Here is a 57,671-nt window from a genome sequence, read left to right on the forward strand (position 1 = left end):
TTATCGGGATGATCCGACCATATCTCATCTTTATAGATCGACCAAAAGTCGACCACCGGTGCATTGGGGAATGCACCTAAATGCATAGTATGGTCGGGATGGTGGTGGTCGATCCACACATAATCCACGTCTTCAGGGCTGATGCCCATATCGGCTAACTTATCCATGATTTTCGGCCATTCGCCCTTTCTCACTTCGCCTGGGTCGCCGATTAATATTTTGCCACCACTTTCAATTAAAAAAACCGAGGTGGACAAGGAGCGGACGCCGTCATGGGTAGACCACGGCAAGAAAGTTTTACCCTCAACCGGCTGTACATGCCCCTTATACAAGAGGGTGACTTTGGCTTTCCCTGACGCCAGGTTGGTATGAACAGACCGACTGGTTTCAGCGCAGGCAGAAATGCCCAGTGCCGCGATCAGCAGCACCGGACGCAAATATTTAAGTTTCATTCGACTCTCCCCTGAAAGACACACTTTCAGTGTCAATTTGTTTATTTAGGCAAACGCCATCGTTTTTATTTGAACCGGTTAAATCAGCGCTTCAACCAGTGATCGGTAGCACTATCGACTCCCGGAGATTTTCCTGGTCTGCGACCTTTCAAATTCATTGTAAGACAGCACGATTCCGATTAAAATGCATAGCGTCTACCAAAACCGACATAATGGATTTGCAAATATGCATGATACAAATTGGGACGATCTGCGTTACTTCATCGAGGTTGTACGTTCAGGCAATGTCACGGAAGCCGGCATTCGGCTTGGTGTCAATCAATCAACCGTCAGTCGACGCATTGCTGCCCTTGAGAGCGCGTTAGGAAAACCGCTGTTTGATCGCACGGCAAAAGGATGGGTCATTACGCCGGTGGGCGAAAAAATCGTCACGCAAGTCGAAGAGATGGCGATACAAGCCAATGCCATTCATCGAAAAATCGAGATTGACACCGAAGAAGTTTCAGGGATCATCAGAATCAATGTTGCCGATGTGTGTTCCAAGCGTTTTGTGATGCCGGTCATCCGCGATTTCAAACGCGATTATCCCGAAGTCGATATCGAGTTGATCACGGCTGACCATGTGGTCAATCTAGCTAATCGCGAAGCAGACATTGCGGTTCAAGCCGTTAACGAACCGCCGCCTAATGTTGTCGGTAAACACATCTGCAAGATGGCATTCCAAGTGTACGGACATTCGGAGCTAATAGAAAACTTATCACTAGATATGCCCCCCTGCATCACCTGGATAGGCGACGGTGTCACCTTGCCGTTCTGGATTAAAAAGAATTTCCCCAAGCTCAAACGCGCTTATCGGACGAACTCCGGTGTCGCCATGTTTAACATGTGTAAGGAGGGCTTGGGATTAGCCTTGCTGCCCTGTTCGCTGGGTGATGAGGTGGCTGAATTGGAGCGCATTCCTGTCGAGCATATAGAACCGGGGCAGGACGTTTGGGTATTGAGTCATGTCGATTTACGCACCACGGCAAGAGTCCGCATTTTTCGGGATCGCATGGTCGAATTTTTGACTAGCGAAATCGATCTATTGGAAGGGCGAAAACCAAAAAGAGACTTGTATTAGCCAGTCTCGCATTACTTCACAGGATCGTAGGCTGTATGAGAATAGCGCGGGCCGCCGCCAACCCGCGCTAAATGGAGCGTAGCTTAGAAACTTGCCATCAGTTACTTTGAGCTTGCGATTGTTGCTCGGCAAGCCGCAATCCTTGCAGACCGTGCCGGCGTTTCGGTGATTTTTGTAACGACAGCCGATAAGCTTCTGCCGCAGCTTGCGGGCGGTGCATTTCAAGAAGTAAATCACCCAGCAATTCACGAGCTGGCAAGATGGGGCCAGGCGTGACATTGTCTTTTTCAGTTACGTCTTCAAGATCAGCCGCTTTACGCAGTAACGTTTCCGCCTCTTGTTCCCGGTGATCAGCTTGCGCTATCCAGGCCGCCACGGCCAAGCGTTGAATTTCGATTTGGTCCGCAGCATAGGCATTGTTCTCGGCTTTTGCCCCATCCCTTATAACGCCCAGTCGCGCCTCACTGATCTGTGCCTCTTGTATCTCACCGCTTCTGGCCGCCCCCAAACCACGTGCGAACTGCGTAATAGCCTCACACCAACCAAACTTGTCCCATGGAAAATCGCGAGGCTGCACTGAGAGTTTGGCCGCTTCTGTCCATGCGTGACGCTCGACGAAATAACGAGCCGGTATTGCAGCTAAAGCGTAGGCGGACGTCGAATTTTCAGGGTGGGTCTTTTTAATCTTGGCTATTTCTTTCCACAACGCTTGTGCCTTGTCGTTCTGGCCGTCTTGTAGATAGGCGTACAGCAAGTAATCCATGAAATGAAGTTCTTGGTCCCACACCTTGCCTGGAAAGTTATCCTTGGCGTAGTCTTTGGCCGCGAGATAGGCGGCCAGATTTGACGCCGCCGCGTCTTCCCATAAGCCCAATCGAATGAAAATATGCGAGGGCATATGCAGTGCATGGGGTACTACGGGGGCAATGTGTGCGTAGGCGCGCGCTGCCGCCAAACCCTGTGTGGCCAAATCGGGGTTGTCACTGGCGTGAATAATATAATGGGCTACGCCGGGATGGTCAGGAATTTGGTTCAATACCTTTTGTAAGAGCGTCAATGCCATTCTGGGTTGTGCATAACTCTTGTCATGAGGATCGGTTGTGGAAATCAAGGCTAAGGCATAGAACACATTGGCTTCAGGATCGTCAGGGAACTGCGCTTGCACCTTTGCCATAGCTTGCGTGTAAGCTTGTTTGCGCCGACCATAGTCCGCATCTTCTGATCGGTACAGTTGGGCGACAGCATCCAGGTACAGGCTTTCGCGGTCGGTCTTCACCGGCAAAGCTTGTGCCCGCGTTAACGCCTCACGTCCTTCTTGTAATTCCGCCTGGGTGGGCGGTGTTGCCCATAACTGGCGGTATAGACTCATTGCAATGCCCCAGTGCGCCATAACACAATCGGAATCGAGTTCGGCGATGTGAGCAAAGGTTTTCTTGGCTTCGTCGTACCAAAACGAGTGTAGCATCGCGACCGCGCGATTAAACTCTAACTGTGCTGCCGGTGAACAGGAAACGGCAAAGTTCGCCGTACCCAGTTTTTCCTGCCCGATGCCTGTAACGTGGTGATCGCCATCGGCCAAAAGTGGCGCAGAAGCAAGTAGTGCCAGCCAAAATATTAGGTTTTTCATTGTTTTCCTCCAGATGCTTATTGGTGTCTCCGAGTCGTTCGAACTAAACGCAACCACACTGGCTTTTTGATGTTTTCCCTATCTGAGACCTTTCAAATGCATTGTAGGGCAGACTAGAAGCAATTAAAACGCAAAGCAACAACGAATAAATACATGTTTGCCATGCATAATTGCATTTGATGAATTTGGGGTTAATTTGAAATGACAAGAAATGTCGGTGGCCACAAAAAGTGAAAAGTGTCCCAAATTAGTGAAAAACTAATGACACCAATATTGAAAAAATCCGAATGGATTTGGTTCTTAGAACCTGAATAAGAGGCATGTTTGCAACTGTGCTGGTGTGACAGATGACAAACGGTTAAAGTACGTCGCTTTTTACATCAGCTACATTTTTGCCAGCGCTCGCATTCATAAAGTCATGATAAAGCTTATTGAAGAATCACCAAACACATGGGTTTTTCGTCATAACCTTCCAGAAGGAGCGGAGGACAGTTTTGATGATGCAGTTGAATTGTATACGTCCGGGAACCTCGTTGAAGCCGAAGAAACGCTACGTAAACTGCTGTTTGTATGCCCTCATTACATAGACGCGTTACACCATTTGGCTCTCATATTCTCCGAAGATGAATTAGACCTTGAAGCCTATTTATGTTGGCGTGAGGCTGTACGCATTGGGTTGGAAGCGATCCCATCAAACTTTTCCTGGCAAACGAGCCACATGAATTGGCTGGAGTTAGACAATAGGCCATTTATGCGAGCCTACCATGCGTTAGGCTTATCGTTATTAGAAAATCGAGGTTCTGCTGCGGCCATCGAAATCTTTGCCCGTCTTGTATCAGTAAATCAAAACGACAACTTAGGTTGTCGATACCATCTGATGCAGTGTTATCTCAATCTTAATGAATGGCGGTCAGCGTTAAATTTGAGTGTCCAATACAGCACTGACACAGGCCCAGATATTGTCTTTTCCAAGGTGATTGCTTTACTCCAGCTCGATCAAGAGGATGATGCTATCGATGTGCTGACAGTCGCAATTGAGCAATACCCGAATATTGCAAAAGAACTTATCAAAACTAAGCACAGTGAACCTAAATCAAAACATAAGGGGTTTCTAACCCTCGGCGGCGAAGATGAGGCCTATGATTATTGGCAACGAAATCGAATACATTGGGCTAGCTCTACAATGGCCTATAAAATACTGAAACGTCTTATGGCGAAATAAATAGGGCTGTTCATGTTTCTGACGGTGTATCACAGGTATGGATATTCTGAAACTAAGTTATTTGATAGGCATTTACGACCCGGTTCAAGATGACGCATGGCCTTGGCACTTTCAATACGAGTACGGCCAATATCTTTCAGCTAAACACAGGATATGCGGTCGGGAGCGAGCGGCGGAATTCGCCACTGAAAAAGAGGCAAGAGATTTTTACTTTCTATGGAAGCATGCGAAGACACATAAGTTCGAACTGATCCCAGTGCAATGCTGGGTGGTTGCACCGGATCCGGCTTATCCTCCGGAACATCCAAAGTCGATTTTAAAAGCCATTTCGGAAAAAGAGCCGCATTCGGTAAAGCTTACGGCATCGCTTTGGTTTTACGATCAGGATATTTCAACACTGTACTCACAAAAAACGCTTAAGAAGCACCGAGCGGCACTTTTGGAATACGGTATTGATATTGATCAGCCCCGGCCCGCTCACCTAGCAATATCGCCAGAACAGCCAATTATTCAAGAACCTGAAAAACGTGTGTTAAAGCTTGTTAAGAGATAGGGTTAGTGCTTAGCTGAAATTGCGGCCATCAACTCAGCCCGGTCTATATGATCAGGCTTATTGACGGCACCCAGGCCAAATTCATGGCTGACTAACTTGGCAAGCTGGTAAGCGACCAGCAGTGAAATTTGTTCTTCGGAGTCTGCGGTATCCAGAGCGGCTTTTGCCGTCTTCCCGGCCATAAATTGAAAAGCACTTGTTGAAGACCAGCCAGCACCAAGTGCGGCCTGTAGTGCTGTTGTGGCGTTTTCGACTTTTAATTGATCAGCATAACCCCACGCCAAAACAACGGCGGCACATAGCCTTGTTTTCGGTAAGTCAAATATCGCATTATTCATGCTAAAGCTCCGGGGATATTAACAAGTTTTCTACTATTTTAGCGGCTCTTAGGCGCAGCATGCACTTTCGGAGGCTTTGATTGATTGGCGCTCAAGGGTGAGAAATGTTTCAAAATTGATAGCGCAAAATCCGGAAGTTTTCATTAATTTTATCACCCGACAAGAAAAAACAAATACGCTGTCATTTAGAATATGCTATTAGCTTGCGTAATAACACATTTCGAAGCCTATATTCCTTCGATGACAGCTATCGCTAATCAGAGCAGGCTTGTTACATAAACATGTATTTATGAGGATAGATATTCTCAATGCTTGAAATCAGAACCGTTCTGCTATTCCTTCTAACAGCTGTAGCCGAAATTGTTGGATGTTACCTACCGTACCTATGGCTCACCCAAGGAAAAAGTCCATGGCTTTTAGTTCCAGCGGCGCTCAGTCTCACTGCTTTCGCTTGGCTTTTATCTCTCCATCCTACCTCCGCCGGCCGCATTTACGCCGCCTATGGCGGCGTCTATATATTCGTCGCCATTCTTTGGCTTTGGCTGGTTGATGGCATAACACCCAGCCTATGGGATATTGTAGGTTCTTCGGTTGCGCTGGTGGGCATGTCAATCATCATGTTTGCCCCAAAAAATGCTTAAAAAAAACTGTGCTGTTCTTAAACCGACCAGTTTGAAAAATCGCACAGTCGCCAAGTCCATATTCAACGCCTAAATTGGGCTATATTGCGAGCATTCAATATTAGATGTCGACCGTCGCTTTTTGCGTGTTTTGAATGCAAGCCGTTACGCATAGATCAGCGTTTCGATGTCGGCATTCGTTTGAGGGATCAGATGGAAAAATGCCAGCATTGAATAATTTAAAGCCAACATACTTCAGAATGCGCTACGCTACTTCAAGTGCTATCAAAATTTAATCACATGTAAAGAGGAAGAGGTCATGAAGTTTATCCGTATTGCCGTCATTTCCACTTACCTATTCGTAGGGCTAGTATCTGCCGTTAGTGCGCAACAGCCCGAGAAGACAAAACTTACAGTGCTGCTCTACCCTTGGGTACCCGACTACGCGTATATAGCCAAGGTCATGGAGGAAAAGTTTGAAGCCGAAAATTCAGGCGTGGATCTTGTGATAAGCGAACAGAATTGGAATTACTACGAGCCGGGTGGGCTTGATCCAGTATATGACGTGTATGAGCTAGATGGTATCTTCTTGAGCGATTTCGTGAAAGCCGGAAGACTTCAAACTATCAACGGTACAGAAGCGCAAATTCGCAAAGATGTGATTAAAGCAGCAGCAGATGCAACGAAAGTTGATGGTGCGATTTATGCTGTACCTCATTGGAGTTGTGCATTGTTCACATTCTTTTTTATGCATGACACTAGGCTGGCTGCCGCGAATACGAGAACAGATTTAATTTCTGTTATTGGAAGCACTCATGAAAGGGGCCGTGGACTATTAGTCGATTGGAAAGGCCATATTACTCTTACAGAATTATACGCAGACTCCTTGCTCGATTTAGGTGTTTCGCCGGAAGATACGGTCAAGGCTTTATCAAATGAACAGCTTAACCCCAACGCAAAATCAGCACTCAGTGACCTGATCGCTCTTTCCGACGTAGGTAGCGGTCGTAGCGATGTCGCTCACAAAGCTTGGCCACCATATTATGCGTTGGAATTTGCTCACGGGCGTGGGCGTGCTTTAGTTGGTTATAGCGAGCGCATGCACCACATTCTTCAAGAAATTACAAAACCAACCGATCCGACTCCCGTTGTTGATCCACGAACAATTTCGGTAAAGCTATTCAATCAAGGCGACAAATCAGGAGTTCCCTTGCTTTGGGTTGATAGCTTCGCTATAGATAAAAGTGTTACTGGCCCAAAACTTACCGCAGCCCAACAATTCATTGAGTTTGCTGTTCGTGATGATCAGTATCTCAGTGTTTTACTCCCCCCCGGCAAAGCACCTCAATATTTACTTCCAGCCTATCGCAATCTTTATACAGACACCAAATTGGTAGAGGCCGCGCCGCTTTACCCTAAATTTTTGGTTGGCCTAGATAAAGCTGCCAGTTTGGTTGGTGTAGGCATTCCGCAAGCAATCGAAAAAACGGGCGAACAGCTGGACAAGAAACTGCCTGCAAACTTGCATTACCCCAATTAGAAAACAGGCTGAACCGGCCTGTTTGGAAAACCAATAGTGTCCCGAGAGTGACGCCTGATTCAAACGTTAGGACTACTCTATGACAAACACTCCAGAAGAACGAAACGTGATGTATTTTGATCGCGTAGTAGAAAGGCAAATCAATGGGAAATTCATCGTGTTTGCCATTAACACTACCAACGATCAGGCGTATCCCCTAACGAACGTTATAGTCCAAACCTCTGATAGCTTTGCTGAAGGATTGCGTCTGTCAATAAGCTCACACCCAATGACTTACGCCTATACCGAAAAATTCCAGTCATCGGAAGAACTTCATGTCCTCCAAAAGTATATCGTCAAGCTAATCCATGATGCCGATGCAAAAAACAACGGCATTGTTCAGTGGGGGGTGTTGTGAGCTACTTCGTTACTATTACGTTTGATTTGAGCTATGCCAGTATATCGCCACATGGTAATAACGTTTACTCAAAGATAACCGATGCGCTAGACAATCTAGATTATTCTAAGGTTGTAAAAGGGAAAAAAGAAAGAACCATTGGACTTCCCTCAAACACCTATGTAGCAAAGTTCGATGATGATTTTGAGCATCAGTCCGAGGTTGTCGAATTCGTTAAAGTTGAGCTTAAGAAAATATTCCGGCTTCACTCTGTTTCCGGCAAGTATTTTATTTCCGCCGGAACAAATTGGGCGTGGAAAATTGGCACATTTTGAGTTTGGTTCTAACCCTGTTACTACACTGAGTTATAACAGCAGGTTATGTTGTTAGCTAGAACTGCCCCATCATCGGTGACTAGCAATAAGATCGCACCAAATCGATTGAAAAATCTCAGCCTGGTATTGGGCATCGTGCAGGGCATCGTGCGTACCTGATAACCTCGGCTTGAGGTGTTCTGCGATCTTGCTGGACCGTGTATCACGCCAAGAACAACCGGTCGCACCCATGTATAGTGCTTTGATATCGAGTGCTGCGAAACCGAACGGATTTTCGCCCAAAAAACGGTGAAAATAGTAGTTAACGAACGACCAATCAAAAGGGGCGTTGAAGCCGACAAAAACAATGGAGTCACCTCGATCAATCAAACTAGCCAGCCATTGCGAGAAGCTACTCATTGCCGAATGGGGTTCCAATCCACATTTCTTCAATTCTTCCATCGAGAGCCCCGTCACCTCTAACGCCTTCGGGTCGAAGGCATCAGTGATGGGTTTCAATTTGCAAGTAAACGTCTTTTCTGGATTAAAAATGCAACATGCACCGATTGAAAGCAGACTAAACTCGCCTGGGATTGGTCCGGACGTCTCAACATCGACTGAAACAAAAACCTCGCGCTTGTCGCTCATAAAATCAGTGGCTCCGTGGGAACAAGCGTAGGGCGGTTGCGAATGGCGTACCAGTGTTCCCTAAATGCTCTTCTGCGTTCATCCGCACTGCCGTCGGTTTTCCAGTGATGACCGGCGAAGGTCTTGATGTCAAATGGCAAGTCCGCTCCATCTCGTGCAGTGACCATTGTGGGCAGACCTCGCCCAAGCGCATAGCCCAATTCCAGAAAGCAATTTGGGCGAGCTCCGGTGATATCGGCCAGAACCATGCTACTACGATGTAGCTTGGCAAAGATTTCCTGATCGATTCGTGCGTGTTCATAGGCCTGCCGTCCATCGATAACGATCAGGCGATATCCAAATTCATCTTCAAGCACGGGCTTTGCCACAATGTCGAAGAAGTTTTGTACGTCAGTATAATCATCATGGTCGGGATTCAGCAGGCGCACCGCAAAGGCTTTAGGGCGTTCCAACGCTTCAAGTAGCTCCACCAGCGCCGATACACGATCAGTAATCGATTGCCGCTTAGGGAAACTAATTCGATTAATCCAATCATGAGCGTCTCCATCGTCTGCGATCTGGAACATGCGACGTGTTTGGGAGCTAGCCAAACCGAAGTTATAGAGCCGCCGAGAACCTTTGCTTTCCGAGCAAAGAGGAAGATTGAGCGGTACGATGTGCTTGCCAGCATCGTGATAAAGGTTCGCCAGATATAGAACCCCTTCGTCACCGCCCAAAGTGATGAGAATATCGCCATAACGCGCCTGTACCTCCATGCGTTTGCTATTCATGTTCCATTGCGCGGCGCTCTCGATCTTGATAAGTTGGGTGGTGCGTAACTCATCCCACATATCGACAAATGTGTCGGGGATTTGTTCTTCAGTCTTATGATGTTGGACAGCTACGACAAATGGACCGGGAACGTTTTGTGGACGATGTGCGAGGTTTTCTTTTACGGTCTGCCAGACAAGCCAATCGAAGCACACAGGCAGCTCATCCTTACGCAACGGTTCAGCATCAACAGGAATAACGAAGTTGGCTCCTCGCTTGACTAGTTCTTTGACCAAACTCACGACGAAAGTACGCGCGGCCTCTACCTCTGTGGTCGGAGCGATCATCAGGTCATTCACGACGCTACCAGATATGTGAATGCGTCGTCCAAATAAAGGGGATTTTGCCATTACCGATCCTCCATAACAGGAGATGCTTGGAGCGTTGTTGCCACTGTTTGCAGGTCGTCAAATTGGAGTGCTCGATCAGGATAAGCTTTTGCAAGTGCGGCTGGATACAGTCTGGTTCGAATGTCAGAATAAGTCCAAGATGGGTGAGGCTGATGTGCTCCGGTTGCGCGAACCAGTTCGCCAATCTGAGTCGGCGAGAGGTTGAGACCGTCGAGGTCCATTTGAAAAAGCTGCTGGCGTTCAGCATCTGAGGGCCGCTTGAATTCTTCAATTATCGCGGCGCGGCGGCGCAAAGCGGCATCAAGAACGGAAAGGCGATTTGTGCAGAGAATGACGACAATCCGTCCACCATATTGCCGAAGGTCGTCAACACCCTGGATGAGTGTATTGACTGCCACCTTATCTTCATGGTGGCTGTGGGCTTGAGTCCTCGAAGCACCAAGGCTATCGCCCTCATCAATAATGAGGATCGTCCTGCGAGTTTTTCCCGCTGATTTCGTAACCCTTTGGAACGCTTCGGTGAGCAACGTTCCCATTTCGCCAACCATGCCGCTACCACGAACCCGGTTGGAAAGTTTGAATAGAATTGAATCTGAGCTTCTGGTTTCTGTCACCAGTCGGTTCGCGATACATTCCGCCATCGCAGTTTTGCCGGTGCCGACATCCCCATGAAAGATGACAAGCGGATACTGTTCAGCGACAAGATCGCAAATTGCAAGCTTGCCACCGTGATTCTTTCGGTTCCAGTCGCCTAGCGCACCGACATTCAACAGCAGACGGAGTTGGTCGTGAACGCGGGCATAGCGGCTGTCGAAACCAAGCAAGGTCTTCTCCCGTCGAGCCAAAGTATCACTCGGTAGCTGTATTTCGCTATCAAAGATATTTACTTGGTTCATGCTGCCCAATCCTTTCTTTGTATGCCATAGGCATTGCTCACATAGTTGCGTCCACCCGAGGAATTGAGGCGCGAATGACTGGTATCGTCGTAGGATGTGGTCCAGCCGATTTTCAACTTTTTCCGCGTTGCCTCACGGGCTTCGCTCGTATAGGTGTCGGTGTAGCCGATTACGATACGTAGTTTTGCACCTGATACACATGGCCACATGACTCCACCAGGACGGCTCGTGGTCAAGGCGCCGGCATCAGTATCGACGTCGAAGCGGACTGCTTTCAATTCGATACCATATTGCAAGAGAGTTAAGTCGACCCATGCTAGATAGCCAGCCTTCGCAAGTACCTCAATATCGTAAGCATAGTCGGCAGCTTGCTGTGGCGTCCACGCTTTCGTGCTGTCGGCGATCATTACAAGGTCAGCTTTCATACGCCGGACAACGTTTTCGATGTCCGTCGTGGTGTAGGTCGCAGAGACGGTTCGCGTCTGGCTCATCTCAATCCTCCACCTTAAAGCCCGGACCGAAAATCTCTTTCCAGACCGAATTGTCGTTCTCAACCGATGCGAAGTTGGCCGTTTCCCAAGCCTCTTGGGCTGCTGTGACGATCTCTTGCCGCTCCGCTTCAGAAATCCGGCTTGTAACGTTGTTGAGGCTATAAACCGGATCAAGGATTACGACCGGATCAGAAAAGACTCCGAACGGCGGTGTGTTTTCGGGGAAGCTGATTTGATCCTTTAGGCCTGATTGCGCGATGTAAAGTAGAAAGTTACGGAAGCGTTGCTCGATGCTGCCGTCTTTTCCCTGCGTGACGAGCACATGCGCCATGATCAACTCAATGGCAAAAGATTTGAGCGGTTTAACTTCGGCGTAGTTGCGCCACTTTTTCGCCATTCGGACTAAAGTGCGAAAATCGCCATCCTCGTTCTTGCGTTCCTGAACGAACTTAATTTGACAGGGCGCGCAGGTCTGAATTTTAGAGCCATCATGGATGTCGTATTGCCAGCCATAACCTGGCCGGGATTCATCCTCAATCACTGGCACAATATCGACGCTCAATCCCGTTCCAATGAAAGTCACAGTCGCAGCTTTGCGCTGGATTTCGAAATCTTCAACTGACTTGGTCGGATAGATTTTGATCAAAAGATCGTAGATCGTCGCACTAAGGCTATCGAGGGTTTCCTTGTTCGCGTCGCGGCCGGAAATGTAGAACACCACATCGACATCGACGGGATCGTAAGTTGTCTTCCTCAAAATTGTATATTTTGCAAAGGAACCGGCCTTCACGACCTTGGTAATTTTGATTTCAGTCTTGTCCCTAACATGCTTGCAGAGTTCGTCGATTAGTCGATCGACTTGGGCGTGGTATTCCTTGCGTTTATCCGCCGGTAGGCGAAGTACGTTGCTGTCGTAGTAGCGAAGCTCGGTGTTGGTTAGAGCCATTGTTTATCCCCGTGGTCCTGGAGTTGATCTAAACGACCGGGAACGGGCCGGCCTCCCTGCAGCGATAAAGGCGAACTTGGCAGTAAAAATGCCAAACGCGCCTTCAATATGGGGCGCTATTTGCCCTAATTCAAGAGAGCCGGTTTACAAAGTGATCCTAAAGTTGTGGGGTTCCAGAACTGACAATACTGTAGACATTCAAAGACTGGATAATCAAAGTCAATGTCTGTTGAATCGCTGCTTGCCCAGGGAAACAGGAATTGAGGCGATGCCGTTAACTCGTTTACAGCGAGCAAATCGTGGAAGTTCAATTGGTTTGCCACCACTTGACATCATCGTCAAAATTGACGATGATTGATCCATGACGTATCCAGGCGGAAAAGGCAAGTGCTACCAACGGCTAATTAATCTCATGCCGGCACACACAACTTATATTGAATCTCACTTAGGTGGTGGAGCTGTGCTAAGAAACAAAAAGGCCGCTCAAATCAATTTTGGTATCGACGCAGACGGGGCGGTTATCGCAAAGTGGCGACAACGATATCCGAACTATTGCACTCTGATACACGGTGACGCCGTCTCATTCCTTGAGAAGTATGATTATCAAGGAGGGGAATTAGTCTACGCCGACCCCCCATATTTGCCCGAATCTCGAAGAAATTCGAAAATTTATCGGCATGAGTATTCATACAAGGACCACAGCCGACTATTGGACGTTCTAATTGCTTTGCCTTGCATGGTAATGCTTTCGGGTTACGACAACTCGATGTATGAGTTACGCCTAGGGAATTGGCGCAAAGCAACGTTTTTGTCGAAGACCCATGTAGATGTGCGTACAGAGTGTGTCTGGATGAATTTCCCTCCCCCAACCAAGCTTCATGACGCTTCATATTTTGGAGAGACATATCGCGATCGGCAGACGAACAAGCGCCGCCATCAGCGTTTGTTTGATCGGTTTGACCGTATGGAACCAATTGAGCGAGAGCACGTTTTGCGCGCACTCAATGCTCAGTACTTAACTGAGTCGAGACCCTCATGAGACAGTCCGCTGCAGTTTTCACAGGCGCCGCCGTAGTGCAAATCGAACTGCCGTCTTCTGACACCTTCGTTTTGCCAGGCATTCCTTGGGGGGCAATTGAAGCATTCCCTACTCCAGCCTATTGGACTTACCAAGTCATGGCACGTCGTATCACCGGGATGCCGCCACGACATCGATTAGGAAATACGCTTGCCGAAGAGGTTGGCGCCTGTCTCTTGGGCGGACATGGAATTCCGGCAAGTGTCGGCCTTGCCGCGTTTCGAAGACTCCAGGCACAGGGAATGTTCGCCAACGCTTCAACTGAATCAGATATATTTGACGTACTTTCCCAGCCTCTTGAAATCGATGGCCGTCAGATTCGATACCGATTTGTGAAACAGAAAGCCCGCTATTTGAGTACAGCGTTATCCCGCTTGTCTGCAGAAACCCCACCATTAGACAGTGGAAAAGCACTACGCCAATGGCTCATCCAATTGCCAGGTATTGGACTCAAAACAGCGTCGTGGGTCGCACGTAATTGGTTAGACGCGGACGATGTCGCAATTCTGGATATTCACGTACTGCGTGCGGGTGCGCTGGCGAAGTTCTTTGATGAAAACCTAACGGTAGAGAGGAACTATTTAGAGCTCGAGGAACAATTCATACGTTTTGCTCAGGCTATCGGCACCCGTCCTTCAGAGCTGGATGCCATTATTTGGTTTGAAATGATGTCCTCCCCTCGGACTATTACTCAATTGATGGGAGGGAGTCTAGCCGGAGTTCGTCCGCGCTCGCCGTCCGATGCTCTTGCGGCCAGTTCATCAAGAGGACGGGGTCGTTCCAACAAAAGCACCTCCGACGCCAGACAAACCCGGTTGTTCGAGTAGTTGACTTACCCAAGGTTCGCCAGTTACCCCCAAAGGACAAAAACTGAGATCAAGGGCTTCTGCAGCGATGGCTAATACCCCAAGCATCACGCCGGCATCTCTCCATACAAGGCTTGCAGAGGCCTCATACTTTGCCGCCGTCATCCCTGGTTCCGCCGCAAGGATGAACAACGTCGCTGATGGAGCAGTTACTATATTCTGCATTGAACTCTTCACTATTGTTGCATCCAGTTTACTGGGCGTTTCGTGTAATACATGTTGATTAGGATCGTAACGGTACCAACACTCTTCTTGGGGTAACAGTACAAGAAGGTGGATGGGATGAATCGCGCCGCCTGATGGGCATGGGCGCCGCGACAAAGGAAACCCTAAGTGGTCACTGCCTAATTCTTGAGTATGGCAAGATATCCAAAGTAAAGCGCCGAGCGAATCCAGACTAATATCGGAAAACTGGCGTCGCGTACGACGACGAAGCAATATATTGATTGCAGATTCTTGTTTTTCCTCGGCAGTAATTGTGAGGGGTAATTGAATTACGTTTCCCTTAGGCCACGTGATAGGTGTATAGCAATTGGGCACTGGACGGGGAAAAGGATTACCCAAGTCCATCCATTCCGCCATCGAGTTCATAAAGCACCTCAAAATACTTATTACATCCTCGACAGTTTGCACACGCAACGTTTGCTTTATGACAGCTGTGTGCCCAACCCAGGATATTTTTAGGAACGTCTGCGTATCGAATCAGTTCAGGAGTGGTCATATCGATTGCGGGAGCTCTAACTGTCATACCTCCTTCTTGGAGAGACAGTAAGGCATTCATGCTCTCCAGAAATTGTATAGTGCCATCTTGATGAGACTTATCGGATTTCACAGAACCAATCCAAATCGTCTTGACGCCCAAAGGTAGGGCTTTCATGGCTGCAAAGGTTAGTAGCATTTGATTTCGATAGGGCCACCAATCGCTGGCAGGGGCATATCCATCTGGAGGTGTACCTGCCATATCTCCCGAGCCTAGAGACCTGCAATCGACACGGACGACATGATGCTCAATGCCCAATTTCTCACAGATAACCTTTGATGCAGTTATCTCTGCCTCGGCGGCGAGCTGTCCGTAATCAATAGTAATACAGTAGTCTGGCCGTTTCCACCAGGCAACGGCCAGTGAATCCATTCCACCCGATAATAATAAAGCAGCACTCATAAACTACACGCGGTCCAAACTGCATGATAGATAGCGCTAACATAGTCATCACACATATGGCATGACGAACCCTGCATCATTTTTTTGTTTTCTTCGGACTCATTCTCACAATAAACGATCACAGGCTTATCTTTGGCGCGCGCGTATCCAATTTCATAAATTGTGCCTGAGTCCATACCGTCGCCAATAGCAAAAATAATGTCCGCTTTCTCGATGCCAACCAAGTCAAGCATCACCACATCATCTGCACTGCCGCAACCCACATCGTGATACGGTGAGAATACTTCAAGCCCCATGTCCGCTAGGTCTTTCCGCGCTTGCTCAACGATCCAGAGCTGAGCCAAAGTAAAGAAGGGACCTGCCAAATAGACAACCGGACGGCGCCCTTTTCTGAATGCTTCAGAAGGAACAATTGCTTCTGGAGTGAATGATTCAAATAGTTCAGGTATGGCAAAACCTTTGCTTTGGCAATAGTATGCTGTTGCTCGTGAGGCAAGGTCTGCACTTTCGGCGGCCGATTTCCCTTCCTCCATCCATCGCAATGCAAAATGTGCGGCAAAGTTATCCCCGGAACCTATTTTCCATACGGAGCGCGATCGATAGGCTGGAACTAGATTAGTTGACTTACCATCATGAACCAAAGCACCCAGTGGACCGCATTTAATGACTACAACTTGAGCATGACCATCAAGAATCAATGATTTGGCAATTGAGTCAGCTGATGTACTTTCCCCGCCACTCAATAACCGGGCCTCGCGATAATTAAGAATCAGAGCAAGTTCGTCTGCCGTAGATCCGTTTTGATGAAATGGCTCAGGCTTTGCCGGGCTCTGCGGGTCGTAAACAACTCTCTTGCCGTGAACAGATGCGCTGCCTTCCAGCATGCCGAAGCGTAAAACCTGTTCAGCCTGTACGCGTAGCGAAGATTGACGACTACCAAAACTATAAATGCGAGGAGTGGCTAAACCGTGGTCGTAATCAAAAAGGGTAGATTTTGGAATGCTTTCCCCTGAGAACTTAAACCCTTCAATGGCTGCTCGAGAAATTAATACCGGCTCAGTTATGGAATCATAATAAGTATGTAGTTCAACAAAGATCCCCATTGCCGCCATGGCGGATGCGGCTCGTCCTGCTGATCCGTATACCTCTTGCCACGCTGGTCGCATGCAGCGTTCACGATACACCCCGCCGACAACGGCGATAGCGTAAGTATTATCTATAGTTGAATTCATTGAGGACTAACACGCACACGGATTTGACCGTCGTTCTTTTCGGTGACTCTAGCAACGTACCGAGTGCCGCCCGCCAAACATTCAAGCAGCCGTCGTGTTTTCGGAGATGCCAACCCACCTGCAACCTTACCCTTATAGAATGCAACGACTACTGTGGTAGTCCCAATTGGCTGTGCCGAAATATCCAGCAGATCGCCAACTGAAATGTCCGAAATAACATCGGGTTTGGGGGAGCTAAGTTGTGTGTCAATTACTAACGTTTCACAACTTTCTTCACCTTCCCAAAAGCCGCTTCCAACGCCACTACTTCCATTCGATCCTGACATTTATTGTCCTCTTCATCGGTTAAAAATCGTAAATAATTGGTATATCTGGATTTGTGTTTTGGTGGTACAGGTTGCTTCTTGGCTTTGTGTTTGTTGGAGTCAAGAGTAAGCGGCCATAGTAGCTAATAGGTGAATGACAATTTCATCCGTACTCAGTCGCAAAAAGCGCTCATAATATAAGGTAGTAATTGCGAAATTGCCATAGTCGCATTTATTGGCCCTGAAATCTTGTTCAGTCGCATAATACGTTCCGGTTTACACCACCGCCAACCAAGGCCGCCGCTGAGGCCGTATGGTGCGGCGCTCTATAGGGCGGCTGCCGCCAACGGCTGACGTCCAGGCCATGGTCGCTGATCGAGGCCAGCGCGGCGGTTTCCTGGGCTTGTTGTTCGCTGAGTTCCGGCAGAATCGTCGGCAAACGTGCCGCCAACATCGATTTACCGGTGCCGGGCGGGCCCAGCATCAGTAAATTATGCTTCCCGGCTGCGGCGATTTCCATGGCCCGTTTGACGTGAAATTGGCCGTGCACGTCGGCAAAATCGACCGCGTGAACTGCTTGCTCGAAGCTGAGATGAACGTCAGGTGGCGCGATGGCTTGCCGGCCCGCCAAGTGGGCGCAGACTTCCAGCAGTGTCCTGGCCGGCAGCAATTGCGCATCTTTGATCAACGACGCCTCCGCCGCGCAACCAGCAGGCAGAATCAGTTGCCTAAAAACATTGCGGCAATGAATCGCTACCGGCAGCGCGCCGGGAATCGGCCGCAACTCACCACCTAGCGATAACTCGCCGATGCATTCGTACTCGTGCAAGGCATCCTTGGGGATTTGCCCAGAGGCGGCCAGGATGCCCAAGGCAATCGCCAAATCAAAGCGGCCGCCTTCTTTGGGTAAATCGGCTGGGGCCAGATTGATGGTAATGCGCTGGAACGGAAATTCGAAGTGCGAATTGATGATCGCGCCGCGCACCCGGTCCTTGCTTTCCTTCACCGCCGTTTCGGGCAGACCGACGATATTTAAAGCCGGTAGCCCGCTACTGACATGCACTTCCACCGTCACTTGCGGGGCGTCTATGCCGGAACGGCCCCGGCTGTAAACGACGGCCAGCGACATGGCTTTTTAGGCTTGCGGAATCCGTTGTTCCAGTTCGGCGACGCGCTTTTCCAGTTCTTCCAAACGGGCGCGAGTTTTCGCCAATACGGCTTTTTGCACTTCAAATTCTTCGCGGCTGACCAGATCCAGTTTGGACAGGCCGCTTTGCAGCAAGGCGTGGACGTTCTTTTCCACATCGTCTTTCAGATTGGTCAAACCGGGAGGGATGGCGCCGGCGATACGCTCGGCAAGATTGTCTATGGCTTTGGGATCAAACATGGTGGCTACTCTTAGTCTATGAATGAATTGGGAACGGGTAAATGGTCACGACATATTTTATCAGTATCCTCGCGATCCAAGGGTTGTTCGGTTAAGCCGCATTGATAGTGATGCTGTTCCACCGAAAAATAATGGCAGGAACGACATAAACCAAAACTCTTCGAGTCATTGACTTTTTGCAGCACGCCCAACGTGGTTTGCAGCGCCTGGCCTATGGTATCGAACTCCTGGCGGCTGACTTTGGATTCGGCCTGCTTAAAAACATCCAGCGGCTTTAACTCTTCGATCAACTGCCTGCCGGCCTCTGTCAGGCTCAGATGGACCACCCGGCCGTCCAAAATGGACGTGGTTTTATCCAGATAGCGCTTACGTTCCAAAATCTGGATAGTCTGGGACACCGTGCCCTTGGTCAAGCCCAGATACTCAGCCACCGCGGCATGGGTGTTGCTGTATTTATTGCACTTGGCCAGATACTCCAGCACCTGACCATGTACCGGTTGCAAACCGATTGCTGCGTATTTTTTGCGTTCTTCCGAACGTAGCAAGGCGCTGATCCGCTCGATCAGCTTGAATGTGTCTAGTTCATGCATTGGACCGATTCTACCACAGGCCGGCCAATTCCAAGCGTGGCGGCTGCCGGACGCAACTATCCGGCCACCGTCGCCCAAAAAAGCTACAGTCGATCCATGTTGCAGACAGCGCAGAGCAAGCCGTTAAACATTCCGTGTTTCAGGGGTAGGCAGGCTATACTGAAGGCCTCTTTTAGCGATAGGTGAGGAGCCGTTATGAAGAAAATATCCGTCAAAAATCCGGTGGTGGAGATCGACGGCGATGAAATGACCCGCATTATCTGGCATTTCATTAAAGACAAATTGATTCTGCCTTACCTAGATCTGCAAATCGATTATTACGACTTAGGCATCGAGCAGCGCGACGCCACCGACGACCAAGTTACCATCAATGCGGCCCACGCCATTCAAAAACACGGCGTTGGCATCAAATGCGCGACCATCACCCCGGACGAAGCGCGGGTGGCCGAGTTTGGATTGAAAAAAATGTACAAATCACCAAACGGCACCATTCGCAACATCCTGGACGGCACTGTGTTTCGCGAACCGATCATTTGCAAAAACGTGCCGCGCTTGGTGCCGAATTGGACCCAGCCGATCTGTATCGGCCGGCATGCCTTCGGCGACCAGTACCGCGCCACCGACTTCGTCACCAAAGGCAAGGGCAAATTGAAGATCAGCTTCACGCCCGACGATGGCGGTCCGGAGCAAAGCTTTGAGGTTTACCACTTCGACGGCGACGGCGTGGCGTTGGCGATGTACAACACCGACGAATCGATCGCCGGCTTCGCCCGCAGTTGCTTTAACGTGGCGCTGGATAGAGGCTGGCCGCTGTATCTTTCCACCAAAAACACCATCCTGAAAAAATACGATGGCCGCTTCAAAGACATCTTCGAAGAAATCTACCAAGCGGAATACAAACCCTTATACGAAGCCAAAGGCATTGTCTACGAACATAAACTGATCGACGACATGGTGGCTTCAGCCTTGAAATGGAACGGCGCCTTCGTTTGGGCCTGCAAAAACTACGATGGCGATGTGCAATCCGACACGGTGGCCCAAGGTTTTGGTTCACTGGGTTTGATGACCTCCACCTTAGTCACGCCGGATGGCAAAACCATGGAAGCCGAAGCGGCGCATGGCACCGTCACCCGCCATTACCGGATGCACCAGCAAGGCAAAAAGACCTCCACCAATCCGATTGCCTCGATCTTTGCCTGGACGCGCGGTTTGGCGTTTCGCGGCAAACTGGACGGCAACGCCGAGTTGATCAACTTCTGCGAAACCTTGGAAAAGGTCTGCGTCGATACCGTCGAAGCCGGGCAAATGACCAAGGATTTGGCCTTGTGTATCTACGGCGATGATTTAAACGACTCGCATTATTTAACGACCGAGGATTTTCTGGAAGCTTTGCGAGCCAATCTGGAACGCAGCCTTTCGGCGTCATGAGGCTTTTGCCGTTCGCTGGGTTTACTCGCAATTCCAGCGAACTTTTAAGTTGCTTACTCGCTCACAGAACACTGAGAAATCATTGCTACAATCCAGGCTAAGTTAATCACTCAGCCCATAGGTACACACACATCATGCGCTTATTATTGGTAGAAGATGACGCCATCCTTGGTGATGGTTTAAAAGCCGGCTTGACGCTGGAAGGTTATGCGGTGGATTGGTTAATCGACGGCGCGCAGGCCGACGAGGCGCTGAAGTTGAACCACTATGATCTGGTGGTGTTGGACTTGAACTTGCCGCGCATGGACGGAATGAGCGTGTTGAAGAACCTGCGCCGGCGCAAGGACAGCACCCCGGTTTTGGTCTTAACCGCCCGCGAAGGCGTCGCCGAACGGGTGGCCGGTCTGGACAATGGCGCCGACGACTTTGTCACCAAACCGTTCGACCTAGCGGAAATTTGCGCCCGTTTGCGCGCGTTGGCCCGCCGCCACGATGGTCATAGCCTGCCAGTGATCGAACATAAAGGCGTTACCATCGATCCCGCCGCACACCAAGTGTATTTCAATGGCAAACCGGTTGATCTGGCGCAAAAAGAATTTGAAGTGCTGAGTTATTTAATGGGACATATCGGCCAGGTTATTTCCCGGGCTCGTCTGGAAGAGTCGCTCTACGCCTGGGGCTCAGAAGTGGAGAGCAATGCGGTGGAAGTACATATTCATCACCTGCGTAAAAAACTGGATAGCAACCTGATTCGCACCATCCGCGGGGTCGGTTACATCATCGACGAGAACTGATGGTCAAACATTTTCGTCTGGCGCCACGCTCCCTGAAAAAGCAGCTGCTACTGTCGCTCCTAACCTCGCTGTTGTTGGTTTGGGGCGTTACCGCCTACTTCAGTTACAAACAAACCCGCAACGAAGTCACCGAACTATTCAACGCTGAATTAGCTCAATCGGCACGGGTGGTACACGCCTTTGTCGAGAATATGGTCCGGCAACGAGCACTGACCAAGCTTTGGGAACGCGATAAAGCTCCAGAGCTGTTCGACACGCCCATCCTCGGCCACAAATACGAACGCAAAATTGCCTTTCAATTACGCTCAGTGAAAGAGGGGCTAGTGTTACGCTCGGAAAGCGCGCCGGAATTTGCCTTGTCCTTGACGCGAAACGGCTACAGCGAAACCATGCTGGATGGTCAGCTTTGGCATGTATTTAGCCTGAGTACCGAAAACGGCAATTATGTGATTCATGTCGGTCAACGCGACGATATTCGCCGGGAATTGGTGGAAGGCATCGCCGGCCAGCAAGTGATTGGTTTTTTGATCGCATTGCCGATATTGGGCGTAATGATCTGGTGGATCGTCAGCCGCACCCTGTCGCCGGTCAATCAGGTCAAGGAACAACTGGCCAGCCGGGCGGCCGGCTTTCTGCAACCGCTGTCGGTAGATAATCTGCCAGACGAAGTGTTGCCGGTGGTCACGCAAATCAACAGCTTGTTTGCGATGCTGGAACAGGCTTTTGCCAACGAGCGCAATTTTACCTCCGACGCTTCCCACGAACTGCGCACGCCATTGGCTGGTCTGTTGACGCAAATTCAAGTGGCGCAAAAAACCACCGATACGCAGATGCGCGATCAGGCTTTGCAAAAAGCCCAGCAAGCGGTATCGCGGATGACGCATACGGTGCAACAATTGCTGACCTTGTCGCGAGTGCAGCATCAGCAGGCCGGGATTGCCAAGCAGTCCGTTGATGTTAACCAGGCCTTGATAGAGGTGATTTCCGATCTGGATCATGCCGCCCGCGAGAAGCGTATCGATATTGAATTGCAAGGAGAGCCGGCTCTAGTGATCGTCGCCAATCCTCAGTTATTTCAAGTGTTGTTACGCAACTTGCTCGATAACGCCATCAAATATTCGCCGATTGAAGGGCATATCAAAGTAGCTTGCCGCCGCGAAAACAAGCGCTTGCAGCTGACTGTGGACGACAGCGGCCCCGGTGTTGCCGACGACGATTATCAGCGCATCACGCAGCGCTTTTACCGTTGCGTGGAAACCGCCAATAGTGTTGAAGGCAGCGGCTTGGGCTTGTCCATCGTACAGCGCATTGTGGCTTTACATGCGGCGGATATTGATTTTGCCAAGTCGGAGCTGGGTGGTTTGCAAGCACGGTTACATATGGATTTGGCCGGTTCTGCGCCTGTGAAATAGAGGCAAATTTATTCGAATCAACTGACGTCCAAGTCTATGTTTGCAGTTAAACGAATGCCGTTTTGAAGAGCCAGCAGATTATGTTGCGGTCTCGTAAGTCGGGTTAGCTCGATAGCGCGTAACCCGACATTTCAACTAATGCCAAATCGCTTGCTTTTAAACTTGTCTACGACGGCGGCGTAACGAGAACACAGCGACTACGCTGCCAAATAACCAAATTGCAGCCGGCAACGGTACTGCGGCCGGTTGCAAAAACCCGCGAATCTCCCCGCCAGGAAATGCCGAAGTATGAATGTTGAGATAGGCTTTGCCCGCCTCCGCGCCAACCAGTAGCGCATTCAGTGCACTGCTGACGGTACCGCCGTTATTGGTGATGAATGTCGCGTTATAGCTGCTTGCGAGACTAAGATCGAATGTTTGGTCCATGCTGCCGGATGTTACACCCAAAGGGAATCCAACAAAGCTTGGCGTTTGACTAGCGACCCCGGCAGTCGCTGCCCCCGCAACGGAAGTGCAGCAATGAATGTGAGCGGCGGTGGTATTGCCCTGCAACCCACTGAAAGAAAAATTAACCCGCATGGTGACCAAGTCCAGATCGAAAGTGACAGTACCGCTGCCAAAACCTAAAGAGCTATTGGGCGGCGCTTCGTTTGGCCCGGATAAAACGACGGCATAACTAAGTTCGTGAGCAGCCACGCCAACACTGGTTAAACATGCCGATAGTAACGCTAGTAACAACATAATGCTTTTCATGTAAATCTCCCTAAATACCAATGCAAAATTAAAAGATTTTGTGTCAAAAAACGTCTGCCAAAAATCTTAGCCCGCTACCTTCCCCCTACAAGGCGATAGGATTGTCACTTGCTTTAATAGGTACGGTCAATCATACAATTTTTAAGCTTTTCAATGGCTAGCCATTAAACCAAGTGGGCTGGCGGCAATGCCGGGATAGAGCGATTTGGCCTTCAAACGGCGGGCCGGAATTTGATCGACGCGGCTGCTATCCATTGGGCTCCTGCATTGCTCGAAGTTGCCGGTGTTTCCCGGTTCTGATTTACGCGCCAATATGATCTAATCATCGCCTTTTTTGTCAGAGAGGCGTCATACCCATGCCGAACTTGAAGGCTATTTACTTGAGCGTTGCCGTGCTCACCAGCTTGGCGTCGTTTGGTTGTGGCGAGCAAAAACTTGTTACGGCGAAGCTGGCTTTAGATCAAAGTGTTCTCAGTCCTATCGACGCCAAAACGCTAGGTTTACAAAATTTGGTCAGTTTCGATGTGTATGTCGACAGGCAGACCGTGCATGCCGCCTTCGTCGCGACACCAACCGGCAGTAAGCAACCTTATATCGGCTATCTGCATTCCGAAGATGGCGGATTGCATTGGTCGCAACCCAGCGCGTTGAGCGCGCAATTTAACCAGCCCATTGAAGCGAAAATCGGCAACGATATACAAATTGCTGCCGCCGGCGACAAATTGTTGATCGTCTGGCAAACTACCGGCGAATTGCCCGGCATGGGGCCGTTATTCACCATTTATTCGAATGATGCCGGCAAAACTTGGCAGCAAGGTGTCAAGCCAACCGGCAGCGATGCCGACCAATCGCACCACGAACTATTGGCGGATGCGGAAGGCCGTTTTCATGCGGTGTGGCTGGATGATAGAGACGAGAACGGTTACCAAGGTGTGCGCTATGCGCGCAGCAACGACAGCGGCAAAAGCTGGGAGATGGCGCAGACGATAGACGATTCCAGTTGCTCGTGTTGCTGGAACCGCCTGGCGCTGGGTCCTGACGGCAAGTTGAATCTGCTGTACCGGGATATGAAACCGCGCGATATGGCACTGGCACAAACTATCGATGGCGGCGCCAATTGGCAACGCTTGAGTTCGGTAGGTGAGTTCAACTGGATTTTCGATGGCTGTCCGCATAACGGCGGCGGCCTGGCGGTGGCCGGCGACGGTGCCTTGCATAGCTTGGTATGGACCGGCGCGGAAAATCAGGTCGGGTTGTATCATATGCAGTCCGCCGATAGCGGCAGAAGCTGGACGCCGCCGCAACGGCTTGGCGAAGCCGGCGCGTTTCATGCGGACATCGCGTTCGGTGCCGGGCGCTTAGTAGCGGTGTGGGATGCACTGGGGCCGGAAGGCTCTAAAGTGTTTGTCTCGGAATCCGTCGATAATGGCGAACATTGGTCGGCAAGCAAGTTGCTATCATCCGCCGGCGCTTCGGCGACCTTCCCGCGCATCGTCGCCACGCCGACGGGCTTGTTGGCAATGTGGTTAGAGCAAACGCCCACCGGCAAGCAATGGTCGGCGGCGGTTTTACAATGATTTTTATACTTTAAGAGGTGGTCATGCCCAAGTTAGACATAACAAAAATAATAAAACCCGGCTTGTTGGCGCTCGCGTTATTCAGCCCGGTCTCAGTATTTGCGCACGCGATTCTGGTGAAATCGCAACCCGCCAAGGACGAGACCGTCACCGAATCGCCCAAGCAAATCGATCTGTGGTTTAACGATGCGGTGCGTAGCGAATACAAAGCGTTGGCCGTCATCGATAGCACCGGCAAGCGTGTGGATAACCACGATGTCGCGCAAAGCCTGACCAATGGCGCCAATATCTACGCCACCGTGCCAACACTGGCGCCGGGCACCTACACTATTCGCTACCGCGTGGTTTCCGAGGACACTCACATAGTCACCGGTAAGTTTGAATTTACCGTCAAACCCTAGTCTGCATTCTTCCATCGGTTTATTTCTATGAATATTCAGCGACTTCCCGTCTTTTTTATCGCCGGGCTCATGGCCTGCGTCTTGTTACTCAGCGGTTGCGACAAACTCGGATTTAGCAATAAGCAATCCAACGCGCTGGGCAACCGCCCGGACCTGGACTGCATCATCGCCAACGATTTTTACGCCGTACATTTCAGTGCGTATTTGCAGCCGGATAAGAACGATAAAGCTCCGGACGCCAAAGCCGCTTTTGTGCCGTTTTGTCAGAAAATTCCTAGAGCCGGCAAGATGTTTTTCACTGCCGATTTGATCGACCGCGATATTCGCGCCACGCCGATTGGCATTAAATTGGTGGAAGTGGAAAAAACCGGCCAGAAAGCGCCGGATGATGTGCGCGAAATCCGCACAGTCGCCGAAATCCCGTCCAAGCTGTATCCGAAAGGCGCGGTAGAAGCACAAGCCGATGTGGATAAAACCGGCGATTATGTGCTGTATCTGTTGATCGGCGAAGCGATGGAAGACGATGATAAATTCCGCATTGCGCTGGAAGTGGGTGTCGATCCCCAGGGCGCCGATTTACCACTAGTGGCAATAGGTGGCGTGGTGGCCTTGGTGCTGCTGGTGCTGGGATTTTTGGTTTACCTGCACAAACGTAGAAAAGCCGCGCAAATCAATGGTAATGGGGAACAGCCCTAATGACGAGCGGATGGAAAATGCTTAGGCTGTTTGCCTGCTGGCAATGCCTGCTGCTGGTTTGTTTGCTGCTGCCATCGGGCTGGGCAGCGGCGCACGCCCCTGGCCTTAGCTCAATCGATGTGACTGTCAAATCCGACCAAGTTATCGCTAAATTGACCTTTGCCCTGCAAGACATCGAAGCCTTTGCGCCGATGGACAGCGACCTGGATGCGGAAGTCAGCGCCGCGGAGCGCGAAGCGGCCAAGCCGGACATCGCCAAAATGCTGGCTGCGCAGTTGCGGGTTAATATTGATAGCGTTGATGTGCAAGCCGTGGCGCCGGGGGCTGTCGTTTACGACGAACAGAACAACGCCCATGTCGAATTTATTTTTCAATCTGTGCCGCACCAACAGTTACAGGTGCAATCCAAGTTATTGGCCTGGCTACCTGACGGGCATCAGCAGTATGTCACGGTGCGCGACGCCGCCGGTAAAACGCTAAGCGAGAAAATGCTAAGCAGGGCCGACGACCAGTTGCAATGGGCATTGTCTCCTGCCGATCAATCCGTGGCGCAAAACGATTCCCGATTTTCCGCGTTTGCCGATTTTTTGAAGCTGGGCATCGAGCACATCCTCACCGGTTACGACCACCTGTTATTCCTGTTTGCCTTGCTGGCAGTCACGCATAGTTTCTGGCCGGCGATCAAGATCGTCACCTTCTTTACCATCGCCCATTCCATCACCTTGGCGTGTGCAGGGCTGAACATCATTGAGCTACCCAGCAGCTTCGTCGAACCGGTGATTGCGTTGACCATTATTTATGTGGCCGTGGAAAACATCATGCGCGGCGACCACCCCAAGGGCCGGCAATGGCTGACCTTCGGCTTTGGCTTGATCCATGGCTTTGGCTTTGCCAGTGTGCTGCGGGAAATGAATATTTCCAGCGGCGACACCGGCATCTTATTGCCCTTGCTGTCGTTTAACCTAGGCATAGAAACCGGCCAAATCGCGGTGGCATCGGTGGTGTTGCCTATCATCTGGTGGCTAAACAACAAGCCTGCATTTGCCGAGAAATTCTTGAAAGGTTGTTCGGCCATGGTAGCCTTGATGGGGGCCTATTGGCTGTTGGAGCGGACGGTTTTGTAAACCGCCCTTGAGGGGGGGGCCTAGCATCAGAAGAGGCAAACACCGAGTTGCCCCAGAATTTTAGCGATTCCGGGACGTCTTGAATAGCCAAGACCATTGACGTCTGCAAAGACGCCTGCGCCCTCAACTGTGACAGCGCAGGCAACGGGTTTCGCATTGCGCTACCCATCCTCGAAATTTGCCATCCCAGTCCCTTAGGCCGGGTAGCGCAACGCGAAATCCATCAATCAGGCCCTCGTTTTTCGTTAAATTGTAAACAATCCCGATCTAAAGCTGTGTTTATTCGCTATTTGCAATAGAATACAAACCATCCCCTTCTCAACAGCTAGCTCTCCGGAGAATTTGACATGACTGATAAAAAAGTGACGTTAAAACAGGAAGACCAAGACCGCGTAATCGAATTACCGGTCACACCCGGCACCATGGGTCCGTCCGTCATCGATATTCGGTCTTTATACGCACAGACCGGCCATTTTACTTACGACCCCGGCTTTACCTCCACCGCCAGCTGTACGTCAAAAATCACCTTCATCGACGGCGACGCCGGCGTACTGTTGTATCGGGGCTATCCCATCGAACAACTGGCGGAAAAATGCGATTTTTTGGAAGTCTGTTATCTGCTGCTGAACGGCGACCTGCCCAACGGCTCGGAAATGAAAGGCTTCGTCACTACCATTAGCCAGCATGTGATGGTGCACGAACAGCTGATCAAATTCTACAGCGGCTTCCGCCGTGACGCACACCCGATGGCGGTATTGGTGGGTGTAGTCGGCGCACTGTCGGCGTTCTATCACGAAGTGATGGACATCAACTGCAAGGAAGACCGGTACATCTCCGCCATCCGCCTGATCGCAAAAATGCCGACCATGGTAGCGATGTGCTACAAATACAGCATCGGCATGCCGTTTATCTATCCCAAACGCAAACTGGGCTATGCGGAAAACTTTATGCGCATGATGCACGGCGACCCCGGCGAAGATTATCTGGCCAATCCGGTGTTGGTCAGAGCGTTGGATAGAATCCTGATCCTGCACGCCGACCACGAACAAAACGCATCTACCTCCACCGTGCGACTGGCCGGCTCCAGCGGCGCCAATCCTTACGCTTGCGTCGCGGCCGGTATAGCTTGCCTGTGGGGTGCGGCACACGGCGGCGCTAACGAGGCGGTGTTGAATATGCTGGAAGAAATCGGCGATGTGTCGAAAATTGGCGAATATGTCGCCAGAGCCAAGGACAAAAACGACCCATTCCGCTTGATGGGTTTTGGTCACCGGGTTTACAAAAACTACGACCCGCGCGCCAAACTGATGCGGCAAACCTGCCACGAAGTGCTGGACGAATTGAATCTGAACGACGACCGGCTGTTCAAACTGGCGATGGAACTGGAACGGATTGCCCTGGAAGACCCTTACTTTGTAGAGAAAAAACTCTACCCCAACGTGGATTTTTATTCCGGCATCGTGTTGCGGGCCTTGGGCATCCCCACCGAGATGTTTACCGCCATCTTCGCCTTGGCCCGCTCGGTGGGTTGGATCGCGCAATGGGACGAAATGATCTCCGATCCCGAATTGAAAATCGGCCGGCCGCGGCAGTTATATAAAGGTGTGACGACTAGGGACGTGAAATCGATTTCTAATCGGTGATAAAACAAATAGTTAAGTCCCCTATCCTTCTGGACAACTGCACCTAACTTAAAGACGGGCAGCCCCTTCTCCCTCAGTACCCACTGGGCATAAAGGAGAAGGCTGGGATGAGGGGATCAATAAAGTTCTTTGCCTTATTTATTCTCCTCACCCCAACCCTCTCCAGCAGGAGAGGGGGCTTAACTAAACGGTATTAACTCTAGCTCTCTCCCTTAGTAAGGGGGATTTTTTGGAGGTTATTTAGCGCATTGGTTGATGACCTTCAAGAAGTAACCGCCGAGCGCTTCAACACTCTAATCTGCAAAAAATCCCAGGCAAAACGTAGTAGAAACACCGGGTTGGTGGAAAAATAACGCTTAACCAGCCGCCTATCCTTAGCCATCCGATAGCACCATTCCAAACCGCTTTTTTGCATCCACAGCGGGGCACGTTTGATGTGTCCTGAGTGAAAATCAAAAGCCGCGCCCACACCCAATTGCACCGGCACATGCACTCTATCCAGATGCGCCGCAATCCATTTTTCCTGCTTGGGCGCACCTAAGCCCACCCAGAGAAAATCCGGCCTGGCGGCGTTGATCAGATCCACCAATTGTTGATCTTCTTCTGCGGACAAGGGCCGAAATGGCGGAGAATGCCAGCCCACAAGCTCGGCTTGCGGATAACGCTTGCGGATGTTGGCAACCAAATCCGTCAATACCTCATCCTTGCCGCCGAGAAAAAAATGCCTCCAGCCCAACTGCTGCCCGTGATCCAGGCATTTCAACATCAAGTCCGGCCCGCAAACTCGGGTTTTAATCGGCGCTTGATGCACCAGCTTGGCGTACCAAACCAAAGGCAGGCCATCCATGGTGGATAAGGCTTTGTTGGAAATATCGCGCAATTCGCTATCGGTGAGACAGGCCACGGTGGTATGCACATTGGCGATACACACCTGATGAGCTTGGCCGCTGGCGATCCACTCCTGAAATAGTTGTAACGTAAGCTCGTAATCCAGGATAGGGAAGCGTATTCCGAAAATATCTACTGACTTGATTGCTTGCATTCCGTGCTCCATCGGGCGGTTAATTGAAAAGTGATGTTTTTAATTTTGTCACCCTTAGCATCGCTATATTTACCTCCAGAGTCAATTCAGAGCAGACCAATTCGCCAAAATCAACGAGGTATCAATCAAGCATGCCTGCATTCCGCCTGCGGAAAAGCCGTTAACGTAAGTTGAACCATGATAGTTCCCTCTCACTCCGAGAAATGGCTAGGGTGAGGGGATCAAATAATTGACTTTAATCCCCTAACTTCAACCTTCTCCTTTATGTCCTGCGGGTACTGAGGGAGCAGGAGATATTAAATTTTTCGCAGCCCCCTATAAGTTTAAGGAGCGCGGCCATTGCTAAAGCGCTCCGCAAACCAACGCGGTCAAGGTGCACAATTAACCACCAGCTCATCACTATATTGACCAACCTCGGCGTCTTTCAAGATATAAACCGCTGTATAGCGGCGCAATTCCGGCTTGCCGGCAACCAGTAAAGGCCGGTTATCGATATACGGCGGTATCGTATCCCTGGCTAAAAACACAAACTCCGGTTCCCCCTCGCGCTGACAATAGATATTGATACCGTCGCTCTTGGATTTAACAAAATTGAGAACCACCACGCCGCCCGTTTGATCTACACCGGTCAAAACCGGTTTAGCGTCGTTAAGCTTGGTGGTATCTTCCGAGCCTATAATGCCGAGCAAATTACCCAAAGCATCGGAATAAGCCGGATGCGCCTTGATGCGTCTGACTAGGGCTCTCACTCGGCTCTCTATATTATTGCGACTGGCAGTTTTAGCCGCCGTAGCATGCCTTGCTGCCGCAGAAGCGGCATTTACTTCGCTGATCTTGGTATGTAACTCCTGATTATCGCTATCGACACTGGCAATATCCTCGGCGGATAAGCCAAATTCCGCCTGACGCGCGGCGAGATTCGCCTTAAAACGATCATGCCAAATCAATAAATCGCTATCAGGGTGCGGAAAATAATCGGATTTAGCCATTTTCAATTCTCCATATTGTTACGAGAGGAAACCTCAAAATTTAAGAAACAGCCTTCTCACTCTAGGGGGGATGTCGTAAAAAACCGAAATAGCCCCTTCTCCCCCAGTACCCGCGGGGGATAAAGGAGAAGGTTAGGGTGAGGGTATTAAAGCACTAGTTTATTGCCTTCTCACCCTAGCCCGCGCCGTTATGCCCAGTGGGAGCGGGAGGAGACGGGATTTTTAGACGCTTAAAAAACGCAATACCGCACAGACATCGGCGCGGCAGACTTCACCGTAGAGCTAACCAAAATCGACGGCGAAACTCTAACGGCTTAATTAATTCTATATACATTATAAGAAGCTCTACAAGCCTTTGCTGGTGCGGCTAAATGTCGCGTCCGCACTCATGACTAGCTCATGGTTGCCGACAAACCAATTGGCGGCAACCATAGAAAGTTCATCGGCACCCACAAAACACCTGGAGGTACCCACAGAAGGCTCAGCGGTGCCAACAACGCTCCTGGCGGTACCCCCAGACGCTTCATCGGTACCGACAATGCCTCCGGCGTTGCCAATCAAGGCCTGTAGCGTGCCTCCTAGCCCTCTGTGAATACTCCCAAATCGTCCAGATCAGACCAGAAAGCAGGCTTCGGTACACCATTAAGATTTAATTAAAATAAAAAAATGGCTTGGTTATCAAGCCATTATGTTTTAGGCTGTACCTAGCCTCCAATATCATCCGCTTATAATTCGACATACTTGGCCAGGCTGGAACAGTTAGCTTGATGCACGCATCAACAACACCACACTTGCCAAACCTGACGAATTTACTCATTGGTCGCACATAGCTATAGGGAACCTTTAAAAATTAAAAAATCTCCTTCTCCCTCCGGGAGAAGGTTGGGATGAGGGAATTAAATATGAAATATGTTCATCCCTCACCCTCTCCTTTATGCCATGCGGTTACGTAGGAAAAGGAATTTTTAGAGGCTACCCATATAAGCTTGGATGGGCACATAAAAAGCCATTATCGACACATGCAATCGAGATAGGCTGTTACCAACACATTTCAACAGCATGTCAGAACGGTGCGCTTTAGTTCAGATGTTAGCAGGGCGCACAAAATTGGCTCGTCAAAAAATTATCAAAACCTGATTGCGGTTGAAAAAGCGGTATTCGTGAGGTTACGTATTTCGTTATTGAAAAGAGCTGCTAATATTGATTTCGTGTTGGCGATGCAGACTGAATGGAATGGCCCGCAGTTGACCCAATTCTGAAACAATTTCCAAGTATCTTCGTAACCAAGGACCGGAACACTACCCCTCAAATATTAACTGAATTAGCTGACTGTATTCCGTGGTCTGTCAGGCTATTGGAGCATGAGTTAATAAAAGGAGAAAATTATGTTTATTAAACTTGTCATTACCCTAACCTTAGCGGCGTTCTGCTCGGTAGCAGCTGCAAAGGATTACTATGTATCACCCTCGGGCAGCGACAGCCTGAATGGTCTGTCCCCCAGCGTCAATTTCTGGTCCAAAACCGGCCCTTTCAAAACCCTAACTCGCGCCCGAAACGCAATTCGACAATTAAAAGCGGCGGGGAAATTTAATGAAGCGATTACGGTTCATGTTGGCAAAGGAACTTACCAACTGCAGTCACCGCTGGAATTTAACGATAGCGATTCTGGTCTTCCTGGACAGGAGATCAATTGGGTGGGAGAACAAGGAGCTACGATAATATCAGGCGGGATTGTCCTTAAAAATTGTCAACCGTATGATGCTAATAGCCCAGAACGAGTGTTGAGCTGTCCTTTAGATACCGTTACCGCATCAACTATTAAAGGCGAAGAAAGTACACGTGTAAAAGGAAATACTCCAGCATTTGAAGTTTTTGTTAACGAAAACAGGATGAATTTAGCCCGTTGGCCAGATGATGGCTGGGCTTTTATCAAAACGCCAATAACTGAAAAGACCAAATTTACCGCCTTTCAAAAAATACCGCAATTTACAGGGGACCTCTCGCAAGCCCAACTCCATATATTTGCGGGAAACGACACATTCGACCAATACGTTGGAGTGTCCACAATTGACTTTGTTAATAATCAAATTACGTTAAATAACGAACCGGACTATAGATTAATTGCAGGCAGACGCTTCTATCTGCGGAATATTCAATCAGCACTCAATGCACCGGAAGAATGGTTCTATGACAGTATCAATGCAAAATTACTATTTATACCACCAGTAGGGGCTACACCTAAAAGCATTGTTATTTCTTCATCTATCAATTTGATTAAAATAACAAATGCCAGCCACATATCCTTCAGCAAATTAACATTTAGACATAGCACGGGAGATGCCGTAAAAATTTTGAATTCCGACTCAATATCCATTGACAAATCGGAACTAAATTTTACCGGAGGACTAGCAATAAGAGCTACAAATAGCACTAATATTACTATTGCCGACAACCATATTCACGATTCCGGTCAAGGCGGAGTTTTAATCTCCGGAGGAGATAGAACTACGTTAACAAGCTCCGGCAACGTTGCTGAAAATAATCACATTGAAAAATATGATGATATTCTATTTAATAATTCACCGGCAATCGAAATTGGCGGTGTTGGTGCACATATAGCTCATAATTTAATAGAAGATGGCTCTGGCAATGGCATTTTTATTTCTGGAAACGACCATATCATAGAAAAAAATGAAATAGCTAGGATTTGCCAACAAGCTGCTGATTGCGGCGCAATTTATTCTGGAAGAAACTGGACTTATAGAGGAAACATAATCCGATTCAATTCTATTCATGACATTCCAGGTTACGAATTGAATTACGCCACCTTGAACATACCCAACAATATTATTGAATATATTCCAAACGGCGCGCGAGGCATTTATATTGATGATGCAGCGAGTGGCTTTAATATATTTGGAAACATATTAGTCAACTCAGGACAAATGAGCATACATATAGGTGGCGGCAGGGACAACCAGATAGAAAATAACGTAATAAAGACCAACAAATATGCAATACTAATTGACAATCGCGGCAATTACTTTGATTGGCAAAATATGAAATCCACTCTAGAAACCATGCCCATTACCAGCCCAGCGTGGTTACAAAGATACCCGAATTTAAGTGCACCAATGCTTAACGAGAACTGGCCAGAAAATAACACCATACGCAGCAATGTCTTGATATCAACTCAAAACGTAAACACAAATATATTTCTGCGCTATTTCATGCCTAGACAAACCAATATAATTAGTAACAACTTAGCATGGCGATCCAACAGCACTATTCTGAAAGCAGATTATAAAATCTTGGATGCAGGCGTAGCTAGAGGTGGAGCTCTTTGGAATGTTTGGCTAAGTGAAGGCTTTGAGGCTAATAGCCGATTTGCCGACCCCTGCTTTAATATTATTGGCAACACGATCCAAGCAACATGTAGCTCATCACCCGCATATCAACTCGGTTTTAAAAATATTCCTACCGATATTGGTCTCATTAACTAAACAAAGACTCTAATTACCTGTCAACCAAAAACCACTTAGTATATTTTATATTATTTATGCAAGGTTTTGGTTTTTAGAAAATCAGCACTACTTATTTAGGGGCAAAATAGCTTGCCCCTATTTTGTAGCTAAATAGGACCCACCTAATGCCTAATAGATTTATTTTTTTATTAGCTATATTTTCATTTTCTACTTCAGCTATGCCGCTCGATATATACGTTTCTAATTTAGGGAACGATAAATCAAATGGCCGATCTTTTGAAACCGACCAATCCGATATCGTCGGCCCTTTTCAATCTATCCACAGAGCTCAGCAAGAAATTAGAGACTTAAAGAAAAATGGCAAATTCAAAGAATCAATAACAATTCATATTCAGAAAGGCAAATATTTACAGAAAAACCCTTTAGAGTTTGACATAAGGGATTCAGGCTTTTTAGGTCGAGAAGTTCATTGGCAAGCAGAAAATGGCCCTGTGGAAATAATTGGTGCCGTTAGGGTGGCAAACTGCATGCAAACTGATGGTAATATTTGGAGTTGCCCAACTGCGGGGCTAGATTTATCTAAAATTAAATTCTTGGACAACTCCCGAAAGCCAGGCAATATCCCTGGATTTGAATTATTTGTAAATTCGCGAAGACTACATTTAGCACGTTGGCCAGACGCTGAATGGGCACATATAAAAATGCCGTTAGACGAACGGACCCGATTCAATACAATTGAAGCATTGCCAAAGCTAACTGGAGATATTAGTCATGCTCAGGTGCATATCCTAGCGGGTAACGACTGGTATGATCAGTTTATCGCTCTAGCGGGAATCGATCAAAACAAAAGCGAAATATCTTTGGCCAGCAACACAAACTACCCAATTTCCAGTGGCAGGCGGTTTTATATTCAAAATATTCGATCAACCTTAGATAGCGCTGGAGAATGGTTTTATGATCAAGCGAATGAGAAAATATTATTTTTCCCACTGGACAATGAAAGCCCTAAAGACATTCTTATATCTTCATTGCAAAGTGTATTACTCATTAAAGGAGCGAACTATATTAGTTTTAATGGACTATCTTTTGGTTATAGTACAGACGTCGCAATCAGCGTTGAAAAAGCCAATAATATAGAATTCAGAGACATTGAGGTTAGTAATGTCGGCACCAGAGGGGTTGTCATCAAAAACAGTAACCATGTCAGCATAATAAATAGCCATATACATCATACCGGCGAAGGCGGAATATATTCTGGAGGTGGAAACCGCAATACATTAGAACCTTCCGACAATATTATTGAAAACAACCATATACACAATTTCGGAATGGTATTAATTAACTATTCCCCGGCGGTAGCTTTGGCAGGAGTCGGCAGTATTGTGAGACATAACCTTATTGAACAAGGGGATGGGCTCGGCATTTGGATTGACGGAAACGATCATCTGATAGAAAAGAATGAAATTCGCCATGTCTGCGAACAAACTTCCGATTGTGGCGCAATCTATTCTGGTCGCGACTGGACTTATCACGGCAATATTATCCGCCACAATAGCATCCATGATTTATTTGGATATGGATTACAAAATGTTGACATTTCTAAAAATACAGTTCTATACACCCCTTCAAACGGAGTTCGCGGCGTATATTTAGATGATGCTGTCAGTGGCTTTTCAATTATTGGCAATCTTTTTAACAATGCAGGAGCAATGGCCATTCAATTAGGTGGCGGGCGCAACATTAATATCGAAAATAATATTATTTTGACAAATGACCACGCATTATGGGCAGATTATCGTACCCCAGGTGCAGAAATAAAAAAACGACTAACCCAAGTGCCCTACCAAAGCTCCATTTGGCGCAAAAAATATCCAAAACTCGGTGAACCAATGTTCAATGAAAATTGGCCGGAAGGTAACACCATAAGCCGTAATATAATGGTATCGACTAAGCCAGGTGGATTGTCTTGGCGTTATATGTTGCCAGCACAAAGTAATTTATTGGCCAATAATGTTGTATGGTGTACAGCTGGGGAAATTGCAATTGATTATTACATTTTGGATACGGCAGTAAGGCGTAGTGGTGCCTCGTGGAAAGAATGGATAAGCCAAAACTTTGAAAAAGACAGCATCAATACTGATCCTTGCGTAACAATAAACGGCAACAAAGCCACGTTCTGCGCGCAATCTCCTGCGAAAAAAATCAGATTCCAGCCCATTCCTACAGATATCGGTTTAGTTCAATAGAGCGAATGGGTTAGTGTTAACTATAACGGTCCTGTCGCTCACCATTATTTAACTACAACTAACATATGAACAAGCATCTTGATAGATCGCTATTAGCTCAGCATAATTCTTCTCAGCTGTGTATTTTTCAAGAAAAGTACGCCGTGCATTTGCTCCGATTTTTTGCGCCTCCTTGGGATTTTCAAGTAACCATTGCGCCTTTTGAGCTATCTCCACTGCACTACCTGGTGTGAACAGCAAACCAGTTTCACCATCTGTAATAATGTCAGCCATACTGCCCATGTTTGATGCCAGAACAGGTAAACCATGAGCAAAAGCCTCAACTAGAACTAACGGAAAACCTTCATACCATTCGGAAGGTAATACCAAAAACGCAGCTTGGCGCATCAGGAAGCTAACTTCGCGGGAATCTTGATACCCTAAAGCCACAACATTGCCCTTGTCGTGCAAAAGCGATTCCAATGGACCAACTCCAGCGACTTTTAGCGGTGTATTTCCATTTAAAAGCGTCCATGCATTCAAAAGGGTACTTATCCCCTTCTCTTCACTGAGACGACCTACAAATAAGGCAAACAGTGAATCCCTTCCATTGTAATTTGCGGGCACTTCGAGTAACGGGTCTGACATAAAATTACCTTTCACCGCTATTTTATTGTCCGGAAATCCAGCTTCTACAAATTTACGTTTGGCAAAATTGGTCAAAGCGATAAAGCGATCAACTTTATTGTGCCAAGTTCCGTTCCGGCGATGATACGCTACTAGATTAGCAACGACCAAACTCCCTAGTTTAGAATTCCGATAACAATCGTATAGCGCGGCTTGGTAGGGTGAGCCTGAAACACACAACTCGCAAATATTCCCACCGCGCATTAGCATTGCACCCGGACAAATCAAACGGTAATTATGTAAAGTCTGAACTACTGGGACCTTATACTCTTGACAGGCGTCATAAATTGAAGGGCTGAACTGTGGAAAAAAATTATGAACATGTACCAAATCAGGCTTAAATTGCCTAAGTTTCTCGCGAGATTTATCCCGGCTTATTTTTGAATATGTAGTATTTATTGCCGTACTAAACCTACCGATCAGCCCTCCCGGCAAATCCTTATTATCTGCAATCCATAACTCTATATCGTGACCACGATCAGTTAACAATTTTGCCTCTGCATTTACTACATTGTCTTCACCACCTGATTGCTGATATCGGTTATGTATAATTAAAACTCTCATAAATTTTTCAATTTTTAGATACCATATAAGATTGGACAGGCATTAGACGCGCCCCTCGCACTGATCGACGCCCTAAGACTGATAATTACTATGCCCCATAGTTTATAAGCTAAGAAAAACAGTACCATGGGTTTATTCTTAATTGTGGCGAGTTGGAAAGATGAAGTTATTTGACTTTAACCAGCGAATCTAATTACAGCAAAAAGTCTGTAGCAATTTATGATAAGTCCGAAACATTATTTAATAAATAGGATTCGTCGACTTGAGTCATTATATTTAGGCACAGCGACTCAACAACTTTCAAGAAAATTTACAAGCTTTCGAGCAACCACATCGGCAGAAAATTCATTGAGAAAAAGCTCTCTCGCTGCAGTTGAAGCGACTGTCATCCAAGCAGAATCATTAAATGCTTTAGCGATGAGCTGAGCAGCGGTCTTCGCATTATCTAACGGTAACGCTACTCCTATCATTTGATTACCTAATATCTCCGGTATACCTCCAACAGGAGCAACAAAAATCGGTCGCCCTCGAGCGATTGATTCTATAAGTGTAATTGGCAAGTTCTCGACGGTTGCCACATGAATACAAGCTTTATGTAAGCTCAATTGATAGGCCGCACCTTGTATGTACCCAGCAAATATTACTAACTCTTCAATGTTTAATTCCTTTACCTTCTGCTGGAGCATCGCGCTATCTGGACCATCTCCAACAATAGTGAGTCGCAATGGGCAACCAAGATCCTTTAAGGAAGAAACGATATCTAACAAATATTGTTGGTTTTTTCGAGCCTCTAAGGTGCCTATACTGATCAGGTCACTACACGCCTTGAAAGGCTTTGGAACACCGGGGTCACGTAAGAAATTTGGAGCCACGATAAAAGGTATACCGTGAATTGCCGGTATTCTCGTCACCAGCTCTTGTCGCATGAATCTAGAAACGAATACTAATCCATCAAGTCCTGGCAGTACAAACTCTTCAAAGTTTCGAATAGACCGATAAATTCTATCGCTCTGTTGAATAACTCCTTTTCCCATCCATTCGTCAGCTTGAGAAACATTGAAGTGAACTACCAATACAACCTTTTGTCTGACCGATGACCTCGCCTTCATCGCAGCATTCGCTGAAAGAGGACATTGCGCATAAATAACACAATCAAAGCCAGACCGCAGACGATGTTCTAATACGCGCTCTAAAAAATACGCATGCCAATAACGATACCACCAAACACCTAACGGACTAGAAAGCATACCCACAATTTTCCGCAAAGCGAATACTGGATAGACTAAAAACCAGTAGTAAGAAAAAGGCGTAACTAACTGATGCGGAATTTTTTGTTGTGTTAAATAATCGCAAAAACAATTAAAATGAGTTTGCACACCAGTTTCACCGACTGGGCGCATGATAGTGGCAATAATAACTTGAGTCATAATTTATTCATAGAGAATGATTAATGAAAGACTTTATGCCTTCAAAAAAATTGTTAGCCATATTTTCTATTGAAAATTGATCACTACTCGCTAGGGCATTTTTCTGCAGTGTGATTAACTCTTCTTTCGATCTTAATATCTTTGTTACAAGGCTACCATAATTTTCGGCATCTAAATTAGTTATCATGCCATTGAAGCCATTCTGTAAATAATCAATTTCCGGGCTATGTTCAGCTTGATGAGTAGTGATAACAGGTAAACCTGCGGAAAAAGCATCCAATATTGCGAGACCAACCATGCCAGGATTTAAAAAAACATCAGCACATTTAAACGCTAGGGCTTTTTGTTTAGCGTGGAGAGGGCCAAGATATTTTATAAAGTCATAATGTTTGGCACAATTCATTACAGTTTTTCTATCTAGACCATCACCTCCTATCAGCAATATAAAATTTTTTTCTTTTTGACTTATAACTAGCGCCGCGTCAAGTAAAAACTCTATTTTTTTATCGCGATGTAAACTGCCGCAAAAAATACCGACTTGGGAATCATGCTCTATATTATGGCCCTGTTTAAATTCAGCGATTTCCTCCTCAGTTACTGCCGAAATGGAATTTTTAAAGGCACGGGTGTCTACGCTATTATTCAAAACAGTTATCTGTTCTGAAGGATAGCCTATATCTTTTAAATATCCGGCAACCCCTGCTGTATATGCAAACCACCAGTTTGTTTGAGTAGCTAGCGCTTTTTTAATTTTCTCTCTAACACTATTTGAGCGTCCCTGCCTATTTAGGCCGTGCCCCCAATAGGCAAATCTTTTAACCTTAATAAAGCTTAGAAAAATCAAAATATAATTATATATGTGCTTATTTGCCTGCTCGGTGATGATAATATCGGCCCATAGAATATGATGTATTGCCCCCTCCATGAAATGGACTTTATTTCTTAAAAACCAATGACTTTTCTCAAAGATACAGTAATCATTCTCCAAAACCACATTATCGCCTCGTTTCAACTCCTCATTCCATGGTGTACCAAACACCAAGCGTAATTCATGGCCGCTTTCCGTAAGCAATCGATGCAGTTTTTCGAACAATGGCACTCGGTAAAACTTAAGCATCGGTTGAAATATAACGATTTTCATATCATTAGGAAATTTGTTATGAACTATGTCTTTGTTAGCAAAAAATGCTTGAAATAACTACCAATCGTTCTCAAAGAATCCACTAAGATGTAGCTTGGAAATAAAACTTTTGGGCAATTATTCCATCCATACCACCAGCGCACTTTTAAATTAGAAGGTGATCTAATGCTTATGCAGTAATTGATAAAGCTACGAATGGAAAATTTATCCCGCACTGTTGTCATTCCGGTGGCGGCAACATAGGAAAATACTCGACAACTCTTGCAAACATAAATTGGATAGCCAGCTCTCCGAGCTTTATGGCTAAAATCATAGTCAGCAGCATAGTGCGGCAAGTGCCGCTCATCGTATAATCCTAGTCTTTGAAATATCGACACTGGAAACAACGTACCTCTGCCAGAAGCGTGGCTTACTGCAATGACATTGGGATCATCCTCCAAATGATCCTCCTCAAAACCGACGGCTTTAGCCTGCGCCAGCAACCAGTTCTGCCGGTACCCCACAGAAACCACCTCGCCGTTACTAATATCGTGTATTACTGAAGTTAACACCGCATGCGGGTACTTATTAGCGTATTCGGCAAATTCAGCCAAGTATTCGGGTAGTAATTCGGTATCGTTATTTTGCGTCAACAGGTAGTCACCTGCTGCTGCGTGCTGTAATACGTACTCTACACAACGGTTCATCGCTCCAGTCCACCAAAGACTACTGTCAGCGTTGATGATAACTACATCAGGGTAAGCTTGATTGACCTTAGCCGTTGTACCATCAGAAGAACCGTGATCGCAAATGACTATCTTATAGTCTTGAAATGTCTGAGCGCGCAAAGTGGCTAAACATTTCAAGGTGAACTCGACCCGGTTGAAGACTGGTATACAAACCCATATTTTCATAGCTTTAATTACTTAATATTTAACTAAACGATCTTAAAACTCTTGCTAAGATTATGTAATGGCCTTTCGATTGCGATAAAAAGCAAATAGGCGATAAGAACACAAAAAAACAAGTCCCCAAAATATAAAACGTATTCATTAACATAGCCAAATAATTCGTACCTAGTTACAAACTTTCCATAGGCTGCAATTACTAAAATATGCACTAAATACAATGAATAGGAAACATCTCCAAGTAACAGCGGCAGCTTTAGATCAAATTTTAGTTCTTTATGATACTCAAGCATTATAACGGCAGAAACCAATGCAGCACTTGGCAAACCATAACATAGAACCCTAAACCCTTCATTTAAAAGCACTTGATCAATATTACTATAGTCGGCAATCAAAATGGATAAAATACTACAAAACATCAAAAAATAAGACCACCCCACTGATAATATTAATCTCGCCTTCAGGGCCTTGGCTATGTATATTCCAAATAGAAAATCAATTAAAAGTGGATTAGTAACCTGATAAATAAATTCACTATTAATTCCCGATAATTTTCCACACAACACTGCAAATATAAAATAAAACGAAATGCATTTTGTATGCAGATTTGAAGGCAACAACAAAGACAACCCAAAAATGAAATAAAAGTACATCTCATAGTTGAGAGTCCATCCCACCCCAAGAACCGGCGCAGCCTCATTTGGAATATAAAGGAAAGAAAAAAGTATCTGCTGAAATCCAGGCTTTAACTCTGTTGACCCTGGAAAATATTTGGCAACAACTAAGACAATAATAGTTAATATGTAGTATATTGGGGATATTCTTAAATATCTACGCAGCCAAAAATTAACAATTAATCTAAAAACATCTGCTCGTTGCTGACCATTGGCTGTTATAAACACCATGACAAAGCCACTGATAACAAAAAATAGATCGACCCCCCACAAACCAATATCAAGACCGCTAAAAATCGTAGTAATGTTGTACTTTTCAGTTCTATCCGCTAGATGCCTAAAAACAATTGCAATTGCCGCAACCCCTCTCAAATACTGAATCGAATTAATTTTATCCAAACTATACAGACCTGTAATAAAAATCTATTGTAAAAATTATCCATCAAAAATATCAAAATCAAGTTGTTACTCTATCAACGTAGGAAAATCGGATAAAAATATATTTCTTTATATAAATTGGTATATATATCCCTGCTAATAACAATATTGGCGCCATAAAAATAAACATCCGCCCATCCAATGGCGTAAAAAAAAGAATCACCCCCTTCACCAAGCCAATAGCAATAGTATTCATCAAATAAATACTGTATGTGTATTTACCGTATTGACCAAATAAGGCAACTCGCGAGAGAAAACCGTTCCTCATAGCACTATGCACAGCTAATAAAGATAAAAGACCAATTAAAAACTTTGAATTTGATGCCGACAAATACTCAATTGACAAGAAGCTAGATAAAAACAAAACAATTGCTACAACAAAAAACCTGTCTAGTAACTTCATATAGAAATCATAATACTCAATGACGAATATGCCTATAGAAAAATAAACAAGGTATTCGGCAAATCTATCCATTAAAAACATATGCGATAATGGCAAGAAATGCACAATAGCACTACATATCACTACCAATAATCTGGATTTTAAAGCCATCATTAATAAAGGAATTATTATATAAATCTCCATTAGCACATAAATAAACCAAAGCGATCCACCAGCACTTTCTGATGGGAACACCATCAAGTTGAAAATCTCAATATAAAAACCACCAGGAGCATCATCAACAAACATAATCGAAGACATCGTTATTTTGCCCATATAAATCAACACCCCAAAGGCAATATAACCTATACATAGTTTTTTTATTCTTTTCCCTATGTAATGAATATATTCATCAAAATTCGACACTCCAGGATATGTATACGCAAAAACAAGGCCTGATAGATACATAAAGAATGGCATATGAAATTTATAAATACCCATCTTTAAAAGATCATACCACTCGTTACCCAGAGGGGTTTTGCCTGCTACAATATGACCCAATACAACCAAAAAAATGGCAAAGCCTTTTGCGCGATCTATATCAACAAGCCTTTGTCTAATTGGATTATCTGTTTTCATATAAGAGTTAACGATATTTTTTCTGGCGGTAACCAAGCTTTTCCCAACCTAGTATTAGGTTCCACTCTATTTGCAGTCGTTACATTACCCCTTTTTGCAAGACTAATCGCAATCCCCAAAATGATTCCATGTTCGGCTTGCTGCCCATAAGGTATATAAAATGCCTGCTGCCCAACTAATAACATTATAAACAATGTTACATACACATTACTTTTTACATCTTTTGTTATCAAATAAAGCTTCACTACCGTTAATAAATAAGCGAAAAATAATGCTATAGCACCCAAAAGGCCAACTCGCAATAAAGCCTGAAAATAGAAATTATGCGGAGCATGATCACCACCAGCATAGCCCGTACCAAATGGATCTCCAAAGAGTTGATGAAGAAAACTTTGATGCTCCCAATAGTCGAGAATATGTTCCCAACCTTTTACTCTGTCACCAAAAGTACCAGTAGACAAATTTGTAGCCTTTTCCGCCGAATCAAATACTGAGCTTATTATTTTATCTGCATAACCTAGATACAATACCGGCAACATCAAAATAAAACCGATCACAAAAATAATGCCAAGCTTACCGAAAACTTTAGTGCTTTTTATGCCTGGCAAAAATAAGGCAGAAAGAATGGCCACCCCAGTAGATACCCAAGCGGTGCGATGCTGCAGTACTATTACAGCAATGACAAATAAAGCCATTATGGCCTTTGATGGCTTATCCAAACTTGGCTGAATATACCGGTAAAATAGTATAGTTACTGTTACACCCAATAAATAAGCGTACTCCGCATAAACTACTCTAAACCTTACTCCCGTTGTGTCGGCTGTGCGCCAATCCTGTGCTATTGGAAGATTTGCTAAATCGGCAGCAAAACGAAAGTACACTATACATAGCAAAATTACACACATTAAATACCAATATTTTATAAGCCTGCCTATCATTTCATTCGAATAGTTGAAACTCATAAAATAAAATGTACCTGTCCAATAATAAAAACACGTTCTAAAATCCGCCATAGCAACGGTGCCTAGCATTTTTACTCCGACAGCTAATTGTGAAAACAGGAGCAGACCATAGAAACACCATAATAAGGAAATTAACCTTAGTTGCCTTTTGAAAAAAACCCTATATACAGCGCTAATAAACAAAGGCAAAAATACTACATCATGCGGTAAAACCGATATACCTATTTCCAATGGCTTATTAAATAGCCAGCTATTTACCAAGCTAGCGAGCAGTGTGCATACTATTGCTAACTGGGGCTTTTCTGAAAAGCCATATACAGCATAAATAAAAAATATTAGAGCAGGTAAAATCAAAAATTCCATGTCTTATTAGTCTTATCTTGTATACTGCTTGAAGTAGCTTTCTAAGCCACGCCGAATACCAAAGCGCTCTTCGGCTATCATAGCGTTACCGAGGCATAGTTGACGGGATTTTTCACAGGTTTGACTAAATATATTCCCTAGAGACTTGGCTATAGAATCAGCTTCTGGTTCGCAATAATATAGCCCCTTAAACACTAATTTAAAATCTATAAGACCAGGAACATTGGTTAGTAAAGCAGGTAATCCAACAGAAATTGCTTCGATTGCCGCAATACCAAAGCCTTCATAAGTGGAAGGCATAACGAATAAATCGGCAGATTGCAGATAGATTAATGGATCTGTTTGTAAGCCATAAAAAATTACTCGATTGGCAACCCCCAATTCCGTTGCCAAATCGCGTTCACTGTTATCTTTTTCGATACCTATATGCAAATAAACCCAATCTACTTCTTTGAATTCTGCTAGAGCTCTAATCAGTGACGTGTGGTTTTTAACTATCGAACAGTTACCTACTGTTACAAGTACAAAACTATCGGCAGACAAATTCAGATTAGCCCTAGCCAGCATGCGCTGCATAGGACTAATCTGCTGAAAATGTAGGCTGTTATACCAATTTTGAATAATTGGTATATTTAACCCATAATATTTTTTTTCAGTATCCCGAACGGATTCTGAAATCGCAATATGGGTGACTCCTAGTCGCTCGAGTAGTTGCCGTTGCCATTTGCGAGTCCACCCAAGAAAACCAGTGAATGGGAATGTATTGTGTATGGTTCGTAAAACACGCTTACTGCTCAATAGCGCAATAATTCCTAACCAAAAGTTTGCACGTTCTGTATGCAAATGGATTACGCCGTAATCCTTACTATTAAATAATTTAAAAACTTTCCAGAAAAAAACAGGGCTCTTTTTGAAACTAATGTGATGTAGTGAGTATCCCGCTTTTAACAAATGATCGGCGTAGGGTCCAACCTTACTTCCGGTTGATAGAATTTCGGCATTCATGTCGAAATCGTTTAATAGAGGGGCAGCTGAATATAGCATAGTCTCTGCTCCTGACGGGTTTAGCTCTCCCAGAACATGTAAAACCTTCAATGCCAACTCCCTGCTAATATATCCTGATAAGCTTGCAAATACGCATCGGTGACGACACTAATGTGAAAACATTTTTTAGCGTGCGCTAAGCCCGCCTCACCAACTGCTTGCCGTTCTTCACTATTATTTGCCAATTTCAGCATTTCCGTAGCAATTTCATCTGGGTTAGTCACATCAACTAATATGCCAGCCTTGCCGTTGTTCAGCGTCCAAGGCACTGCTCCGGCGTTTTTACCGGCAATTACGGGTATACCCATTCCCATTGGCTCTATCAAAGCCATTCCTTGTGATTCTTCTAAAGCAGGATGTACTACGATATCCACTTCGTTACACACCCTATGGATGAGTTGTTCATAGGGAATCTGCCCGACAAAGTCTATTCCTTCCTGGAAACCGTGACTTATCGCCCATTGTTCTGCGGGACCGTTGGCACCATGTCCGCCGCCAAACATTAAAAGACGACAATCTGGTCGAGTTTTACGCATCAAGGCGAAAGCCTGGATAGCAGCCTCTCCGTTTTTCCTTCCAGACCAACCAACCAAAATGGTTGCGAAAGTTATAGGCCCATTTATCGGTTTTGAGGGCCTTTGCCGATTAAACAAAGCATCTGGCATCCCGTTGCTAATAACCCTCATTGACCGGAAATAAAACATAAATTTTTTCAAGTGTTCGGCAACGTATGGCGAAACAACCGAAAGGTATTGAGCACGCCAAATTGCTTTACAAGCCATAAAAGTCCTAGCAATGCGATAGGGAATAAAATTAAGTTTTAAGATATTGAATGGAGCGTCATGTGCAGAAATTAAGTGTGGTATGCCACTGGCTTGAGCGGCTAATGCATATTCGTAAGTCCAGTGAGCATGTAATATATCTACTGGCTCCGCTAGCACCGCATTAGTTAGCCATCTGATTTCCAATTTAAAAAAATCCCTTGCGCGCTTTGGGCGAAAAGGTCCGTAATGAATAGTTAATCGTTCACCACGGATTGTAAATTCAGTGTCTATCTCTGGATCCAGTGTAAACAAAACCAAGTTATATCCGCGCCTATAAAGTTCAAGCGCAAGTAAATTTACCGGACTACCCCCTAAGCCTTCGGGATAGGGTTCGACAGTAGCTTGAGGCAATATTTCCTTAAAAGCAGCCGTTTCAATAGGCCCCATTAGTCCGATAGTTTTAATTTCCATCATTTATTCGGTTATGTTGATTGAGTTGAATATCAGGTCATACATCAAAGATGGCTCTCAACCATACTTCAGAAAGCGCTTTCTCGGAAAAACATGAAACAAATCGCTCTCTAGCTTTTAACGACTGTTTTTGCCTAATTAATTCATTTTCCAAAATATGACACAGCTTTTCTGCTGCATCGTCAATGTCATCCAGCGGCCAAAAGTAGCCTTGTTCACCATCCATGAAAACTTCTGGAATTCCACCGACTGGAGGAGCTAGTATCGGCAAGCCGTGTGACAATGCTTCTAAAAAGGTAATTCCAAAGTTTTCCATGAGAGCCCCATGCACGTATACTCTATGTCCGGACATGTATTCAGCCGCATTGGCCTTAAACCCTAAAAAGGTCACGCTTTCAGATAGATTTAGTTCAGCAGTCAACTTTTCTAGCATATTCCGGTCAGGGCCGTCACCTATGATTGTGAGCCTGTAACGATGACCTTTTGCATGGGCTCTTGCTAGTACTCGTAACACAAATGCTTGATTTTTGCGTGTTTCAAGGGTGCCCACGCAAATTAAGTCGCCTTTGATCGCGGGATTTTGAATTCGGAGCTCATCCTGAATAAAATTCGGAATAACCGCTTGCTTTACAGCTCTCAGTGCCGGAAGTCTTTCATTAACTTGGACTTGCATAAACTGTGATACGAAGATGATCTTATCCAGTTTTGGCAGGGTGAAACAATCAATGCTGCTAAAGTGACGATACAGCGGACCGTTTTCTTTAGTCAGTCCTTTTGTCATAGCTTCTTGCGCTTCGGAAATATTGAAATGCACAACACTCACAACCCTAAGCCGTTTATCACCAAGATTTAGTGCTGCCCTACTACTCAAAGGATCTTGAGCATAAATTACGTTTTCTTTGTCGTCGCTACAAAGCGTCCATTTTAGCTGATACCTCAGCAAATAATAATGCGACCAACGGTTCCAGATAACGAACCATTCTTTACTAAAAATTTTGATCAGTCTGGCAACTAAGCCTAACGATTTTCTAACAAAAGATAATTTAGAAGAATAAGGGTGCAATAGCACAGTTTCTATTCCTAACTTTTCCGCTTCACGCACAATAGCTCTAAAGTGGGATTGCACACCAGTTTCACCCTCGGGAGGCATTAGTGTAACAACAATCAATCTGCGACTTTGGCTCATGTTGATAGCCCAGTCAGCTTGAAAAGCTTTTTAGGAAGCTTGTCTTCGATGGACAAAAGAAACTCTTTAAATCTTCCACGTATAATAAGCTTTCTAAATAAAAATATTAATAAAGGGTAAACAAATATGCACACCAAAACAATCACACTAAGTCGAATTTGTTTGGAATAGTTTTCTAATATAGACAATTGCCCTAGATACCAACAAAGGGAATATAGCAGCGCGGCAATTACCCAAGGCATGGTTAGAATACTGAATAGGCGAATTGGCGAGTCATCTATGGCTCTTAAAGTAGCAATAACTAACAATAATAAACGTATAGCGTATGAGAGCACAATTACCCAAGCAACAGTCAATACTGAATATTGAGCCGCGATTATTAAACTGGGCACGCTAAAAAACAATGTTATTAATTGCGCCTTTAGCTCAATGGTAGGTAAACCTATAGCGCTTAATAGCGGACCAGACATAGATAGCGTCGCATTCACAGCTAACGCCAAACAAAGGGGCGTCATTAGAGGAATTGCAGCACCCCACTTGTCACCGTATAAGACGGAAACAATTAAATCGGGTACAGCAGCCATGGCCCCATATACTGGAAAGAAAATTAGGGCCATAAGGCTTGTCGACGCAATGTACGTAGTTCGCAAAATAATAAAATTAGTTTGGGATTTCGCATAAGCACTAAATAAAACCGATTGCATGCTAGACGTCACTGCATACATTGGCATATTGACCAGATTAAAAGCACGATTATAGACACCAAGAACTGAGGTTTCAAAATTACGACCGATAATAGCGGTATCGAGATTACTTATACACCAGCTTGTAATGTTGTTAATAGTAATTGCAGCCCCAAAGCGAAGAAATCGGCACTTGGAGGGACTAACCATAGGAAATATTGGATGGCGACTATTAAAATAAGTTAGCAAAGAATTAATACTCACTTGGCTTAGCTGGGCAGCCACCAAGCTCCATACTCCGTAACCTAGATATGCAAGTGGCAAGCCCAAACCCAAATAACCTACACAGTAAGAAATTATTCCGATAATTTGGATTTTTTTGAATTCTAACTTGCGCCTGATTAGTGCATTGGCAGTTTGCCCGAGCGCTTGAATGACAAATGATAAAGCCATAACCATGATAACGGGCGTAGCTTTAGGATCATTAAAAAATATCGCGAGGAATGGTGCCAAGCCAGCAACGACCCCACTTATCAGGGCTCCTATAAGCAATTGGGAAGAAAATACGCTACGAATATCTTGGGGAGAAATATCCTGGCTTTGAATTAATGCCGACCCTAAACCGCCCTCTGCGAATAGGTTGCCAAGGCTTTGCACAAACAAAGCTATTGCAACTAATCCAAAGGGTTCTGGTCCCAAGACCCGAGCTAAAACTATGCCTATAGAAAACTGTAACGTTAATGAAATTAATCGACCAAAATAACTCCACTTCAATGCAGAAATGCTTTTACTAGCTAAACTTTGCCCTACCTGTGCTGGTTTTACACCCATAATTTAACGACATCCACTTTATATATTTTAGCGAGTTTTAGCGCACAAAGCTTATTCTGCACTAATCTGCCTAGAACTATTTACCACCAATATAATTCTATTTAGCATCATTATTACAAACATTGCCCCTCCTACATCTGCAACTAAATCAGCCAATTCACCAGCTCGCTCCGGTACAGTTATTTGATACCCTTCTTCAAACACTCCAGCCAATGTTGCGAGCAACAAAGGAGTAGAAAATAGGGGTAAGTTAGCTCTTTCGGACCAGTAAAACCATGCACCGCATATAAATACTGTCAATATTCCAAATGCAATAAAGTGAGCAAGTTTGTCAAGCCCGTGTACTTCGCTCATAATTTCAGCCGGCGGTTGTGAAGACTCTATAAATAGTAAGCATATCCAAGCGATACTTAAAAGTATGAATAGCATTGATAGTTTTCGATTCACTTTAGAGTCAGCCATTTGTTAGTTAATTCGAGTTATAAAAAGCGCGTTGGCAGCGCTCGCCAACTAAATAAATTTTTCTACAGCCCAAACACCTAAGGTACAGTATATTTGAGATAGCTCTAAGCACTTAGATTGACTAATCGTATTACGGAAATTCCCCAAAAAAAAGCAAGTCACTGATGACTTACAAGCCATTCAAATTTTCGACACGAAGTACCACTTGATTAATTACATGAATACACAAATTTTCACATTTTTAACTCTTTGATGACTTGATATTTAATAGCGGAGAAATTAATACCCTCTTGTTTATTCATAATGGAATAGTTGTTTGTTCCGCAACACACTTAAACGGCTGCTCATCTTTCCCCACTACCAGGACAAACACTAACTTGCTGCGCTCCAAACACGTCAGCAGCGATGCTTTTTTAAGATGTCGGCTTATTGTTGCGTTGATCGGATGGTTTATGTCCATATGTTGCGGTGCCATATATTGGCCGCAGATGCCTTTGATGCATTTTTTTGCCGCCACACTCCAGCTATCGATTTCTGTTGGGCGTTCCTAAAGTCTATTAATAGGTCCGCTTAAAAAATTAACAACTCTTTTCTCCATCAATGTTAAATGCCGCTCAGTTAAAAACCAGTAGGTGTAGCCTTATTTACATTGCTACCAAAAAACGTGGAATAAACTCGACCCTACAGCATATTAACTCTTAACTTAATATTATTACCTCTATACCCGAAGTACATAAAAGAGAAACTTGATATTAGGGAATAAAAACAAGTCATGCACTTTAGTAAACTGTGAACAAGTTGGCTCCGCATAACCTCAGGCTTGACAGATTTAGCACTAGCGGAAGTAATAGCATACTACTCTGGGAAGTCATTCGAAGGACTTATCAGAGCTTCACTATTTAATTCGCCCGTCCCCTCTCCCACAAGGAGAGGGGGGTTACTTAATAAGCCTGCTGCCCCACAAACCCTTTAAAAATAGTCAATATCACAATCTTTAAATCTAAAATGACTGACCACTGGCGTATATATTCCAGGTCGTGATGAATCCGTCTTTCCATTTTGTCGATGGTTTCGGTTTCTCCGCGGCAACCGCTGATTTGCGCCAAACCGGTGATGCCGGGTTTCATTTTGTGCCGCAGCATATAGCCTTGGATCTGTTTGCGGTAGTATTCATTGTGAGCCACCGCATGGGGCCGTGGGCCGACCACGGACATGGTGCCGCTCAGTACGTTTAGAAACTGCGGCAATTCATCTAACGAGGTACGCCGCAAAAAGCTGCCTAGCGGCGTCACCCGGCTGTCGTTGGCGGTGGCTTGTTTGATGCTGTCGCCATTTTCGCACACCGACATCGACCGAAATTTCCACACTTCAATCTGCTCACCCTTCACGCCATAACGCATCTGTTTAAAAATGACCGGCCCCGGCGAGGTAAGCTTGATCGCAATGGCGATGATCAGCATCGGGATAGCGATAATCGGCAAAATGATCGCACACAGCAACAGATCCTCAAGGCGTTTGGCGAAGCCATCCAGTGACGAGTTTAAGGGCGTATCGAAGACGCTGACCACCGGGATGCCCTTTACGCTGCTGAGCTTGGATTGCATCAGGTTAAATGTAAAAAAGTCCGGGACTATATTTACCGACACCGTACTATCAGCCAATTCTCGGATCAGTTGGTTGATCCGCTTTTCCGCTCGCAACGGCAAGGTAATGTAGATATGATCGATTTCTCCGCGCTGCGCTCTTTCCAGCAGCTCTTTAAAGTCGCCAACGATGACATCGACCATGTCTTCATCCTGCCTGCGCTGCTTGTTCTCGATGCGGTCGTCAAAAAAACCAACAAAGCTATAGCCCAGCCAAGGCATTTCAGTCAGCGCGGCATTTAGGCGTTTGCCTAGTGAATTGCCGCCCAAAATCGCGTAGTTACGGGTGTTAAGGCCGTGCATCCGCAAATAAGACAATGTCGAGCGGCGCAGCGAGTGCAGCATGATGATGCTGAGCGGCGCCAGCGGCAGCCACAATTCCAAGACTTGCCGCGAATATTCAAAGCCAAGGTCAAATACGAAAAAACTGCTGGCAATCAGTGCAAAGGCCACTATCCACGATAATAATATCCGCACGGCGTCGTCAAACAGGGGATCACCGCGCCAGCCGTGATAGATCTCTTGATGCTCGGCAAAAATACCGAACAGCACGGTACAGACAATAAATAAGCCCAGGTATTCACGGTCGAACGGCTCGCCATAGATGTGTAGCGAGACATATAGCGTGATAAAAATCAACGCGGTGTCCATTGCCCGCTTAATGCTCTGTAATTCCGGCTGTAGCGGCCTGATAAATCCTTTTGGGCGAAACTGATTCATATCAAATATACTGGTTAGCTTAATGAGTTGATCATTTGCCTGCCTGATTATAGGACTTTAAGCCAAGATTATTTCAGCTTAATGAAAGTTTAATGCTACACCGGCGGTGGCATGTAATCCGTTCAGTGCCTACAAGTTTTTAATGCATGCCGCTTCTTAGTGACATCGCAGGCGCAACAATTGTTAATTAAACACCAACTGAAAAATCAACGTTGCTTGTAAACCACTTTAGCAGGTCTTGCCAAGCTCACCAATAAAAACGCTACCCTTAACCCAGTAAACAGACTATTTCATAATCCTTATGACAGAATCTTTCATATCAAATAAAGCCATTCCAGTCCGCGACCGTCTGATCATGGCGCTGGATGTTTCCAGCATTGCAGAAGCGCAAGCTTTGGTTGAAGAACTAGGTGAAGCTGTGATTTTTTACAAAGTGGGCATGGAGCTATTCATGTCGGGTGATTATTTCGGATTTATCGAATGGCTGAAGGCCCGTGACAAAAAAGTGTTTGTCGATCTTAAATTCTTCGACATTCCAGCCACGGTGGGCAGGGCAATTAAAGCGCTGAGTAACAAAGGCGTGGATCTGGCCACTATCCACGGCAACGATTCCATTATGGAAGCAGCGGCAGCAGCGAAAGGCGACTTAAAAGTGCTGGCAGTTACCGCATTAACCAGCCTGGATCGCGGCGATTTGGACGATTTGGGCTTTCAATGCGATGTGCGCGAGTTGGTGTTGTCCCGCGCTAAGCGGGCGTTGCAAATTGGTTGCGACGGTATCGTCTCATCAGGCCTGGAAGTAGCAATGATTAGGCAACAACTGGGCGAAAAGCTGCTGGTAATCACTCCCGGTATCCGGCCGGTGGATAACCGCGAAAACGATGATCAAAAACGCGCTGTCAGTGTCGAGCAAGCGATTCAAAACGGCGCGGATTACATAGTAGTGGGCAGGCCTATCCGCGACGCGACTGATCGCCGGGCGATGGCGGAAAAAATCCAGGGACAGATTGCGGCGCAGTTTGCTTGAGTATTTGCGCCAAAGCTTTCTGGAATTTTATTCTCGGTATTTTTGCTTGAAGGGCAAAAAATTAAATTTGCCGGGGCTTTTAACTCCCCTCACCCCAGCCCTCTCCCAAGGGGAGAGGGGGAATACCGGTATTTTTGTTAGCTAGACTAAATTAGGATCGCCTCATCTAGCTCGGAAATATAACTCCCTCTCCCCCCGGGAGAGGGCAGGGGTGAGGGAATCCAAAAAAGGCTTTTGCAATGAAAGATTTGGCCCGTTCATTACGCAAAAATCAAACCGACGCAGAACGAGTGATTTGGCAACAGCTGAGTAATCGGCAATTGTTGGGCTGTAAATTTCGTAGACAACAGGTTATCGGCCCATTTATCGTTGATTTTGTTTGCTTGGAACCCAAGTTGGTAATTGAAGTTGATGGAGGGCAGCATGCCGAGCAACAAGAATACGATCAAAACAGAAGCCATTATTTACAGCGGCTGGGGTATCGGGTGCTGCGATTTTGGAATCATGAGGTTTTACAAAACAGGCTTGCCGTAATGGAAGTAATTCGTCTGGCTGTAATTGAGTTAAGAGAACCTGTAAAAACCTAGCCCCCTCTTAAAGAAGACTGGGATCAGGGAATTAAAATAGTTGATCCCCTCACCCTAGCCCTCTCCCGGAGGGAGAGGGGATGCTCCAACCTATTCGCTTTGGCCTGGAGAAGTAATAACGTCAATTCACCCCCTCTCCTGCTGGACGACTGCATGGATGCAGGATATAGGGCAACGCTGGGAGTAATTGCCGAGGGTTGCGGTGAGAAGAAAAAATCAATTAACTGCCGCCCTTCACCCAAACCCAATACCATTAAGTTAAAAACGACCAACCCCTCCTCCCTCCGGGAGAAGATTGGGATGAGGGTATCAAATAAATCTTTTGCCGTATTTATTCCCGCTAACCTTCTCCTGCTGGGGAAGGGAATGTTTCCCTAAACTTAATGACGCTGCATCCTAACCTTACCCCGTAAGTAAAGGGAATGCCCCCTCTCCTGCTGGAGAGGGTTGGGGTGAGGAGAATAAAATCAATTAACTACAGGCCCTCCCACGGAGGAAGTGGGTATTTGTTGAGCCGCCCAAAAGCGGGTGTTCGGCATCTAAAATTTAACTCCCTGCAAAAAGTGGGCATAATGCTCCGGTTTTTAATGCGCGCAACCAGCCAATGCAATGAAACCAGCGGCAAACATCTATTTGATCGGCCTGATGGGCGTGGGTAAAACCACCATAGGCAAACAGCTTGCTAAAGCCTTGCAATGGCCGTTCTACGACAGCGATAGAGTCATCGAGGAATGCACCGGTGTCGATATTCCCACTATCTTTTCCTACGAGGGCGAGGAGGGTTTTCGGATGCGCGAGCAAACCGTGATTCGGCATTTATCGGCATTGCACGGAATAGTGATGGCCACCGGCGGCGGTGCAGTGTTATTGCCGGAGAATCGGGCAGCCATCAAGGAAAACGGCTTCGTCGTCTATTTGCACTGTTCGATAGACAAAATCCTGCATCGCACCAAACACGATACGCAACGTCCGCTATTGCGTACCGAAAATCCCAGACAACGCCTGCAAACCTTGTTGGCGCAGCGCGACCCGCTGTATACGGAATGTGCCGATTTTAAAATTGATTCCGGCGTACTGCCCACTAAAACCGTGGTTAAAACCATTTTGCAGCAATATCAGGCTGCCCTAGAAGATCATGAAAGAATTGCAAGTTGCACTAAATAACGACAGAAGTTACCCGATTTACATTGGCGCCGGCTTGCTGGCTCAGCCGGAATTGTTGACCAGACATATTCGCGCCAAACAGGTGCTGATCGTTTCCAACGAGACTATCGCCCCGCTTTACTTAGCCCAATTGCAAACGGCATTGGGCGATTATCAAGTCGAAACGGTTATCCTGCCGGACGGCGAGCAATACAAAACGTTGCAATATTTGGAGAAAGTCTTCGATCAATTGCTTGCCAAAAAATTTAGCCGCAATGCCACCTTGATTGCCTTGGGTGGCGGCGTGATCGGCGATATGGGCGGCTTTGCGGCGGCCTGTTACCAACGCGGCATAGCCTTCATTCAGATTCCCACCACCTTATTGGCCCAAGTCGATTCCTCGGTGGGCGGCAAAACCGGCGTGAACCATCCGCTGGGCAAAAACATGATAGGAGCGTTTTACCAGCCGCAATGCGTAATTGCCGACGCCGATGTGCTGGATACCCTGGACGACAGACAGCTGTCCGCCGGCTTGGCGGAAGTGATCAAATATGGCCTAATTCGCGACCCGGATTTTTTGCAATGGCTGGAAGCGAATATGCCGAAATTGCTGGCTCGCGACAAAGACGCCTTGGCTTATGCCATTGAGCGTTCCTGCATCAATAAAGCGGAAGTGGTCGGCGAAGACGAGTTTGAATCCGGCGTGCGCGCTACTCTAAACTTGGGCCACACCTTCGGCCACGCCATCGAAACCGGTAGCGGCTACGGCCACTATCTGCACGGCGAGGCGGTAGCTATCGGCACCTGCTTTGCCGCCGATTTATCGCGGCGTCTGGGCTGGCTGAACGATGCCGACGTTAAGCGGATTATCGACGTTTTCCAGGCCGCCAAGCTACCCGTGACACCGCCTACGGAAATGACGACCGAACAATACGTGGATTTGATGGCGGTCGATAAAAAAAATGTCGACGGCAAAATCCGCGTGATTCTGTTGGAAGCGGTCGGCAAAGCCTCTCTTCCCGTCAACGTCGATCTGGCGCAATTGCAGGCAACTTTGAACGGCTATGCTGGATAACGACGACCTGACTTATAGTTACCAAAAACGCTCGGTGGCCAACAACGCCGAACGGACCTTGATTACGCTGGAGCGCTCGCAGAAACTGGATTTGCTGCTGCACTTGCTGGCCAATTTGCAGCAATCGCTGATCGTCTGCGGCCCGGAAGGCATCGGTAAAACCACCTTATTGGAAACTGTCCGGCAAAATCGCAAGGATATGTGGGAAGTCGTGTTGCTGCCGGCTTCACCAGACTCCAGCTTCGAAAGCCTGATCAACGATTTGTTGCGCGGCCTGAACATCGCTAAAGGCTCCGCTTTCGATTTAAGCGCACTGCGCGACAAATGCGCCAGACAAAAGGTAGTGCTGCTGATTGATGATGCCGGTAATTTAGTACCTGGCCTGATGACGATGCTGATCGAATTTGCCGACTCGCTACTGGGCTTGCGGCTGGTGTTGGCGATGAATCACGATCAATTCCACATCAAAAGCGGTACCGACAAATTGGTGGAGGAGTGCCATTTCATCGAACTGCCGCCGCTCAGCAAAAAACAATGTGGCGAATATTTACAAAATCTGTCGGCGCAACCGGGCGCAGTGGTGTCGTTTAACGCCATCAGCGACAGCCTGATCGAGGATTTATATCGCGCCAGCAACGGCATCCCCGGCAAAATACTCGCGCAATTGCCTAAATTCGCTCATTCCCAAAGCCATAAACGCAGCAAACTGGGCTTATGGCTCGCAATCGCCGGTGTGCTAACCGGAGCCGGCTATGCGCTGAAATCTTTATTACCGCCGGATCTTGTCACAGGGCAAATCGCCGGCAACCTGCCTATTGCGGTTACAACCGAAAAGGCCGACAAAGCTGCCACCGAAAACACAAGCGCTCCGCAGCCGACACCCACTCCGACAGTCGAAACCGTCCTGGCACCGCCGCAGATCGCTCCACCACCCGAGCCCAAAGCGCCGGAACCGTCACCGACAATCGTGTCTGCCGCCCTCAGCCCGGCAAACAATACAGTGGAGTCAAGCCATGCACTGATCGAAGCCGAAGCGACCGGCCAAGCTCCGCTCCGCTCTGCCGACGCTGAATCGATAAATAGTTCAACAACACCCAGCCCGAAATTACCGAACAAACCGTCGCCCGAGACCCTAAGCACGCAGCCAAGCACTCAGAGCATTGCTGCCGACAAGCAGACGGCGCCCGCGAAAGCACCAAACCCTGAGCAAGCCAAGCCCGAGCAGCAAGCTGAAAAACCGTCGCCAGCCAACTCTGCGCCGACCGAGGAGATAGCGCCGGTTGCTGTGCCAACCCCGGCTAAACCCGTCGAACACAAACCCGCCAAACCCGCCTTCGAAGGCAGCGATCAGGACTGGATCATGGCGCAACCAGCCAACA

The 57,671-nt window shown here is 46.6% G+C and carries 54 protein-coding genes and 1 pseudogene (2 of these 55 running past the window's edge); 24 read left to right on the plus strand and 31 right to left on the minus strand.

Annotated features, from left to right (window positions below; genetic code table 11):
* Positions 1–452: the 5' portion of an MBL fold metallo-hydrolase gene (locus ACWAU0_RS05410; RefSeq protein WP_458138550.1), read on the minus strand. The gene continues 286 nt to the left of window position 1, outside the view; only the first 452 of its 738 coding nucleotides appear in the window; it begins with the start codon at positions 450–452; the stop codon falls past the left edge of the window.
* A gap of 184 nt (positions 453–636) precedes the next feature.
* Between ACWAU0_RS05410 and ACWAU0_RS05415 the strand changes: the two genes are divergently transcribed.
* Positions 637–1,572 carry a LysR family transcriptional regulator gene (locus tag ACWAU0_RS05415; protein WP_458138551.1) on the plus strand — a complete coding sequence of 312 codons (936 nt, stop codon included), beginning with the start codon at positions 637–639 and terminating at the stop codon, positions 1,570–1,572.
* A gap of 97 nt (positions 1,573–1,669) precedes the next feature.
* Here the strand turns inward: ACWAU0_RS05415 and ACWAU0_RS05420 are convergent, their stop codons facing one another.
* Positions 1,670–3,199: a hypothetical protein gene (locus tag ACWAU0_RS05420; protein ID WP_458138553.1), complete on the minus strand. Its 1,530-nt coding sequence runs from the start codon at positions 3,197–3,199 to the stop codon at positions 1,670–1,672.
* A 340-nt stretch (positions 3,200–3,539) separates the two neighbouring features.
* Between ACWAU0_RS05420 and ACWAU0_RS05425 the strand changes: the two genes are divergently transcribed.
* Positions 3,540–4,421, plus strand: a complete 882-nt coding sequence (locus tag ACWAU0_RS05425) for a tetratricopeptide repeat protein (protein ID WP_458138555.1) — start codon at positions 3,540–3,542, stop codon at positions 4,419–4,421.
* Between the two features lie 37 nt (positions 4,422–4,458).
* Positions 4,459–4,974 (plus strand): hypothetical protein, encoded by a 516-nt coding sequence (locus ACWAU0_RS05430; RefSeq protein WP_202054405.1) that lies wholly within the window; start codon positions 4,459–4,461, stop codon positions 4,972–4,974.
* A gap of 2 nt (positions 4,975–4,976) precedes the next feature.
* On the opposite strand, the gene ACWAU0_RS05435 is transcribed toward ACWAU0_RS05430, so the two are convergent.
* Entirely contained in the window at positions 4,977–5,312 is a 336-nt protein-coding gene (locus ACWAU0_RS05435; protein WP_202054406.1) for a hypothetical protein, read from the minus strand.
* A 308-nt stretch (positions 5,313–5,620) separates the two neighbouring features.
* On the opposite strand from ACWAU0_RS05435, the gene ACWAU0_RS05440 reads away from it, so the two are divergent.
* From ACWAU0_RS05440 to ACWAU0_RS05455, 4 genes are all read left to right on the plus strand, one after another.
* Positions 5,621–5,953, plus strand: coding sequence for a YnfA family protein (locus ACWAU0_RS05440; protein ID WP_458138557.1), 333 nt, complete (start codon positions 5,621–5,623; stop codon positions 5,951–5,953).
* Between the two features lie 298 nt (positions 5,954–6,251).
* The gene (locus tag ACWAU0_RS05445) at positions 6,252–7,472 is read left to right on the plus strand and encodes an extracellular solute-binding protein (RefSeq protein ID WP_458138558.1); all 1,221 of its coding nucleotides are present in this window, start codon (positions 6,252–6,254) and stop codon (positions 7,470–7,472) included.
* Between the two features lie 79 nt (positions 7,473–7,551).
* Positions 7,552–7,869 (plus strand): hypothetical protein, encoded by a 318-nt coding sequence (locus tag ACWAU0_RS05450; protein ID WP_458138559.1) that lies wholly within the window; start codon positions 7,552–7,554, stop codon positions 7,867–7,869.
* Complete coding sequence (locus ACWAU0_RS05455; RefSeq protein ID WP_427551313.1) at positions 7,866–8,183, plus strand: hypothetical protein; 318 nt, start codon at positions 7,866–7,868, stop codon at positions 8,181–8,183. The genes ACWAU0_RS05450 and ACWAU0_RS05455 overlap by 4 nt, the downstream gene beginning before the upstream one ends.
* Positions 8,184–8,252: 69 nt before the next feature.
* Here the strand turns inward: ACWAU0_RS05455 and ACWAU0_RS05460 are convergent, their stop codons facing one another.
* The 5 genes from ACWAU0_RS05460 to ACWAU0_RS05480 are packed head-to-tail and all read right to left on the minus strand — an operon-like array spanning position 8,253 to position 12,303.
* A complete protein-coding gene (locus ACWAU0_RS05460) occupies positions 8,253–8,810 on the minus strand; it encodes a 3'-5' exonuclease (protein ID WP_427551312.1) in 558 nt (185 codons plus the stop codon).
* The gene (locus ACWAU0_RS05465; RefSeq protein WP_427551311.1) at positions 8,807–9,970 is read right to left on the minus strand and encodes a hypothetical protein; all 1,164 of its coding nucleotides are present in this window, start codon (positions 9,968–9,970) and stop codon (positions 8,807–8,809) included. The genes ACWAU0_RS05460 and ACWAU0_RS05465 overlap by 4 nt, the downstream gene beginning before the upstream one ends.
* Positions 9,970–10,866 carry an AAA family ATPase gene (locus ACWAU0_RS05470; protein ID WP_313731161.1) on the minus strand — a complete coding sequence of 299 codons (897 nt, stop codon included), beginning with the start codon at positions 10,864–10,866 and terminating at the stop codon, positions 9,970–9,972. The genes ACWAU0_RS05465 and ACWAU0_RS05470 overlap by 1 nt, the downstream gene beginning before the upstream one ends.
* Positions 10,863–11,357 carry an HORMA-1 domain-containing protein gene (locus tag ACWAU0_RS05475; protein ID WP_313731162.1) on the minus strand — a complete coding sequence of 165 codons (495 nt, stop codon included), beginning with the start codon at positions 11,355–11,357 and terminating at the stop codon, positions 10,863–10,865. Before ACWAU0_RS05475 ends, ACWAU0_RS05470 begins: the two co-directional genes overlap by 4 nt.
* 1 nt (position 11,358) lies before the next feature.
* Complete coding sequence (locus ACWAU0_RS05480; protein ID WP_427551310.1) at positions 11,359–12,303, minus strand: CBASS oligonucleotide cyclase; 945 nt, start codon at positions 12,301–12,303, stop codon at positions 11,359–11,361.
* Between the two features lie 1,035 nt (positions 12,304–13,338).
* Between ACWAU0_RS05480 and ACWAU0_RS05485 the strand changes: the two genes are divergently transcribed.
* Complete coding sequence (locus ACWAU0_RS05485; RefSeq protein WP_523070763.1) at positions 13,339–14,208, plus strand: 8-oxoguanine DNA glycosylase; 870 nt, start codon at positions 13,339–13,341, stop codon at positions 14,206–14,208.
* Here ACWAU0_RS05485 and ACWAU0_RS05490 read toward each other — a convergent pair.
* The 7 genes and pseudogenes from ACWAU0_RS05490 to ACWAU0_RS05520 all read right to left on the minus strand — a co-directional run bounded on the left by ACWAU0_RS05490 (position 14,143) and on the right by ACWAU0_RS05520 (position 18,923).
* Entirely contained in the window at positions 14,143–14,838 is a 696-nt protein-coding gene (locus tag ACWAU0_RS05490) for a SagB/ThcOx family dehydrogenase (RefSeq protein ID WP_458138563.1), read from the minus strand. The genes ACWAU0_RS05485 and ACWAU0_RS05490 overlap by 66 nt on opposite strands.
* Positions 14,804–15,409: a 7-cyano-7-deazaguanine synthase gene (locus ACWAU0_RS05495; RefSeq protein WP_427551307.1), complete on the minus strand. Its 606-nt coding sequence runs from the start codon at positions 15,407–15,409 to the stop codon at positions 14,804–14,806. The genes ACWAU0_RS05490 and ACWAU0_RS05495 overlap by 35 nt, the downstream gene beginning before the upstream one ends.
* Positions 15,406–16,641 (minus strand): PfkB family carbohydrate kinase, encoded by a 1,236-nt coding sequence (locus ACWAU0_RS05500; RefSeq protein WP_427551306.1) that lies wholly within the window; start codon positions 16,639–16,641, stop codon positions 15,406–15,408. The genes ACWAU0_RS05495 and ACWAU0_RS05500 overlap by 4 nt, the downstream gene beginning before the upstream one ends.
* Positions 16,638–16,967 (minus strand): hypothetical protein, encoded by a 330-nt coding sequence (locus tag ACWAU0_RS05505; RefSeq protein ID WP_523070764.1) that lies wholly within the window; start codon positions 16,965–16,967, stop codon positions 16,638–16,640. Before ACWAU0_RS05505 ends, ACWAU0_RS05500 begins: the two co-directional genes overlap by 4 nt.
* Positions 16,968–17,220: 253 nt before the next feature.
* Positions 17,221–18,075 (minus strand): annotated as a pseudogene (locus ACWAU0_RS05510) (YifB family Mg chelatase-like AAA ATPase); the annotation flags it as partial.
* Between the two features lie 6 nt (positions 18,076–18,081).
* Positions 18,082–18,333 carry a ubiquinone biosynthesis accessory factor UbiK gene (ubiK, locus tag ACWAU0_RS05515; protein ID WP_033158177.1) on the minus strand — a complete coding sequence of 84 codons (252 nt, stop codon included), beginning with the start codon at positions 18,331–18,333 and terminating at the stop codon, positions 18,082–18,084.
* 11 nt (positions 18,334–18,344) lie between these two features.
* Positions 18,345–18,923, minus strand: a complete 579-nt coding sequence (locus tag ACWAU0_RS05520) for a MarR family winged helix-turn-helix transcriptional regulator (RefSeq protein ID WP_458138565.1) — start codon at positions 18,921–18,923, stop codon at positions 18,345–18,347.
* Between the two features lie 195 nt (positions 18,924–19,118).
* On the opposite strand from ACWAU0_RS05520, the gene ACWAU0_RS05525 reads away from it, so the two are divergent.
* From ACWAU0_RS05525 to ACWAU0_RS05535, 3 genes are all read left to right on the plus strand, one after another.
* Positions 19,119–20,351 (plus strand): NADP-dependent isocitrate dehydrogenase, encoded by a 1,233-nt coding sequence (locus ACWAU0_RS05525; RefSeq protein WP_458138566.1) that lies wholly within the window; start codon positions 19,119–19,121, stop codon positions 20,349–20,351.
* Between the two features lie 134 nt (positions 20,352–20,485).
* The gene (locus tag ACWAU0_RS05530) at positions 20,486–21,145 is read left to right on the plus strand and encodes a response regulator (protein WP_033158182.1); all 660 of its coding nucleotides are present in this window, start codon (positions 20,486–20,488) and stop codon (positions 21,143–21,145) included.
* Entirely contained in the window at positions 21,145–22,557 is a 1,413-nt protein-coding gene (locus tag ACWAU0_RS05535) for an ATP-binding protein (protein WP_458138568.1), read from the plus strand. Before ACWAU0_RS05530 ends, ACWAU0_RS05535 begins: the two co-directional genes overlap by 1 nt.
* A gap of 156 nt (positions 22,558–22,713) precedes the next feature.
* Here the strand turns inward: ACWAU0_RS05535 and ACWAU0_RS05540 are convergent, their stop codons facing one another.
* Positions 22,714–23,310 carry a CHRD domain-containing protein gene (locus ACWAU0_RS05540; protein ID WP_458138570.1) on the minus strand — a complete coding sequence of 199 codons (597 nt, stop codon included), beginning with the start codon at positions 23,308–23,310 and terminating at the stop codon, positions 22,714–22,716.
* Between the two features lie 356 nt (positions 23,311–23,666).
* On the opposite strand from ACWAU0_RS05540, the gene ACWAU0_RS05545 reads away from it, so the two are divergent.
* From ACWAU0_RS05545 to gltA, 5 genes are all read left to right on the plus strand, one after another.
* On the plus strand, positions 23,667–24,887 hold the full coding sequence (locus ACWAU0_RS05545; protein ID WP_458138571.1) for an exo-alpha-sialidase: 1,221 nt from the start codon (positions 23,667–23,669) through the stop codon (positions 24,885–24,887).
* 23 nt (positions 24,888–24,910) lie between these two features.
* Complete coding sequence (locus tag ACWAU0_RS05550) at positions 24,911–25,288, plus strand: copper resistance CopC family protein (RefSeq protein ID WP_033158186.1); 378 nt, start codon at positions 24,911–24,913, stop codon at positions 25,286–25,288.
* 69 nt (positions 25,289–25,357) lie between these two features.
* Positions 25,358–25,984, plus strand: coding sequence for a hypothetical protein (locus ACWAU0_RS05555; protein WP_319961136.1), 627 nt, complete (start codon positions 25,358–25,360; stop codon positions 25,982–25,984).
* Positions 25,984–27,108, plus strand: a complete 1,125-nt coding sequence (locus ACWAU0_RS05560) for a HupE/UreJ family protein (protein WP_033158188.1) — start codon at positions 25,984–25,986, stop codon at positions 27,106–27,108. The genes ACWAU0_RS05555 and ACWAU0_RS05560 overlap by 1 nt, the downstream gene beginning before the upstream one ends.
* Before the next feature lie 347 nt (positions 27,109–27,455).
* Positions 27,456–28,751: a citrate synthase gene (gene gltA / locus ACWAU0_RS05565; protein WP_033158189.1), complete on the plus strand. Its 1,296-nt coding sequence runs from the start codon at positions 27,456–27,458 to the stop codon at positions 28,749–28,751.
* Positions 28,752–29,013: 262 nt separating this feature from the next.
* On the opposite strand, the gene ACWAU0_RS05570 is transcribed toward gltA, so the two are convergent.
* Positions 29,014–29,793, minus strand: a complete 780-nt coding sequence (locus tag ACWAU0_RS05570; RefSeq protein WP_319961135.1) for a WecB/TagA/CpsF family glycosyltransferase — start codon at positions 29,791–29,793, stop codon at positions 29,014–29,016.
* Between the two features lie 368 nt (positions 29,794–30,161).
* Entirely contained in the window at positions 30,162–30,782 is a 621-nt protein-coding gene (locus ACWAU0_RS05575) for a hypothetical protein (RefSeq protein WP_458138573.1), read from the minus strand.
* Positions 30,783–31,181: 399 nt separating this feature from the next.
* Here ACWAU0_RS05575 and ACWAU0_RS05580 point away from each other — a divergent pair, with 399 nt between their 5' ends.
* The 3 genes from ACWAU0_RS05580 to ACWAU0_RS05590 all read left to right on the plus strand — a co-directional run bounded on the left by ACWAU0_RS05580 (position 31,182) and on the right by ACWAU0_RS05590 (position 36,513).
* On the plus strand, positions 31,182–31,352 hold the full coding sequence (locus tag ACWAU0_RS05580) for a hypothetical protein (protein ID WP_458138575.1): 171 nt from the start codon (positions 31,182–31,184) through the stop codon (positions 31,350–31,352).
* 815 nt (positions 31,353–32,167) lie between these two features.
* Positions 32,168–34,285: a right-handed parallel beta-helix repeat-containing protein gene (locus ACWAU0_RS05585; protein ID WP_458138576.1), complete on the plus strand. Its 2,118-nt coding sequence runs from the start codon at positions 32,168–32,170 to the stop codon at positions 34,283–34,285.
* A 146-nt stretch (positions 34,286–34,431) separates the two neighbouring features.
* Entirely contained in the window at positions 34,432–36,513 is a 2,082-nt protein-coding gene (locus tag ACWAU0_RS05590) for a right-handed parallel beta-helix repeat-containing protein (protein ID WP_458138578.1), read from the plus strand.
* 48 nt (positions 36,514–36,561) lie between these two features.
* Here the strand turns inward: ACWAU0_RS05590 and ACWAU0_RS05595 are convergent, their stop codons facing one another.
* From ACWAU0_RS05595 to ACWAU0_RS05655, 13 genes are all read right to left on the minus strand, one after another.
* Entirely contained in the window at positions 36,562–37,743 is a 1,182-nt protein-coding gene (locus ACWAU0_RS05595; protein WP_458138579.1) for a glycosyltransferase family 4 protein, read from the minus strand.
* A gap of 290 nt (positions 37,744–38,033) precedes the next feature.
* On the minus strand, positions 38,034–39,170 hold the full coding sequence (locus ACWAU0_RS05600) for a glycosyltransferase family 4 protein (RefSeq protein WP_458138581.1): 1,137 nt from the start codon (positions 39,168–39,170) through the stop codon (positions 38,034–38,036).
* Positions 39,171–39,177: 7 nt separating this feature from the next.
* Positions 39,178–40,311, minus strand: coding sequence for a glycosyltransferase family 4 protein (locus ACWAU0_RS05605; protein WP_458138582.1), 1,134 nt, complete (start codon positions 40,309–40,311; stop codon positions 39,178–39,180).
* Between the two features lie 23 nt (positions 40,312–40,334).
* Entirely contained in the window at positions 40,335–41,204 is an 870-nt protein-coding gene (locus tag ACWAU0_RS05610) for a glycosyltransferase family 2 protein (protein ID WP_458138584.1), read from the minus strand.
* Positions 41,205–41,227: 23 nt separating this feature from the next.
* On the minus strand, positions 41,228–42,271 hold the full coding sequence (locus ACWAU0_RS05615; protein ID WP_458138586.1) for an acyltransferase family protein: 1,044 nt from the start codon (positions 42,269–42,271) through the stop codon (positions 41,228–41,230).
* A gap of 58 nt (positions 42,272–42,329) precedes the next feature.
* On the minus strand, positions 42,330–43,331 hold the full coding sequence (locus ACWAU0_RS05620) for an acyltransferase family protein (protein WP_458138587.1): 1,002 nt from the start codon (positions 43,329–43,331) through the stop codon (positions 42,330–42,332).
* Positions 43,328–44,656 (minus strand): O-antigen ligase family protein, encoded by a 1,329-nt coding sequence (locus tag ACWAU0_RS05625; protein WP_458138589.1) that lies wholly within the window; start codon positions 44,654–44,656, stop codon positions 43,328–43,330. The genes ACWAU0_RS05620 and ACWAU0_RS05625 overlap by 4 nt, the downstream gene beginning before the upstream one ends.
* A gap of 12 nt (positions 44,657–44,668) precedes the next feature.
* Positions 44,669–45,757, minus strand: coding sequence for a glycosyltransferase (locus tag ACWAU0_RS05630; RefSeq protein WP_458138590.1), 1,089 nt, complete (start codon positions 45,755–45,757; stop codon positions 44,669–44,671).
* A complete protein-coding gene (locus ACWAU0_RS05635) occupies positions 45,748–46,938 on the minus strand; it encodes a glycosyltransferase family 4 protein (protein ID WP_458138592.1) in 1,191 nt (396 codons plus the stop codon). Before ACWAU0_RS05635 ends, ACWAU0_RS05630 begins: the two co-directional genes overlap by 10 nt.
* 34 nt (positions 46,939–46,972) lie before the next feature.
* Positions 46,973–48,121 (minus strand): glycosyltransferase family 4 protein, encoded by a 1,149-nt coding sequence (locus ACWAU0_RS05640; RefSeq protein WP_458138594.1) that lies wholly within the window; start codon positions 48,119–48,121, stop codon positions 46,973–46,975.
* Positions 48,118–49,635: a lipopolysaccharide biosynthesis protein gene (locus ACWAU0_RS05645; RefSeq protein ID WP_458138595.1), complete on the minus strand. Its 1,518-nt coding sequence runs from the start codon at positions 49,633–49,635 to the stop codon at positions 48,118–48,120. Before ACWAU0_RS05645 ends, ACWAU0_RS05640 begins: the two co-directional genes overlap by 4 nt.
* Positions 49,636–49,686: 51 nt before the next feature.
* Positions 49,687–50,097 carry a VanZ family protein gene (locus tag ACWAU0_RS05650; protein ID WP_458138596.1) on the minus strand — a complete coding sequence of 137 codons (411 nt, stop codon included), beginning with the start codon at positions 50,095–50,097 and terminating at the stop codon, positions 49,687–49,689.
* 941 nt (positions 50,098–51,038) lie between these two features.
* Positions 51,039–52,460 carry an undecaprenyl-phosphate glucose phosphotransferase gene (locus tag ACWAU0_RS05655; RefSeq protein WP_458138598.1) on the minus strand — a complete coding sequence of 474 codons (1,422 nt, stop codon included), beginning with the start codon at positions 52,458–52,460 and terminating at the stop codon, positions 51,039–51,041.
* A 301-nt stretch (positions 52,461–52,761) separates the two neighbouring features.
* On the opposite strand from ACWAU0_RS05655, the gene pyrF reads away from it, so the two are divergent.
* The 5 genes from pyrF to ACWAU0_RS05680 form a co-directional block, all read left to right on the plus strand.
* Complete coding sequence (gene pyrF, locus ACWAU0_RS05660) at positions 52,762–53,487, plus strand: orotidine-5'-phosphate decarboxylase (protein ID WP_458138599.1); 726 nt, start codon at positions 52,762–52,764, stop codon at positions 53,485–53,487.
* A 239-nt stretch (positions 53,488–53,726) separates the two neighbouring features.
* Positions 53,727–54,074, plus strand: a complete 348-nt coding sequence (locus ACWAU0_RS05665; RefSeq protein WP_033158208.1) for an endonuclease domain-containing protein — start codon at positions 53,727–53,729, stop codon at positions 54,072–54,074.
* Between the two features lie 609 nt (positions 54,075–54,683).
* On the plus strand, positions 54,684–55,238 hold the full coding sequence (locus tag ACWAU0_RS05670; RefSeq protein ID WP_458138601.1) for a shikimate kinase: 555 nt from the start codon (positions 54,684–54,686) through the stop codon (positions 55,236–55,238).
* A complete protein-coding gene (gene aroB, locus ACWAU0_RS05675) occupies positions 55,210–56,292 on the plus strand; it encodes a 3-dehydroquinate synthase (protein WP_458138603.1) in 1,083 nt (360 codons plus the stop codon). Before ACWAU0_RS05670 ends, aroB begins: the two co-directional genes overlap by 29 nt.
* Positions 56,282–57,671: the 5' portion of an AAA family ATPase gene (locus ACWAU0_RS05680; RefSeq protein ID WP_458138605.1), read on the plus strand. Its footprint extends 251 nt past the window's final position; only the first 1,390 of its 1,641 coding nucleotides appear in the window; its start codon is at positions 56,282–56,284; its stop codon lies beyond the right edge, outside the window. Before aroB ends, ACWAU0_RS05680 begins: the two co-directional genes overlap by 11 nt.

Source organism: Methylomonas sp. Uni0009, assembly GCF_054188105.3.

Coding starts and splice junctions, on each gene's coding strand:
- ACWAU0_RS05415 (WP_458138551.1), top strand. CDS start 637: ATGCATAGCGTCTACCAAAACCGACATAATGGATTTGCAAATATGCAT.
- ACWAU0_RS05420 (WP_458138553.1), bottom strand. CDS start 3,199: ATGAAAAACCTAATATTTTGGCTGGCACTACTTGCTTCTGCGCCACTT.
- ACWAU0_RS05430 (WP_202054405.1), top strand. CDS start 4,459: ATGGATATTCTGAAACTAAGTTATTTGATAGGCATTTACGACCCGGTT.
- ACWAU0_RS05435 (WP_202054406.1), bottom strand. CDS start 5,312: ATGAATAATGCGATATTTGACTTACCGAAAACAAGGCTATGTGCCGCC.
- ACWAU0_RS05440 (WP_458138557.1), top strand. CDS start 5,621: ATGCTTGAAATCAGAACCGTTCTGCTATTCCTTCTAACAGCTGTAGCC.
- ACWAU0_RS05445 (WP_458138558.1), top strand. CDS start 6,252: ATGAAGTTTATCCGTATTGCCGTCATTTCCACTTACCTATTCGTAGGG.
- ACWAU0_RS05450 (WP_458138559.1), top strand. CDS start 7,552: ATGACAAACACTCCAGAAGAACGAAACGTGATGTATTTTGATCGCGTA.
- ACWAU0_RS05460 (WP_427551312.1), bottom strand. CDS start 8,810: ATGAGCGACAAGCGCGAGGTTTTTGTTTCAGTCGATGTTGAGACGTCC.
- ACWAU0_RS05465 (WP_427551311.1), bottom strand. CDS start 9,970: ATGGCAAAATCCCCTTTATTTGGACGACGCATTCACATATCTGGTAGC.
- ACWAU0_RS05470 (WP_313731161.1), bottom strand. CDS start 10,866: ATGAACCAAGTAAATATCTTTGATAGCGAAATACAGCTACCGAGTGAT.
- ACWAU0_RS05475 (WP_313731162.1), bottom strand. CDS start 11,357: ATGAGCCAGACGCGAACCGTCTCTGCGACCTACACCACGACGGACATC.
- ACWAU0_RS05480 (WP_427551310.1), bottom strand. CDS start 12,303: ATGGCTCTAACCAACACCGAGCTTCGCTACTACGACAGCAACGTACTT.
- ACWAU0_RS05485 (WP_523070763.1), top strand. CDS start 13,339: ATGAGACAGTCCGCTGCAGTTTTCACAGGCGCCGCCGTAGTGCAAATC.
- ACWAU0_RS05490 (WP_458138563.1), bottom strand. CDS start 14,838: ATGAACTCGATGGCGGAATGGATGGACTTGGGTAATCCTTTTCCCCGT.
- ACWAU0_RS05495 (WP_427551307.1), bottom strand. CDS start 15,409: ATGAGTGCTGCTTTATTATTATCGGGTGGAATGGATTCACTGGCCGTT.
- ACWAU0_RS05500 (WP_427551306.1), bottom strand. CDS start 16,641: ATGAATTCAACTATAGATAATACTTACGCTATCGCCGTTGTCGGCGGG.
- ACWAU0_RS05505 (WP_523070764.1), bottom strand. CDS start 16,967: ATGTCAGGATCGAATGGAAGTAGTGGCGTTGGAAGCGGCTTTTGGGAA.
- ubiK (WP_033158177.1), bottom strand. CDS start 18,333: ATGTTTGATCCCAAAGCCATAGACAATCTTGCCGAGCGTATCGCCGGC.
- ACWAU0_RS05520 (WP_458138565.1), bottom strand. CDS start 18,923: ATGCATGAACTAGACACATTCAAGCTGATCGAGCGGATCAGCGCCTTG.
- ACWAU0_RS05525 (WP_458138566.1), top strand. CDS start 19,119: ATGAAGAAAATATCCGTCAAAAATCCGGTGGTGGAGATCGACGGCGAT.
- ACWAU0_RS05530 (WP_033158182.1), top strand. CDS start 20,486: ATGCGCTTATTATTGGTAGAAGATGACGCCATCCTTGGTGATGGTTTA.
- ACWAU0_RS05535 (WP_458138568.1), top strand. CDS start 21,145: ATGGTCAAACATTTTCGTCTGGCGCCACGCTCCCTGAAAAAGCAGCTG.
- ACWAU0_RS05540 (WP_458138570.1), bottom strand. CDS start 23,310: ATGAAAAGCATTATGTTGTTACTAGCGTTACTATCGGCATGTTTAACC.
- ACWAU0_RS05545 (WP_458138571.1), top strand. CDS start 23,667: ATGCCGAACTTGAAGGCTATTTACTTGAGCGTTGCCGTGCTCACCAGC.
- ACWAU0_RS05550 (WP_033158186.1), top strand. CDS start 24,911: ATGCCCAAGTTAGACATAACAAAAATAATAAAACCCGGCTTGTTGGCG.
- ACWAU0_RS05555 (WP_319961136.1), top strand. CDS start 25,358: ATGGCCTGCGTCTTGTTACTCAGCGGTTGCGACAAACTCGGATTTAGC.
- ACWAU0_RS05560 (WP_033158188.1), top strand. CDS start 25,984: ATGACGAGCGGATGGAAAATGCTTAGGCTGTTTGCCTGCTGGCAATGC.
- gltA (WP_033158189.1), top strand. CDS start 27,456: ATGACTGATAAAAAAGTGACGTTAAAACAGGAAGACCAAGACCGCGTA.
- ACWAU0_RS05570 (WP_319961135.1), bottom strand. CDS start 29,793: ATGCAAGCAATCAAGTCAGTAGATATTTTCGGAATACGCTTCCCTATC.
- ACWAU0_RS05575 (WP_458138573.1), bottom strand. CDS start 30,782: ATGGCTAAATCCGATTATTTTCCGCACCCTGATAGCGATTTATTGATT.
- ACWAU0_RS05580 (WP_458138575.1), top strand. CDS start 31,182: ATGGTTGCCGACAAACCAATTGGCGGCAACCATAGAAAGTTCATCGGC.
- ACWAU0_RS05585 (WP_458138576.1), top strand. CDS start 32,168: ATGTTTATTAAACTTGTCATTACCCTAACCTTAGCGGCGTTCTGCTCG.
- ACWAU0_RS05590 (WP_458138578.1), top strand. CDS start 34,432: ATGCCTAATAGATTTATTTTTTTATTAGCTATATTTTCATTTTCTACT.
- ACWAU0_RS05595 (WP_458138579.1), bottom strand. CDS start 37,743: ATGAGAGTTTTAATTATACATAACCGATATCAGCAATCAGGTGGTGAA.
- ACWAU0_RS05600 (WP_458138581.1), bottom strand. CDS start 39,170: ATGACTCAAGTTATTATTGCCACTATCATGCGCCCAGTCGGTGAAACT.
- ACWAU0_RS05605 (WP_458138582.1), bottom strand. CDS start 40,311: ATGAAAATCGTTATATTTCAACCGATGCTTAAGTTTTACCGAGTGCCA.
- ACWAU0_RS05610 (WP_458138584.1), bottom strand. CDS start 41,204: ATGAAAATATGGGTTTGTATACCAGTCTTCAACCGGGTCGAGTTCACC.
- ACWAU0_RS05620 (WP_458138587.1), bottom strand. CDS start 43,331: ATGAAAACAGATAATCCAATTAGACAAAGGCTTGTTGATATAGATCGC.
- ACWAU0_RS05625 (WP_458138589.1), bottom strand. CDS start 44,656: ATGGAATTTTTGATTTTACCTGCTCTAATATTTTTTATTTATGCTGTA.
- ACWAU0_RS05635 (WP_458138592.1), bottom strand. CDS start 46,938: ATGATGGAAATTAAAACTATCGGACTAATGGGGCCTATTGAAACGGCT.
- ACWAU0_RS05640 (WP_458138594.1), bottom strand. CDS start 48,121: ATGAGCCAAAGTCGCAGATTGATTGTTGTTACACTAATGCCTCCCGAG.
- ACWAU0_RS05645 (WP_458138595.1), bottom strand. CDS start 49,635: ATGGGTGTAAAACCAGCACAGGTAGGGCAAAGTTTAGCTAGTAAAAGC.
- ACWAU0_RS05650 (WP_458138596.1), bottom strand. CDS start 50,097: ATGGCTGACTCTAAAGTGAATCGAAAACTATCAATGCTATTCATACTT.
- ACWAU0_RS05655 (WP_458138598.1), bottom strand. CDS start 52,460: ATGAATCAGTTTCGCCCAAAAGGATTTATCAGGCCGCTACAGCCGGAA.
- pyrF (WP_458138599.1), top strand. CDS start 52,762: ATGACAGAATCTTTCATATCAAATAAAGCCATTCCAGTCCGCGACCGT.
- ACWAU0_RS05665 (WP_033158208.1), top strand. CDS start 53,727: ATGAAAGATTTGGCCCGTTCATTACGCAAAAATCAAACCGACGCAGAA.
- ACWAU0_RS05670 (WP_458138601.1), top strand. CDS start 54,684: ATGAAACCAGCGGCAAACATCTATTTGATCGGCCTGATGGGCGTGGGT.
- aroB (WP_458138603.1), top strand. CDS start 55,210: ATGAAAGAATTGCAAGTTGCACTAAATAACGACAGAAGTTACCCGATT.